The organism is Rhodanobacter sp. DHG33 (assembly GCF_014843005.1).
Taxonomy (GTDB): domain Bacteria; phylum Pseudomonadota; class Gammaproteobacteria; order Xanthomonadales; family Rhodanobacteraceae; genus Rhodanobacter_A.
The window spans coordinates 1-57,671 of the sequence record NZ_JACYXM010000006.1 but is presented as its reverse complement, the minus strand read 5'-3'; the positions used below and the strand labels follow the sequence as shown (position 1 = coordinate 57,671).

At 67.6% G+C, this 57,671-nt stretch carries 46 protein-coding genes and 1 tRNA gene; 21 read left to right on the top strand and 26 right to left on the bottom strand.

The window, feature by feature from the left end:
- The first annotated feature begins 125 nt into the window (after window positions 1-125).
- Window positions 126-968 carry an MnmC family methyltransferase gene (locus IHE46_RS11895; RefSeq protein WP_192164868.1) on the top strand — a complete coding sequence of 281 codons (843 nt, stop codon included), beginning with the start codon at window positions 126-128 and terminating at the stop codon, window positions 966-968.
- Between the two features lie 54 nt (window positions 969-1,022).
- On the opposite strand, the gene IHE46_RS11890 is transcribed toward IHE46_RS11895, so the two are convergent.
- Window positions 1,023-1,394: a hypothetical protein gene (locus IHE46_RS11890; protein ID WP_192164867.1), complete on the bottom strand. Its 372-nt coding sequence runs from the start codon at window positions 1,392-1,394 to the stop codon at window positions 1,023-1,025.
- A gap of 79 nt (window positions 1,395-1,473) precedes the next feature.
- On the opposite strand from IHE46_RS11890, the gene pncA reads away from it, so the two are divergent.
- From pncA to IHE46_RS11875, 3 genes are all read left to right on the top strand, one after another.
- Window positions 1,474-2,127: a bifunctional nicotinamidase/pyrazinamidase gene (pncA, locus tag IHE46_RS11885; RefSeq protein ID WP_192164866.1), complete on the top strand. Its 654-nt coding sequence runs from the start codon at window positions 1,474-1,476 to the stop codon at window positions 2,125-2,127.
- Window positions 2,128-2,162: 35 nt separating this feature from the next.
- Window positions 2,163-3,071 (top strand): ion channel, encoded by a 909-nt coding sequence (locus IHE46_RS11880; RefSeq protein ID WP_192164865.1) that lies wholly within the window; start codon window positions 2,163-2,165, stop codon window positions 3,069-3,071.
- 216 nt (window positions 3,072-3,287) lie between these two features.
- Window positions 3,288-3,563, top strand: a complete 276-nt coding sequence (locus IHE46_RS11875) for a hypothetical protein (RefSeq protein ID WP_192164864.1) — start codon at window positions 3,288-3,290, stop codon at window positions 3,561-3,563.
- A gap of 8 nt (window positions 3,564-3,571) precedes the next feature.
- Here IHE46_RS11875 and IHE46_RS11870 read toward each other — a convergent pair whose 3' ends face one another.
- Both IHE46_RS11870 and IHE46_RS11865 read right to left on the bottom strand, forming a co-directional pair.
- Window positions 3,572-4,024: a putative toxin-antitoxin system toxin component, PIN family gene (locus IHE46_RS11870; RefSeq protein WP_192164863.1), complete on the bottom strand. Its 453-nt coding sequence runs from the start codon at window positions 4,022-4,024 to the stop codon at window positions 3,572-3,574.
- Complete coding sequence (locus IHE46_RS11865; RefSeq protein WP_192164862.1) at window positions 4,024-4,737, bottom strand: HAD family hydrolase; 714 nt, start codon at window positions 4,735-4,737, stop codon at window positions 4,024-4,026. The genes IHE46_RS11870 and IHE46_RS11865 overlap by 1 nt, the downstream gene beginning before the upstream one ends.
- 108 nt (window positions 4,738-4,845) lie before the next feature.
- On the opposite strand from IHE46_RS11865, the gene IHE46_RS11860 reads away from it, so the two are divergent.
- Window positions 4,846-5,616 carry an META and DUF4377 domain-containing protein gene (locus IHE46_RS11860; protein ID WP_192164861.1) on the top strand — a complete coding sequence of 257 codons (771 nt, stop codon included), beginning with the start codon at window positions 4,846-4,848 and terminating at the stop codon, window positions 5,614-5,616.
- A 107-nt stretch (window positions 5,617-5,723) separates the two neighbouring features.
- Here IHE46_RS11860 and IHE46_RS11855 read toward each other — a convergent pair whose 3' ends face one another.
- From IHE46_RS11855 to IHE46_RS11820, 8 genes are all read right to left on the bottom strand, one after another.
- On the bottom strand, window positions 5,724-6,098 hold the full coding sequence (locus tag IHE46_RS11855; protein ID WP_192164860.1) for a YciI family protein: 375 nt from the start codon (window positions 6,096-6,098) through the stop codon (window positions 5,724-5,726).
- Between the two features lie 120 nt (window positions 6,099-6,218).
- Window positions 6,219-7,139 (bottom strand): M14 family metallocarboxypeptidase, encoded by a 921-nt coding sequence (locus tag IHE46_RS11850; protein WP_192164859.1) that lies wholly within the window; start codon window positions 7,137-7,139, stop codon window positions 6,219-6,221.
- A gap of 193 nt (window positions 7,140-7,332) precedes the next feature.
- Window positions 7,333-7,905 carry an OmpH family outer membrane protein gene (locus IHE46_RS11845; protein WP_225563023.1) on the bottom strand — a complete coding sequence of 191 codons (573 nt, stop codon included), beginning with the start codon at window positions 7,903-7,905 and terminating at the stop codon, window positions 7,333-7,335.
- A 200-nt stretch (window positions 7,906-8,105) separates the two neighbouring features.
- A complete protein-coding gene (locus IHE46_RS11840) occupies window positions 8,106-10,067 on the bottom strand; it encodes an ATP-dependent DNA helicase (RefSeq protein WP_192164857.1) in 1,962 nt (653 codons plus the stop codon).
- Between the two features lie 52 nt (window positions 10,068-10,119).
- Complete coding sequence (locus tag IHE46_RS11835) at window positions 10,120-10,650, bottom strand: tetratricopeptide repeat protein (RefSeq protein WP_192164856.1); 531 nt, start codon at window positions 10,648-10,650, stop codon at window positions 10,120-10,122.
- A 1-nt stretch (window position 10,651) separates the two neighbouring features.
- Window positions 10,652-13,015 (bottom strand): penicillin-binding protein 1B, encoded by a 2,364-nt coding sequence (mrcB, locus tag IHE46_RS11830; RefSeq protein ID WP_192164855.1) that lies wholly within the window; start codon window positions 13,013-13,015, stop codon window positions 10,652-10,654.
- A 206-nt stretch (window positions 13,016-13,221) separates the two neighbouring features.
- Window positions 13,222-15,819 (bottom strand): glycosyltransferase family 2 protein, encoded by a 2,598-nt coding sequence (locus IHE46_RS11825; RefSeq protein ID WP_192164854.1) that lies wholly within the window; start codon window positions 15,817-15,819, stop codon window positions 13,222-13,224.
- 105 nt (window positions 15,820-15,924) lie between these two features.
- Window positions 15,925-17,418 carry an alpha-L-fucosidase gene (locus IHE46_RS11820; RefSeq protein ID WP_225563022.1) on the bottom strand — a complete coding sequence of 498 codons (1,494 nt, stop codon included), beginning with the start codon at window positions 17,416-17,418 and terminating at the stop codon, window positions 15,925-15,927.
- A 119-nt stretch (window positions 17,419-17,537) separates the two neighbouring features.
- Between IHE46_RS11820 and IHE46_RS11815 the strand changes: the two genes are divergently transcribed.
- The 5 genes from IHE46_RS11815 to IHE46_RS11795 all read left to right on the top strand — a co-directional run bounded on the left by IHE46_RS11815 (window position 17,538) and on the right by IHE46_RS11795 (window position 24,098).
- The gene (locus tag IHE46_RS11815) at window positions 17,538-17,921 is read left to right on the top strand and encodes a GntR family transcriptional regulator (RefSeq protein WP_192164853.1); all 384 of its coding nucleotides are present in this window, start codon (window positions 17,538-17,540) and stop codon (window positions 17,919-17,921) included.
- 1 nt (window position 17,922) lies between these two features.
- A complete protein-coding gene (locus tag IHE46_RS11810) occupies window positions 17,923-18,684 on the top strand; it encodes a CPBP family intramembrane glutamic endopeptidase (RefSeq protein ID WP_192164852.1) in 762 nt (253 codons plus the stop codon).
- A 74-nt stretch (window positions 18,685-18,758) separates the two neighbouring features.
- A complete protein-coding gene (locus tag IHE46_RS11805) occupies window positions 18,759-19,655 on the top strand; it encodes an ABC transporter ATP-binding protein (protein ID WP_192164851.1) in 897 nt (298 codons plus the stop codon).
- Window positions 19,656-19,689: 34 nt separating this feature from the next.
- Window positions 19,690-21,183, top strand: coding sequence for a hypothetical protein (locus IHE46_RS11800; RefSeq protein WP_192164850.1), 1,494 nt, complete (start codon window positions 19,690-19,692; stop codon window positions 21,181-21,183).
- 248 nt (window positions 21,184-21,431) lie between these two features.
- Complete coding sequence (locus IHE46_RS11795) at window positions 21,432-24,098, top strand: pitrilysin family protein (protein ID WP_192164849.1); 2,667 nt, start codon at window positions 21,432-21,434, stop codon at window positions 24,096-24,098.
- A gap of 69 nt (window positions 24,099-24,167) precedes the next feature.
- On the opposite strand, the gene IHE46_RS11790 is transcribed toward IHE46_RS11795, so the two are convergent.
- Window positions 24,168-24,635: a Dps family protein gene (locus tag IHE46_RS11790; RefSeq protein ID WP_192164848.1), complete on the bottom strand. Its 468-nt coding sequence runs from the start codon at window positions 24,633-24,635 to the stop codon at window positions 24,168-24,170.
- A 236-nt stretch (window positions 24,636-24,871) separates the two neighbouring features.
- On the opposite strand from IHE46_RS11790, the gene hrpA reads away from it, so the two are divergent.
- The 4 genes from hrpA to IHE46_RS11770 all read left to right on the top strand — a co-directional run bounded on the left by hrpA (window position 24,872) and on the right by IHE46_RS11770 (window position 33,064).
- Window positions 24,872-28,993, top strand: coding sequence for an ATP-dependent RNA helicase HrpA (gene hrpA, locus IHE46_RS11785; RefSeq protein ID WP_192164847.1), 4,122 nt, complete (start codon window positions 24,872-24,874; stop codon window positions 28,991-28,993).
- A 43-nt stretch (window positions 28,994-29,036) separates the two neighbouring features.
- On the top strand, window positions 29,037-29,834 hold the full coding sequence (locus IHE46_RS11780) for a helix-turn-helix transcriptional regulator (RefSeq protein WP_192164846.1): 798 nt from the start codon (window positions 29,037-29,039) through the stop codon (window positions 29,832-29,834).
- 124 nt (window positions 29,835-29,958) lie between these two features.
- A complete protein-coding gene (locus tag IHE46_RS11775; protein WP_192164845.1) occupies window positions 29,959-31,365 on the top strand; it encodes an NAD-dependent succinate-semialdehyde dehydrogenase in 1,407 nt (468 codons plus the stop codon).
- A gap of 55 nt (window positions 31,366-31,420) precedes the next feature.
- Window positions 31,421-33,064, top strand: a complete 1,644-nt coding sequence (locus IHE46_RS11770) for an acetolactate synthase large subunit (protein ID WP_192164844.1) — start codon at window positions 31,421-31,423, stop codon at window positions 33,062-33,064.
- Between the two features lie 52 nt (window positions 33,065-33,116).
- On the opposite strand, the gene IHE46_RS11765 is transcribed toward IHE46_RS11770, so the two are convergent.
- A complete protein-coding gene (locus IHE46_RS11765; RefSeq protein WP_192164843.1) occupies window positions 33,117-33,329 on the bottom strand; it encodes a hypothetical protein in 213 nt (70 codons plus the stop codon).
- 114 nt (window positions 33,330-33,443) lie between these two features.
- On the opposite strand from IHE46_RS11765, the gene IHE46_RS11760 reads away from it, so the two are divergent.
- The 3 genes from IHE46_RS11760 (at window position 33,444) to IHE46_RS11750 (ending at window position 38,419) form a co-directional block, all read left to right on the top strand.
- On the top strand, window positions 33,444-35,585 hold the full coding sequence (locus IHE46_RS11760; RefSeq protein ID WP_192164842.1) for a bifunctional (p)ppGpp synthetase/guanosine-3',5'-bis(diphosphate) 3'-pyrophosphohydrolase: 2,142 nt from the start codon (window positions 33,444-33,446) through the stop codon (window positions 35,583-35,585).
- Window positions 35,586-35,858: 273 nt separating this feature from the next.
- Window positions 35,859-37,568 (top strand): hypothetical protein, encoded by a 1,710-nt coding sequence (locus tag IHE46_RS11755; protein ID WP_192164841.1) that lies wholly within the window; start codon window positions 35,859-35,861, stop codon window positions 37,566-37,568.
- A complete protein-coding gene (locus tag IHE46_RS11750; protein WP_192164840.1) occupies window positions 37,568-38,419 on the top strand; it encodes an NAD-dependent epimerase/dehydratase family protein in 852 nt (283 codons plus the stop codon). The genes IHE46_RS11755 and IHE46_RS11750 overlap by 1 nt, the downstream gene beginning before the upstream one ends.
- A 49-nt stretch (window positions 38,420-38,468) precedes the next feature.
- Here IHE46_RS11750 and pip read toward each other — a convergent pair whose 3' ends face one another.
- On the bottom strand, window positions 38,469-39,428 hold the full coding sequence (pip, locus tag IHE46_RS11745) for a prolyl aminopeptidase (RefSeq protein WP_192165263.1): 960 nt from the start codon (window positions 39,426-39,428) through the stop codon (window positions 38,469-38,471).
- Window positions 39,429-39,697: 269 nt separating this feature from the next.
- Between pip and bla the strand changes: the two genes are divergently transcribed.
- The gene (gene bla / locus IHE46_RS11740) at window positions 39,698-40,711 is read left to right on the top strand and encodes a class A beta-lactamase (RefSeq protein WP_192164839.1); all 1,014 of its coding nucleotides are present in this window, start codon (window positions 39,698-39,700) and stop codon (window positions 40,709-40,711) included.
- Between the two features lie 3 nt (window positions 40,712-40,714).
- Here the strand turns inward: bla and IHE46_RS11735 are convergent, their stop codons facing one another.
- Complete coding sequence (locus IHE46_RS11735) at window positions 40,715-42,103, bottom strand: FAD-binding oxidoreductase (RefSeq protein ID WP_192164838.1); 1,389 nt, start codon at window positions 42,101-42,103, stop codon at window positions 40,715-40,717.
- 109 nt (window positions 42,104-42,212) lie between these two features.
- Here IHE46_RS11735 and serA point away from each other — a divergent pair, with 109 nt between their 5' ends.
- Complete coding sequence (serA, locus tag IHE46_RS11730; RefSeq protein WP_192164837.1) at window positions 42,213-43,445, top strand: phosphoglycerate dehydrogenase; 1,233 nt, start codon at window positions 42,213-42,215, stop codon at window positions 43,443-43,445.
- Window positions 43,446-43,490: 45 nt separating this feature from the next.
- On the opposite strand, the gene IHE46_RS11725 is transcribed toward serA, so the two are convergent.
- Window positions 43,491-44,192: a hypothetical protein gene (locus IHE46_RS11725; RefSeq protein WP_192164836.1), complete on the bottom strand. Its 702-nt coding sequence runs from the start codon at window positions 44,190-44,192 to the stop codon at window positions 43,491-43,493.
- Between the two features lie 392 nt (window positions 44,193-44,584).
- Between IHE46_RS11725 and IHE46_RS11720 the strand changes: the two genes are divergently transcribed.
- Complete coding sequence (locus tag IHE46_RS11720; protein WP_225563021.1) at window positions 44,585-47,521, top strand: DUF5107 domain-containing protein; 2,937 nt, start codon at window positions 44,585-44,587, stop codon at window positions 47,519-47,521.
- 102 nt (window positions 47,522-47,623) lie between these two features.
- On the opposite strand, the gene IHE46_RS11715 is transcribed toward IHE46_RS11720, so the two are convergent.
- The 9 genes from IHE46_RS11715 to thrS form a co-directional block, all read right to left on the bottom strand.
- A tRNA-Pro gene (locus IHE46_RS11715) sits at window positions 47,624-47,700 on the bottom strand.
- Window positions 47,701-47,788: 88 nt separating this feature from the next.
- Window positions 47,789-48,145: a MerR family transcriptional regulator gene (locus IHE46_RS11710; protein ID WP_181301494.1), complete on the bottom strand. Its 357-nt coding sequence runs from the start codon at window positions 48,143-48,145 to the stop codon at window positions 47,789-47,791.
- Window positions 48,126-48,425 (bottom strand): integration host factor subunit alpha, encoded by a 300-nt coding sequence (locus IHE46_RS11705; RefSeq protein ID WP_192164834.1) that lies wholly within the window; start codon window positions 48,423-48,425, stop codon window positions 48,126-48,128. Before IHE46_RS11705 ends, IHE46_RS11710 begins: the two co-directional genes overlap by 20 nt.
- A 1-nt stretch (window position 48,426) precedes the next feature.
- On the bottom strand, window positions 48,427-50,817 hold the full coding sequence (gene pheT, locus IHE46_RS11700; RefSeq protein WP_192164833.1) for a phenylalanine--tRNA ligase subunit beta: 2,391 nt from the start codon (window positions 50,815-50,817) through the stop codon (window positions 48,427-48,429).
- 19 nt (window positions 50,818-50,836) lie between these two features.
- Window positions 50,837-51,832, bottom strand: coding sequence for a phenylalanine--tRNA ligase subunit alpha (gene pheS / locus IHE46_RS11695; RefSeq protein ID WP_192164832.1), 996 nt, complete (start codon window positions 51,830-51,832; stop codon window positions 50,837-50,839).
- Between the two features lie 145 nt (window positions 51,833-51,977).
- Entirely contained in the window at window positions 51,978-52,337 is a 360-nt protein-coding gene (gene rplT, locus IHE46_RS11690; RefSeq protein WP_077481450.1) for a 50S ribosomal protein L20, read from the bottom strand.
- Between the two features lie 17 nt (window positions 52,338-52,354).
- On the bottom strand, window positions 52,355-52,552 hold the full coding sequence (gene rpmI / locus IHE46_RS11685) for a 50S ribosomal protein L35 (RefSeq protein WP_019467379.1): 198 nt from the start codon (window positions 52,550-52,552) through the stop codon (window positions 52,355-52,357).
- Window positions 52,553-52,789: 237 nt separating this feature from the next.
- On the bottom strand, window positions 52,790-53,317 hold the full coding sequence (gene infC / locus IHE46_RS11680) for a translation initiation factor IF-3 (RefSeq protein WP_343230037.1): 528 nt from the start codon (window positions 53,315-53,317) through the stop codon (window positions 52,790-52,792).
- A 45-nt stretch (window positions 53,318-53,362) separates the two neighbouring features.
- Window positions 53,363-55,264: a threonine--tRNA ligase gene (gene thrS / locus IHE46_RS11675; RefSeq protein WP_192164831.1), complete on the bottom strand. Its 1,902-nt coding sequence runs from the start codon at window positions 55,262-55,264 to the stop codon at window positions 53,363-53,365.
- A 244-nt stretch (window positions 55,265-55,508) separates the two neighbouring features.
- On the opposite strand from thrS, the gene IHE46_RS11670 reads away from it, so the two are divergent.
- A complete protein-coding gene (locus IHE46_RS11670) occupies window positions 55,509-56,516 on the top strand; it encodes an NAD-dependent epimerase (protein WP_192164830.1) in 1,008 nt (335 codons plus the stop codon).
- A 22-nt stretch (window positions 56,517-56,538) separates the two neighbouring features.
- On the opposite strand, the gene IHE46_RS11665 is transcribed toward IHE46_RS11670, so the two are convergent.
- Complete coding sequence (locus IHE46_RS11665) at window positions 56,539-56,988, bottom strand: CopD family protein (RefSeq protein ID WP_192164829.1); 450 nt, start codon at window positions 56,986-56,988, stop codon at window positions 56,539-56,541.
- Between the last annotated feature and the right edge of the window lie 683 nt (window positions 56,989-57,671).

The following is a 57,671-nucleotide window of genomic DNA, read 5'->3' as shown; positions in this document are numbered from 1 at the left end:
TGTCACGGCATGGGCCGCAGTCTGCCGACTATGACCCAACTTTCGTGAGAAAAGCGGCAAGAACCGCGTGCCGCCGAGCGCCACGCCTGCGTTACGATGCGCGGCCGCCACCCTGGATTGCCTACGTGCCGCACTACACCGGCCCCCTGCTCACCCGCGCCACCGCCGGATCGCTGCTTGCCGCGCGCGACGCCGGCATATCCGAGTGGAACGGCTCGCTGGATCTGGGGCGCACCGCCGGCGCCGCGTCGCTGCATGCGGAGGGCTGGCAATGGCGTGGCGAACGCTACCCCTGGCCGTCCCTGCCGAAGGACCGCAGCATCCACTACTGGGACGGCGAGGCCTTCGCCACGGTGGCCCGTTTCGCCGGCTCGCTCATCAAGCTGGTGCCTACCGAATGGGACGTGCCCACCTTCGAGATCGACGGCATCAAGATGCTGCCCACCTCGAAGGAATCGCCGCTCGACGATGCACGCCGCAAGGTGGCCCTGGTCGAGCCGCACGGCAAGGCGGTGCTGGATACCTGCGGCGGCCTGGGCTACTTCGCCGCCTGCTGCCTGGAAGCCGGCGCGGCGCGCATCCATTCCTTCGAGAAGAACCCAGACGTGCTGTGGCTGCGCACGCTGAACCCGTGGTCGCCCGATCCCGATGCGCCGGCCAGCGGCGGTCGCCTGAGCCTCGTGCTGGCCGACGTGTCGCAGGCCATCGCGCAGGTGGCCGACGCATCGGTGGATGCGCTGCTGCACGATCCGCCGCGCTTCGGCATCGCGGGCGAGCTGTATTCGCTGGCGTTCTACCGCGAACTGGCGCGCGTACTGCGCCGCGGCGGCCGGCTGTTCCACTACACCGGCAGTCCCAACAAACTCACCAGCGGCCGCGACGTGCCGCGCGAAGTGGCCAAGCGCCTGGAAGAGGCCGGCTTCAAGGCGCAGCTGGCGCTGGATGGTGTATTCGCCACGCGGCGCTGAAACCCGGGGACACCGCAGGAGCCGCTACGCATGACGGCTGCTGCTCCCGCAAAGTCACTCCTGCCGCCAGTGCCGCCCACACAGCACCCACGCAATGAGCACGCCCAGCGCCGCGCCCAGCAGTTCGCACAGCGCGCGTGTGCCGATGCCGTCCGGGTCGTGCACATCGGCCAGCTTGGCCTGCAGCACCTGCAGCGAGTCCAGGCGCGCATAGTTGAAATAGAACAGGTTCCAGAAATCCACGCGCCCGGTGAGCACCACCGCGAGAAAGTACGACCAGCCGATCTGCCGCGCATCGCTCCAGTCGTTGCGCCGGCCGATCCGGTGGAACACGAGATACAGCACGAGGCCGACGACGAGGCTGATCGCGCCCGCCTCCATGCCGCCGGTCCAGCCATAGCCCATCCACGATTGGTCGTAGTTCATCGCACCCTGATCCGTCTGCACCAGCCTGCATTATGCCTGCGCGCTAGACTCTTGCCGTTGCCATGCACGCAGGACCGCCATGCCTTTCGCCATCACCGAACGCACCGCCCTGATCGTGGTGGACGTGCAGCCGGATTTCATGCCCGGCGGCACGCTGGCCTGCCACGAGGGCGACGCCGTCGTGCCCGGCATAGCCCGCCTGGTGCGGGCGCGCCGCTTCCGGCACGTGGTGGCCACGCAGGACTGGCATCCTGCCGGCCATGCCTCCTTTGCCAGCTCGCACCCGGGAACGCAGGCGTTCCAGCAGATCGAACTCCACGGCCATCCGCAGACGCTGTGGCCGGACCATTGCGTGCAGGGCACACCGGGGGCCGCACTGCATACGGGCATCGACTGGTCGGCGGCGGACCTGATCCTGCGCAAGGGCAGCGACCCGCAGGTGGATTCCTATAGCGCCTTCCGCGAGAACCACGGCCCGCACGGCACGCGGCCTGCCACCGGCCTGGCCGGGTGGTTGCGCGAACGCGGCGTGGACGAAGTGCTGGTGTGCGGATTGGCGCGCGACGTCTGCGTGCTGTGGACCGCACAGGACGCCGCCGCATTGGGCTTCCGCGCCTGGCTGGCCTGGGACCTCAGCCGGCCGGTCACGCCGGCATCCGACGCCGCCACCCGGTCCACCCTGCAGGCGCAGGGCATCGGCGTGGTCGAACCCGCCGATTTCTGGATCGCCTAGACCCACCCCCTGCCCTTCGGAAGGCCGCCGCCGCGATGAACCTCAAGCCCCTGCTGCCCCCGTGGCGCCGACCGCGGATCATCACCATCGGCGGCCGGCCGTTCGTCAGCCGCGGCCTGTCCGACCGCATGTGGGACGACATCTACCATCACGCGCTGACCGTGCGCTGGCCGGTGTTCTTCCTGACTGCCGGCGCGGCCTTCCTGCTGCTCAATGCGTTCTTCGCGCTGATCTACCTGCTCGGCGACCATCCGATCGCGAACCAGTCCCCGCAGGGTTTCGGCGGCGCGTTCTTCTTCAGCGTGGAAACGCTGGCCACGGTCGGCTACGGCGACATGCACCCGCAGACCCTCTTCGCGCACTGCGTCGCCACGCTGGAGATCTTCACCGGCATGGCCTGCATCGCGGTGACCACGGGCCTGATCTTTGCGCGCTTCTCGCGGCCGCGCGCCCGCATGATCTTCGCCAGCAACCCGGTGGTGCACGCCGTCGACGGCCGGCAGACGCTGATGATACGCGCGGCCAACATGCGGCAGAACCTGATCAGCGAGGCCTACGCCCAGCTGCATCTGATCCGGCTGGAGATCTCGCCCGAGGGCTTGAAGCTGCGCAAGATCTACGACCTGAAGCTGGTGCGCGACCGCCACCCGATCTTCATCCTCAGCTGGCTGCTGATGCACGTGATCGACGAAGACAGCCCGCTGTACGGCATCAGCGCCGAGACGATGGAGCAGACGCAGATGCTGCTGTTGCTGACCATCGAAGGCATCGACGAGACCACCTCGCAGTCCATGGTGGCGCGCCACCAGTGGCGCTACGACGAGCTGCGCTGGAACCACCGCTACGCCGACCTCGTCACCGACGACGGGCATGGCCTCAACGTCATCGACTACGGCGTCTTCCATGACGTGCTGCCGCTGGAGGAAAGGGCACCTTCCGCCTAGGGCCTGTTGGCTGCGCCCGGACGCCACACAGGCATGCAAGTCTCGATAGCTTCCGCACTCCATGCTTGCGGAAGCGACGGCAAGCGCCATGCACAACTCGGGACGAGGCATGGGGGCGCAGCGAGATCGGAAAACTTGAACGGCCTAGGCCCAAGACACGCCCTACGCCGCAAGCGCGATACACTGCGTCCCTTCCACCACCCCGGATCCATGCCCATGGCCGAGCGCGAATTCCCGGATTACACCGTACGCTCCGGCGCCAGCCTCGAAGGCTCGCGCTACACGGCGTGGCTGTCCGTGGTGCCGCACGGCCATGGCTTCCCCGTGTATTACGCGATCTGCGAGAACCGCAGCTTCCGTCTGCAGGACGTGGCCGAGCGTGCCGCCGAAGACGCGCTGGCCGCGGTGCTGGCCCTCGAGGAAGACGGCACGCCCGTGTTCCCGGACAACTACACCGGCTTCGCGGACGAAACGCCGGGCAACCCGGCCTAGGCGCCTGTTCAAAGACTCCAGGCGCGCGACCATTCCTGTGGCGTGGCGATGTCGAAACCATGGTCGCGCCGCGTGCGCCGCGCCAGCTTCAGCAGTTCGTTGTCGCGGCTGAGCAGCCATTGCGCACCGCAGGCCTGCGCGAGCTCGAGAAACTTCTGGTCGTCGGGATCGGCGCAGCGCGGCAGTTTCGGCGCCGCCGGTGCCGGCTTGCGCATCGTGTCCGGCAGCAGGCATAGCTGCGCGTCGAACATCGCGACGGCCGCATCCCTTTGCGGAGCATCGAGCGCCAGCTGCGGGTAGACCAGCACCGCCATCCACTCGTCGCGGCAAGCTGCGTCGGTAAGCACGTCCACCGTTCCTGCGCGCAACGCGTCGCGCAAGGCCGCACAGCGCACATCGCCAAACACGAACAGGTCAAGGCAGACGTTCGTGTCCAGCACTGCGCGCGGCGGCGTCGCCATCAGGCCAATGCATCCAGCTGCGCCAGCGCGGCGGGAATCTCCGCCGCGTTCGCCACTTCGCGCATGCGCGGCGCATCCTGCGGATCGAGGCTGTTTTCCAGTTCGTGCGCCCACGTCACGTGGTAAGGCATGTGCACGCCCCAGCCGCCCAGGCGCAACACCGGCTCGATGTCCGAGCGCAGCGAATTGCCCACCATCGCGAACTCGTGCGGCGCGATGCCGAACTCGTCGAACAGGCGCCGGTAGGTCGCCGTGTCCTTTTCGGAGACGATCTCGATGCGGCGGAACAATCCGGCCAGGCACGACTCGGCCACTTTCTTTTCCTGGTGGAACAGGTCGCCCTTGGTGATCAGCACCACCGCATGCTTGCGGGCCACGGTCTCCACCGCCTCGCGGATGCCGGGCAGCAGTTCCACCGGGTGCTGCAGCACGCGCTTGCCGATCCCGACGAGGCGATGGATGTCCTGCGCGCTGATGCGGCCATCGCTGATGGCGATGGCGGTTTCCACCATCGACAACGTCATGCCCTTGGCGCCGTAGCCGAACAAGGCGAGGTTGCTGCGCTCGGTGGCGAGCATACGCGCGTGCACCGCGTCGTCGGCGAGGTCGGCGTAACGGCCCACGATGGCGGCGAACTCGGCGTTGGCCTCGCGGTAATAGTCCTCGCTGCGCCACAGCGTGTCGTCGCCGTCGAAACCCACCATCTTCAACATGAGCGTGTCGCCCTACCTGAATCGAGGAGAAGCGCCGCATTATCCGCGACATCGCCACGGCATGGCGCATGGCCTAAGCTCGCCTCACCCTTTCGTGCGGAGAACGCCATGCGCCGCCACCTTTCGCTGCTGCTGCCGATCGCCCTCGCCGCCTTCGCCGCCATGCCGCCGGCCGCTGCCGCCACGCCGGACAACACCGCGCCGGATGCCGCGCTGCTGGCCGCCTACCACTGGCAACTGGCGCAGGCCACCGATCACGGCGGCCAGCGCATCGATGCACTGTTCGTGCGCCCGGACAAACCGCTGCAACTGGATTTCACCGATGGCCGCCTCAGCGTGCGCAATGCCTGCAACGGCATGGGCGGCGGCTACCGGATCGCGAACGACCAGCTCATGGTCGGCCCGATGATGCACACCATGATGGCCTGCCGCGAACCCGCACTGAACCAGCTGGACGGGCTGATCGGCCAGCGCCTCGCCAGCCATCCCGCCATCGCCGTCACGAAGCACGGCGACACGCCGCAACTGCAGCTGCGCACCGCCTCCGGCGACACGCTGGAATTCACCGGCGTGCCCACGCCCGAGACGCGCTACGGCGGCCCGGGCGTCACCGAATTTCTGGAAGTGGGGGCGCAGAACGTGCCCTGCCAGCAAAGCCAGCCGTGCCTGAACGTGCGCGAAGTCTACTACGACGCCAACGGCCTCAAGACCGGCACGCCGGGCGAGTGGCATGCACTGCCGGCCATCGAGGGCTACACGCATCAGGAAGGGGTGCGCAACGTGGTGCGCGTGAAGCGCTACGACACCGGCTCGTCTTCCCCGTCTTCGGCGGCGTATGTGCTGGACATGGTGGTGGAGACCAGCATTCCGAAGCCGTGAGGCTAGGAAAGAATCTCCAGCCTGCCCATTTGCCGGCGCCATGGCCGGCGGCACGGCGGTTATGAAGGTAGCGGACGGACTTCAGAGTCCGTTCGGCGCCTCTTGCGTCATGCGCCCACGCGCCGGCGCACCGCATCGAAATCGCGCAAGGGGCGCACTTCGATGCAGCCGGTCTTCGCCCACGGCAATTCCGCGGCCATGCGGACCGCTTCCTCTTCGCTGTCGGCTTCGATCAGGTTGAAGCCGGCGAGGTATTCCTTGGTTTCCGCGAACGGGCCGTCCAGCACCACGGTCTTGCCTGCGCGTATGCGTACCGCCTTGGCCGTGGCCGGCGCCTCCAGCTGCTGCGCGTCGAGCAGCTTGCCCTGGGTGCGCAACTCATCCGCGTGCGTGATGCAGGAATGCATGCGCGTTTCGAACTCACCCGGCGGCAGCGCGTTGAGCAGGGTGTCGTCGCTGTAGACCAGTAGCAGGTATTTCATGGTGGCTCGCATCGCGGCGATGGGAAGCACGATGCTCGCACACATCGTGCGCGCGTGCTGCCCCATGGCCGCTGGACCACCCTCGCCTCGACCCTCCTCCGAAGGAGAGGGTGGCCATCCTTAGCCGTGTGCCAGCGCGTAGTCGATCGCTGCGCGCACTGCCGCCGCCTGCGCGTCGTTGCACTGCGCGGGCGTGGCGCGCGGGCTGTCCGGGTAGACCTCGGTGGTGGTGCGGTAGTGCGCGTTGGTGATGCCGGCGCACAGGCCCAGCTTGCGGCAGTCGTACTCGATCACGCCATGCGCCACCACCGGCGAGCCGATGATGGTTCCATCCGGATCCGCCGGCGCGATGTGGGTGACCTTGGCCACCTCTGCGATCACCGCCTGCTGGAAGGCCGGCTCCGGCCGCACGCTGTCCGCGCACAGGTAGAAGCCGTCCGGAATGGTGCCCGCCTCGAACGGCTGGCCGTCGCGTGCGGCCAGCGCGGGACGGTATTCGCTCTCGTCGGTGTCGGTGGTCTCGTGCAGGTCGATGTGCATGCGCGCCACATCGCGCAGCGGCGAGAGCAGGCGCCACAGCGCGGCGGATTCCTGCGCCGGGCTGCCCGCGCGGAAATTGCGGTTGGGGTCCAGCGCGTCCGCATTCCAGCGATGGATGCGCTCGTAGCCCCACGGGCTCACGCAAGGCACGGCCAGCAGGTTGATGCGGCCCGCGTAGCGTGCGGCATCGCGTTCGAGGAATTGCAGCGCGCCGTGCACGCCGCTGGTTTCGTAGCCATGCACGCCGCCGGTCAGCAGCATCACCGGCAGCGCGTCGTTCCAGTGGCGGCTTTTCACGACATAGAGCGGGAAGCTTTCCGGCGCGTATTCCAGCCGGCCGTATTCGGCCACGTCGAAATCCGTACCCAGCGACTCGATGCGGCTCTGCACTTCGTCGGCATAGCTTCGCTGGCGGCTCTGCCGCGAGAGCCACGCGGCGACTTCCGCCGCACCCCAGGGCGTGCCGGGCGTGCCGATGGGATAGAAGGCGCTGGTGGTCATGACGGGCTCCGCTGCGGGGACTGGCCGACCACTCTAGCATCGGCCATGCGCTGCCCCGGCGAGTGTGCGAACTTCCACCCAGGCGCGATGCCACTCGGCACATTCGAGGCGCGATCGCCCGCTGCCGGAAATAAAGAAAGGCTGTCGCGCGGCGCGCGGCAGCCTTTCGGGTTTGCAGCGTTGTCCCCGGCGATCAGTTGCCGGCGGCTGCGCCGGTCGGCGCCGGTTCCAGATTGAAGTTGAGCGAGGTGATCCTGCTGTCCAGACCGCTCACCACATCCGGCGTGAGGTCGTTGGCGGTGTTGCCGCCCAGCACCGCGTCGCGGTTCAGCAGCAGGCCGCAGTGGTGGCTGGTGTAGGCGCTGTTCACCAGCGGCTGCGCCTGCTGGCCGATCTGCTCCATCACCTTGCCCTGGGTCGCTTCCACCTGCGCCTTGAAGGACTGCATGCGCTGCTGCAGCGCCTGGCCCTGCTGCTGGCGCTGCGCTTCGGTCAGCGAGGCAGCTTTCTGCTGGAAAGCCTGGATGTCCGTATTCAGCGGCTGCTGCTGCTGCTGCGCCAGCGTCTTCAGGCGCTCGCTCGCGGCCTGGCCGACCTTGGACTGCGCGAACACCGCCTCGCGCGAAAGCATGCACACGCCCGGCACCGGGTTGCCGCCCATCGTGCCGCTTGCGGCGGGAGTGGTGGCGGCATGCACCGGCGACACGGTGGCAAAGGAAAGGCCAGTCGTGGCGATCAATGCGGCAACAAGCAAGGGACGATGCATGGTCATAGGGCTTCCATAGGATGGGCTGGACTGATGGGTTCCGCAGGCCGGTGCGGCCCACGTCGGGCTATCAGCATACCCGCAGATGATGGCCCGCTGGGCAGATGGCCATGCCGCGGCCCATTCGCGTTCAGGAGCCGTGTTCGTCGCATGTTTTTGCGGAACAGATCTCGGGCACCAGGCCATCGGGGACGGCTGCATTACGGCGCGTCCGAAGCCGCTGCCGCATCGAAAGGCGCAAAGAACGCCTGCACGTCGGCCAGTACCCGCGTGCGCGGCATCGGCGGCAGGCTGGCGAGGAACAGCTTGCCGTACCCCTTGGTGCCGAGACGCGGATCGCACAACACCAGCACGCCGCGGTCGGTGACGCTGCGGATCAGGCGTCCTGCACCCTGCTTCAGCGCGATGGCCGCTGCCGGCACCTGCCAGCCCATGAAGGGATTGATGCCCTGCTGCTCCAGCGCCTCCAGCCGTGCCACCAGCACCGGATCGTCCGGCGCGGCGAACGGCAGCTTGTCGATCACCACCACGCTGAGCGCGTCGCCGGCCACGTCCACGCCCTCCCAGAAACTGGCCGCACCCAGCAGCACGCCATGGCCGGAGTGGCGGAACTCCTCCAGCAACTGATGCCGCGGCGCCGTGCCCTGCACGAACAGCGGCCAGGGCACGCGCTCGGCCAGCAACTCGGCGGCGCGACGAAGCGCGCGATGCGAGGTGAACAGCAGGAAGGCCCGGCCGTTCGACGCATGCAGCACCGGCAGCACGGCGTCGAGCACGCGCTCGGTGTAGTCGCGCGCGGCGGGATCGGGCAGGCCGTCGGGCAGATAGCACAGCGCCTGCTTCGCGTAGTCGAACGGGCTTTCCAGCAGCAGTGCCTGCGGTTCGTCCAGACCGAGCTGGCGCGCGAAATGCTCGAACCGCCCGGCCACCGAGAGCGTGGCCGAGGTGAATATCCATGCCGCCTCGCTGCGCTCGCGCATCGCGCGCAGCGGGGCGGCGAGATCCAGCGGCGTGGCATGCAGGGCAAAGCCGCGCGGGAACAGTTCGTACCAGCGCACGTCGCGTTCGGACGTCTGTTCGAGGATGCGTTCCAGTCGCTCGGCCAGCATTGCGGCGCGCTCGTACGCGTTGGCGAAGCCACGCGAGCGCTCCGCCTGCGAGGCGAGCAGATCCGTCAGCGTGGCCAGCAGTTCGCCGACCTCGTGCAGGCCCTCGCGCACTTCGCCCGACGCTTCCAGCGCGGCGAAGGTGCCGCGCGGCGGCAGCGGCTCCATGGCGAGGCGCAGCTTGCGCAAGGCATTCTGCAAGGCCTCCACCGGTTCCAGCAGCAGGCCGATGGCACCGGTGACGCCGCTGCATTCGCGCAGGCTGTCCTGCGCGAGATCGGCGAGCTGGCGCGCGCTCACGCTCTGCGAGAAGAACTGCCCGGCCAGCTCGGGAACCTGATGCGCCTCGTCGAGGACGAAGGCCGCGGCGCCGGGCAGGATTTCGCCGAAGCCCTCCTGCTTGAGCGCGAGGTCGGCGAACAGCAGATGGTGGTTCACCACCACGAGGTCGGCCTCCTGCGCCTCGCGGCGTGCCTTCACGACGTGGCAGTCGTCGTAGAACGGGCACTCCACGCCCAGGCAATTCTCTGGCGTGGAGGTGACGCGCGGCCACATCGGCGATTCCTCCGGCACCTCGGCCAGCTCCATGCGGTCGCCGCGGCGCGTGCGCGCCGACCAGGCGCGTATCGTCGCCAGCTGCGCGGCCTGCGCCTTGTCGAAGCTCGCGCCTTCGCGCACGGTCTGGTCGAGCCGGTACAGGCAGAGGTAGTTCGCGCGACCTTTCAGCAACGCGGTCTTGACGCGCGAATCCAGCACTGCGCGCACCCTGGGCAGGTCGCGGAAGTAGAGCTGGTCCTGCAGCGCCTTGGTGCCGGTGGAGACGATCACGCGCTCGCCCGAGCGCAACGCAGGCACGAGGTAGGCATAGGTCTTGCCGGTGCCGGTGCCGGCCTCGGCGATCAGCGTCCCGCGTCCGGCGATGGCTTCGGCCACCGCGGCGGCCATCGCCTGCTGCGCTTCGCGCGGCGCGAAGTTCGGCAGCTCGCGCGCGAACGGGCCGTCATCGCCCAGCAATGCGGCGATGCTGACGGGCGTGGTGTCGTCAGTAGCGATCATCAGGACAGTATCGCCGGCGTCGCGCTGCGGGCAAACCGCTTGTGTCGGCTACTCAGAAGCGGTTGACGCCCTGCACGTGGCATTTCGGCACCCATTTTTCCGCGGTGTCGAAACCGGCATCGTCGCCGGCTTCCTTGCGCAGCTGCGCGATGGTTTCCCAGTTGCGCGCGCACAGCGGGCCGAACTTGGGCCCCAGCGTCCACGACTGCTGCGACAGCTTCTGCGCCAGCGTGTAGTTCTGCTGGTAAATCGCGACTTCGGCGCGATCCTGCAGCAAGTCGGGCGAATTCGGACTCTGCTTGATGGCCTGGTCCAGCGTGGCCGCGGCCGCATCGTAACGGCCGGCCTGCACGCTGCTCTCGGCCGCCTGCTGCCATGCGGAGATGCCGGGGTCGGCCAGCGGCTTCACTGCGATCACCGACTGCTCGCGCTCGCCGGCGGCACGGATCGCCGCCACCATGGCGGTCGGCGAGAGCGCCGAACGCTTCGGTGCCTCGACCGGTGCTGGCGTGGCGCAGGCTGCGAGCAGCGCCGCTGCCGACAGCAGGGACCACACGCGCAGGGAACGAGGAACGGCATTCATGTCAGTTTCCGCCGGAGGGAGGTTGGGTGGATGCAGCCGGCGCGCCAGGGTTGGCCGGAGCCGCGCTGGACGATGATGCCGCAGGACTGCCGCCACCGAACAGGGTCTGCCAGAAACCGCAGCCTTCCACATCGCTCGACAGCGACCCGGCCACTACCGGCACCTGCTTCGCGCCCGTGCACTGCGGCTCGGTGGGCTTGCCGTCGGCAGGATTGATCCACGCCATCTGCAGCCCGTCGCCCAGCGTGGTGGACAGCGGACGCGTGGGCAGCTTGGCGAACAGGTTGCGCCACACCGGCAGCGCGCCGGTGGCGCCGAACAGGTGGGCGGGCTTGTTGTCGTCGCGCCCCAGCCAGAACACCGCGAGATGGTCGCCGGTGAAGCCGGCGAACCAGCTGTCGCGCAGGTCGTTGCTGGTGCCGGTCTTGCCGGCGACGTGCAGCGAGGCCAGGCTGGACTCGCCCAGCGAATGTGCGGTGCCGTACAGCGCCACCTGCTGCATCGCCCAGGTGACGAGGCGCACGGCCGGCTGGTATTCGCCGTCGCCGGTCTTCACCTCGTAGCGCTTGATGGTGTTGCCGTTGCCATCCACCACGCCGCGCACGGCGAGCAGCGGCAGCGCGTGGCCGTCGGAGGCTATGTACTCGTACATCTGCGCCACCTGCAGCGGCGAGAGGTCGAGCGCGCCGATCAGCAGCGAGGGACCGGAGTTGACGTTCTCCAGGCCGAAGGATTGCAGGAACCCGCGGATGCGCGGCAGGCCCACCGCGAGGCCGAGTCGGATGCTGGCGAGGTTCCACGAATTGGCCAGCGCGTCCACCATCGGCACCATGCCGTGGCTCTGGTTGTCGTCGTTGTGCGGTTCCCACAGCGTGCCGTTCTGCATGCGCATGCTGATCGGGCTGTCGTCCAGCGCGGTGGCCAGATTCCAGCGCGAGGGATTGGTGAGCGCCACGAGGTAGACGAAGGGCTTGATGGTGGAGCCGATCGGCCGCTGCGAATCCAGCGCGCGGTTGAAGCCCTGATCGCCGGCGAACTTGCTGCCCACGATGGCCAGCACGCTGCCGTCGTGCGAGTCGACCACCACGCCGGCCGCCTGCACCGGGTCGGCGCGCTTGCCCAGGCTCTTCATCGTCGCGTCCACGGCCTGCTCGCTGTAGAGCTGCGCCGCCGGATCGAGCGTGGTGAAGACCGACAGGTTGCCCGAGCGCAGCGTGCCTTCGTCGAAATCGCTGGTGATCTGCTGGCGCACCAGCTGCATGAAAGCCGGGAAGCGGTCGTGCGGCAGCTGGCCGTTCTGGATCACGTCCAGCGGCGTGGCCTGTGCGGCCTTGGCCTGGTCCGCCGGGAGCAGGCCGGTGTCGGCGAACTCCTGCAGCACCAGGTTGCGCCGCGTCAGCGCGTGGTCCGGATAGCGGCGCGGGTCGTAATAGCTCGGCCCCTTCACCAGCCCCACCAGCATCGCGATCTCCTGCGGACGCAGGTCGCGCAGCGGACGGCCGTAGTAGAACTCCGCCGCCGCGGCAAAGCCGTGCACCGCCTGGCCGCCCTGCTGGCCGAGGAAGACTTCGTTGACGTAGGCCTCGAGGATGCGGTCCTTGCTGTAGTGCATCTCCAGCAGCATCGACATCAGCGCTTCGTTGATCTTGCGCTTGAAGGTCTGTTCGCGGCCGAGGAACAGGTTGCGCACCAGCTGCTGCGTCAGCGTGGATGCGCCCTGCACCGTGCGGCCCGCGCGCAGGTTGGCAAACGCGGCGCGCAGGATCGCGCTGAAGTCGATGCCGATGTTGTGCTTGAAATCGCGGTCTTCCACCGCCTGCAGGCCGCTCACCAGCAGCGGCGGCACGTCGGCGAGATGCACGATGCGCCGGTCCACCTGGTCGGCGCCGTACACCGTGGCGATGCGCGCGGGGTCGAGATGGGTCAGCTCGAGCGGCTTGCCGTTGGTGATGTCGCGCACCGATGCGATAGCGCCCTTGCCCAGCACCACTTCGATGCGCTTAGGCAGTTCGCCGCCTTCCGGGCCGGCATAGCCGCGCGAGGAAATCGTGTAGCGCGAACCCTGCATCGTCCAGCTGCCCGCCACCTGGCCGGCGCCGTCCTGGGTGTAGCCGGCGAAGGTGAGCTCGAGCTGCAGCGCCGCCGGCGTCATCGGCTCGCCCGCCTGCAGCGGCAGCGGCCGCGCGAATACGCGCGTGGGCACGGCGAACACCAGGTCGTCGAAACGTTCCTGCACGCGCTTGTTCAGCACCAGCATGTACGGCAGCACGAAGCCGACGAACAGGCCGAGGCAGACCCAGAACGGAATGCGCAGCCACGGCCAGCACAGACGCATGAACGCGCGGAGACGGGTCAACAGGGCCAATGTGGCGGAATCCTGAACACGGGGCTCCGATGATAGGGCCTGTTACCCGGCGCGCATCTGAACGAAATGGGCGCTATTCGGGGCAACCGTTGCTTGCCGCTGGGCTTTGCCGAGGGAAGGAAATCGGAGTGGGCGGCGAGCTGAAAAAGCTCCGTGCCTGATTTTCCAGCGTCGCCAAGGCGACGCTGGACGGCCGGACAGCCATATCAGCCCGCCTTGTCGCCCGCCTTGTGCGCGATCCACGCGCCGATCACGGCCGACACGTAGGGAATCGACTGCGCGGCAAGGATGAACATCCACAGCACGCCCTCGATGTAATGGGTGCCGTAGCTGCGCGCCATGCCGACGATGCACAGCACCAGCGCCACCGCCATCAGCAGTTCCTCGCGCACCGGCGCGAACGCGGCGAAGCTGCTGCCGCCCATGCGGCGGCTCTTGGCGGTCACCACGAACGAGGTCTTCTCGCGGGTGAGGCCATGCAGGATGCCGCGCGCGATGGCATGCGAAAGGCTCATGCTGGCCAGCGAGGCCATCAGCGTGTCGTACCAGCCGCAGGGCACGCGGGCGCGGTACAGCACGATGCCGAAGATGGCCTTGGCGAAGAAGAAGCCAATCACCGGGATCAGGAACAACTGCATCGGCAGGCTGAAGTACTGCGGGAGCGCCACCATGCCCGCGGTCCAGAACAGCGCCATCAGGGTGAAGATCAGGTGCAGCGCATCGGCGAACCAGCTGAACCAGCCGGTGAGGAAGTGGAAGCGCTGGCCGCTGGAAAGCGGTCCCTTCTTCGTCATCCAGCTCCAGCGCCCCTTGAGGATCTGCATCGCGCCGAAGGCCCAGCGGTAGCGCTGGCTCTTGTACGCCTTGAAGTCGGCGGGCGTGAGGCCCTTGCCCATCAGCTCGTCCACGTACACCAGCTCGTAGCCGGCATGCATCAGGCGCAGGCCGAGTTCCGCGTCTTCGCAGATCGTCCATTCCGACCAGCCGCCGGTACCTTCCAGCGCGGTACGCCGCACCATGGTCATGGTGCCGTGCTGGATGATGGCGTTGCGCTCGTTGCGGTGATGCATGCCGATGCGGAAGAAGCCGTCGAACTCCCACGCGGTCATGCGGCGGAAGCGGTTGTGCTCGAAGTCGCGGTGCGCCTGTGGGCACTGCACCACGGCCACCTTGGGGTCGTGGAAATAGCCGGTGAGCGTGGACAGCCAGTCGTGGCGCACCACGTAGTCGGCGTCGATCACCGCCACCACGTCGGCCTCGGGCGAGGTTTCCTTCAGGCCGAAGTTCAGCGCGCCGGCCTTGAAGCCCGGCCATGGTTCCAGGTGGAAGAAGCGGAAGCGCTTGCCCAGCTTCTCGCAGTAGTCCTTCACCGGGCCCCACACCGCCGGGTCCTTGGTGTTGTTGTCGATCACCAGGACTTCGTAGTTCTCGTAGTCCAGCTCGGCCAGCGAATCCAGCGTGACGATCACCATGTCCGGCGGCTCGTTGTAGCAGGCCAGGTGGATGGACACGAACGGCTGCTTCTCCGGCACGTCCGGCCGCAGCATGCCGGCATGGCGCACCCAGCCGCGGCGCCACAGCACCTCGGTGAACTCGAAGCCGTTGATCAGCAGGATGGCGAGGATGGCGATCTGCGCCGGGAACAGCAGCACCAGCATCGTCCAGTCCACCCAGCTCAGGTAGAACTGCAGCGGCAGCGTGGCCGACCACACGACCAGGCCGCAGGCCAGCTGGATCAGCGCGCAGAAGAAGAAGCGCCCCATCAGCTTGAAACGCGCATAGCGCCGCGCGAACCACACCATCGGCCACAGCGCCAGCAGGCTCGCCACCAGGGCCTTCCACGGCCACGCGGTGTCTTCCGTCACCGGGCCGGTGAACGGGAACTTCGGCTGGCGGTCGGCGCTGAACATGCCCCAGTACGCCTCGGTGCGGCCCGAGAGCTGCTCCTTCCAGGGCTGGTCGAAGGCCTCCATCACGTAGTAGTCGAGGTGCAGCTGCTTGGCGACGTTGAACCATTGGCGCAGGAAGATCGCCTCGTCCGACACCGACGGATAGGCGTACTCGTGCCGGTCGCCATTGGACGGCCAGCCGATCTCGCCGATCACGATGTGCTTGTCGGGGAACATCTTCTGCAGCGTCTCGTAGCTGCCCAGCGCATCACCGATCGCGTCCTTGCGCGCCTTGCCGTTCCAGTACGGAAACAGGTGCACGGTGATGAAGTCCACGTGCTGCGCCAGCTCGGGGTACTTCTCCCAGATGTAGTCCGGCTCGGCGGTGGACACCGGCTGGTGCAGCGCGGCGCGCACGCGGTCCAGGTAGGCCATCAGCTGCTCGGGCGGCACGTTGTTGCGGAACAGCACCTCGTTGCCCACCAGCACCCTAGTGATCGTGCCGGGGTAGCGCCGCGCCTGCGCGATCAGCGCCTCGATCTCGTGCTCATTGTTGTCCAGCCGGGTGTCGATCCACGCGCCGGCCAGCAGTTTCAGCCCTTCGCGCTCCGCCAGGCGCGGAACCTGCGAGGCCTGCAGCATCGAGTAGGTGCGGATGTTGGGGCTGTACTGGTGCACCAGCCTGAGGTCGCTGGCGATCTGCTCGTCGCTGGGGAATTTGCCCTGCAGCGGATCCTGGTAGCGCTGGTACGGCTCCAACGCGAAGCCGCCGATGGGGCCGTGCCAGTCCTCGGGGCCGTGCGGCCGGTTGCCCGCCCACCACAGACCGATGTTGAGCGCGGCCACCACCAGGGCCAGCAGCATGGCGACAAGCAGCGAAGGACGACGTTGGAGATTGGAAGGACTGGCGCTCAAGAAAATCCCCGTGGGCGCCACTCCGGGCGCGGACCTAACCCTGTGAGCTTAACCAATGCGTGCCGGCTGCCTCAATAAATGGCGGCCACGGCGGTCAGCGCAAGCTCAGGCCTGTACCGCCGAGATGCGCAGCGTCCATGCCGGCGAACCTGCCAGTTGCCGGCGTACCGCTTGCGGCAAGGTGACCTCGACGCCATCGTTTCCCTGCCGCCACGCCAGCTCGCCATCGGCGCCCAGCACCTGCAGGCGCGCGCCCGGCGCAGGCCGCAGCGAGCGCAGCGTGATGGTCGCCGGCGGCCCCTGCTCGCCTTCGCCGGCCAGCCAGATCGCGTTGACGCTGCCGTCCTTGCCCTGGGTGAAGCGGAACTGGCCTTCGCCGTAGGGCGCGATGGCCCGGCTGCCGTGGATGGCGGAGCCGTTGACCTGCATCCACGAGCCGATGGCCTGCAGCCGGTCCAGCGCTTCCGCCGGCAGCTGGCCGTCGGGCTGCGGCCCGACGCCCAGCAGCAGGTTGCCGCCCTTGGCGACGATGCCGACCAGGGTATGCACCAGTTCGCGCGGCGACTTGTATTTGTCGTGCGGATTCCACGACCAGGAGCCGCCTGCCGTCATACAGGTCTCCCACGGGTACGGCAGCGGTTTGTCCGGCACGGTCTGCTCGGGCGTGCGGTAGTTTTCGTACGGCCCGCTGACGTCGCGGTCGACCAGCACGATGCCCGGCTGGTTGCGGCGCGCCATGGCGGCCAGCCCCGGCATGTCGATGTCCTGCGCCCACGGCACGTCCGAACTGTGGGCCTTGGCGTCGGGGTGCGCGTTCGCGTTCACCCAGCCGGCATCCAGCCACATCAGGTCGATGCCGCCGTACTGCGTGGTGAGCTCGTTGATCTGCGCGTGGGTGAAATCGACGAAGCGCTTCCACAGCTCCGGATACTTGTGCACGTCGTAGTTGTTGTTGCGGTCCGGCGTGGCCCACAGCGGCGACCAGTAGTCCGGATGGTGCCAGTCGGCCTTGGAGAAATACGCGCCGATGCCGAAGCCGCGCTGGCGGAACGCATCGAACACCGCCTTGGCGATGTTGGCGCGCGGGTTGGCGTGATAAGGCACGTCGGGCGCGGTGACGCGGTAACCGGTCTGTGCCGTGTCGAACAGGCAGAAGCCGTCGTGGTGCTTGGTGGTGAACACCAGGTAGCGCATGCCGGCGCCGTGCGCGGCCTCGGCCCATTTCGCCGGGTCGAACTTCACCGGGTTGAACTGCGTGCGCAGCTGCTCGTAGCGCTGCTTCCACTCCACGTAGCCGGCGCCGCCGGGGCGCTTGATCCAGTCCTCCGAGCACAGCGTCCACGACTCGACGATGCCAAGCACGCTGTAGATGCCCCAATGCAGGATGAGGCCGAACTTCCAGTCCGACCACTGCGCCAGCTTCTGCTTCACCAGCGGATCGGTGACGGGCACGTACTCGTCGCCGACGGGCTTGGCATGTTCCTGCTGCGCCACTTGCGCCGCGTCCTTGGCCTGCTTTTCCTGGCCGAAGCCTTCGCCCAGGGGCGCCAGCAGGGCCAGCGCTCCAACACCCTGCAACATGCGGCGGCGGGTCACCATGGAGGGCTCCTCATGTAACGGACAAGAGCCCAAGTCTTGCACAGGGCCCGCGCCTGCACCGGCACCCTGCCACAGGTCATGCTTGACGCCGACCCTAGTGTATTGTTGTATTGATACACATGGATGCTTCTCTACTCACCATTCAACCGAACGCCCCCGAGCCGATCTATCGGCAGATCGTCGAGCAGTTGCGCCGACTGATCGCCAGCGGCCAGCTCGTCACCGGCGACCTGCTGCCTTCCGTGCGCGACGTGGCCGGCTTCCACGCCATCAACCCGATGACGGTGTCGCGCGCCTACGGCCTGGCCGAAAACGAGGGCCTGCTGGAACGCCTGCGCGGCAAGGGCATGGCGGTGGCCGCCACGCAGCGGGCCGCACACACGCAGGTGCAGCGGCTGGCCTTGCTGGAACCGCAGCTGCTGGAACTGGCGCGCCATGCGCGCGAGCTGGAACTGCCGCCGGACCCGGTGCTGCGCCGGCTGTCGAAACTCCTGGAGGAATGACATGCTCGCCACGCTCGCCACCACCGCCCTCGCGCTCTACCTGCTGATCGCCGAACCGCTGCTGGGCCGCCGCGCGCACGACCGCCTGCTGCTCGCGCTGGATGCGGGCGTGCCCGACGCGCGGCGCCGCTTCTATCGCGAGTGGATCTGGCAAGGCTGGGCGCTGCTGCTGGTCACGCTGGCCGTCACCCTGGGCCTGGCCGGCTGGACTCCCGCGCGGCTCGGCCTGGGCTGGCCGCATTGGCCCACGGGCGTCACGGGAAGCCTGCTGGGCGGCATGGCGGTGGGTGTGGGGCTAGCCTCCGCGGGCGGCATCGCCATCGGCTGGATCAGGAGCCGCCTGCGCAACGGCGCAGCGCCAACGCAATCGCTGCACCTCGGCAGCGGCTACAAGCTTCTGCGCATGCTGCCGCGCACGCATACCGAGCGCCGGAGCTTCGCCGCGCTGTCGCTCACCGCCGGCATCACCGAGGAAGTGATCTGGCGCGGCTTCGGCCTGGGCCTGCTGTTCGCGCTGCTGCCGCAGGCACCGGTCGCGGTGGCGATCGTGCTGGCATCGCTGGCCTTCGGCTGGGCGCATCTCTACCAAGGCCGCACGGGCATCCTGGTCACCGCCGCGCTGGGCGCGTTGTTCGCCTGGCTGTACTGGGCCACCGGCAGCCTGCTGCTGCCGATGCTGCTGCACGTGCTGGTCGACCTGCGCGCCGCTTTCCTGCCCGTGCCGCCCGACGCGCCCGTCCAGGCCGGCATGCCGGCGTCATGACAGTTCCAGCGACCCGGCGCGGGGGCGCCAGGGTTGTCGCGCCATCAACACATCTATCGATACGGGGAAGGACCATGAACGCCATGCTTCGCGAAAGCACATCCACCGGGACCGCGCCGCTTGCCGCGCATGGCCTCATGCACAGCTATGAAGGCAGCAGCGTGCTGCGCGGCGTGGACCTCGCGCTGGAGCCGGGCAGCGTGCTGGGCTTGATCGGGCGCAACGGCGCGGGCAAATCCACGCTGATCCGCGCCATGCTGGGCCTGCTGCAGCCCCTGTCCGGCAGCGCCCTCGTGTTCGGCGAGCCGGCGCTGAAGCTCGGCGACGATGCCAAGAGCCGGCTCGCCTACGTGCCGCAACAGCCCGAAGCGCTGGCGTGGCTCACCGCGCAGCAGATGCTGGAATACGTGGGCCGCTTCTATCCGCGATGGGACGCCGACTTCGCCGGCAGGACGCTGGAGCGCTGGAAGATCCAGCCCAACAAGTTGTTGGGCAAACTATCGCCGGGCGAGCGCCAGCGCGTCGACCTGATCCGCGCGCTGGCTTCGCAACCGGAGCTGCTGGTGCTGGACGAACCCGCCGCCGCGCTCGACCCCGTCGCCCGCCGCGAACTGCTGCGCGAAGTGGCGCTGCGCGCAGGCGAGAGCGGCACCACGGTGCTGTTCTCCACCCACATCGTGTCCGACCTCGAACGCGTGGCCTCGGAGATCGCCTTCCTGCACGAAGGCCGCCTGCTCCTGCGCTGCGGCGTGGACGAAACCAAGGAACGCTACGCACGCCTGTGGCTGCCCGCATCGAAGAGCGCCGCCGCGCCCGCCCAGTCATTGAGCCGTCGCCGCCATGACGACGGCAGCCTCAGCCTGGTGGTGGAACGCGACGCGCACGGCCGCTGGCCCGAAGCCGCCGACTTGCCCGGCGCCCGCATCGACGCGCTGGGACTGGAAGACCTGTTCGTGGAGATCGCCGAATGAAACGCCCCGAGACTCACTGCCTGGGAGACAGGACATGCGCCTGAGCGATGTGTTGCTGGTGCCGTGGCGTTCGACCCGACGCCCGCTGCGGTGGCTGTCGTTGTTCATCGTGACCGCCTGCAGCCTGGGCGCGGTGGCAGCGGGCCACTTCACCTCCAACTCCGACTGGTGGTTGGCCAGCACGATGGTGTACTGCTTCGGGGCCGTCTATGCGTGGGCATTCTGGCTCTCGACCACGCTGCTGGTGGCGATCGATGCGCGCAAGCTTCGCTTGCCGGGCATGCAAGGCGCCGTGCATGCCAGCATCCTGCTGTACGCCGCCCTCATGATCGTGGTGCCTACGCTGCTGCTCGGCGCGCTGGGCGCCGACGCGTTGCGGGTGGCCTTGCTCACGGCCCTGGCCGTGACGGGTGGCCTGGCGTTCGTGCTGTTGCCGCGCTGGTGCGCCACGCTGGTCGGCTTCCTGCCCGCCCTGGCCACGAGCATGCGTCACCTCTTCCAACTGCCGTCGTTTTCCGATCCGCGCTGGCTGGCCTGGGGTGCGCTGGCGCTGGTGGTGCTGTCGATCGTGGACATGCTGCGCTGGCGCCAGCTGCTGCGCAGCGACACGGACAACGAACTGGGCCTGGGCAGCGCGATGGTGATGCAGTTCCGCCGGCAGGGCATCACCGGCAACTGGAGCGGCCTGCAGCAATTGGACAGCGGCCTGTTGATCCGCCAGCGCCCGGACTGGATGCAGCCGCGCGCCGACCTGCGCCGCGCCGGGCCGCAATCGACGGTGCGGGCACTGCGCGTGGCGCTCGGCGGCTGGTACATGCCCAAGACCGCGGTCGGCCACCTGCGCGCGGCCGCACCGGTGCTGGTGCCCATGCTGCTGATGATTCCCGTGATGGCGGTGATGTTCGCCGGAGATCACCAGGCCCATGCCTCGCGCAGCGGCCTGATCGGCTTCGGCGCCGGCCTGCTGTGGGGCGTGCTGTTCGGAAGCCTGATGCTCACGGCCATGGCCACCGTGCAGATACGCCAGCGCTGGCAGCGCAACAACGCCGAGCTGCCGTTGCTGGCCTTGCTGCCGGGGTTGGGCGACATGCAGCACGTGCGGCGCAGCCTGCTGCGTGCGGCGCTCACCATGCCGCTGGTGACGCAGCTCCTGCTGCTGCTCGCCATGCTCGCCGCCGCACTGGTTGCCGCGCACTTCGTGCATCTGGGCGGCTACACCCTGCTGCTGATCGCCCTGCCCCAGCTCGCCGCCACCGGCACGATGGTCACGCAGGTGCTGTGCACGCTGGGCGGCCGCAAGCTGCCGACCTGGGGCGAATGGATGATCTACGCTCCGTTCTTCGTGCTGTTCTTCTTCAGCATCTTCGTTCCGGTCACCACGCTAGGCAGCCATCCGTGGCAAGGCGCCGGTGTTGCCCAGCCCGCGCTGCTTGCCGCCTGGATGGCGATGGCCATCGTGCTGGCCTGGCTTGCGCGGCGCGGCTGGCGCGGGCTGCTGGCGCGACCGCATCCGTTCATGCCGAATTGATGGATGGCATTGGTTTTTGACGGAGTCGCCGGTTGGCTTGCACTCTCGAAGGTGCAACGCGGATTCGGACCGCGCTTCACGGCAGGCCAACCTCCGCGAGTCGATGGCGCTGGCACGGCAGCCTTTGCTTCGAGGCACGTGTCTGCGCGGATCATCCTCGTGAGTGTCGTTGCCGACGCCGATTTCTGCTTCACTCTCCATGATGCGGGCTCCGCATCCACCTTCGCAGACGACACAAGGATCGAACGATGAAAAGGCGAGTACTCCGGTTGGCCGCGGCAATTGGCCTGGCCCTGGCGGCAGGCGGCGCGATGGCCGCGACGAACGACGCCGACGTCACCCGCGCCACGCTGGACAACGGCCTGCGCGTGGTGATCGTGCGCAACACGCTGGCGCCGGTCATCACCACGGAGATGAACTACCTCGCCGGCTCCGACGAAGTGCCGGACGGCTTCCCCGGCACCGCGCATGCGGTGGAACACATGATGTTCCGCGGCAGTCCCGGCCTGTCCAAGGACCAGCTGGCGGCGATCGCCGCGAACATGGGCGGCGCGTTCAACGCGGACACCAACGAAGGCGTGACGCAGTACTACTTCATGGCGCCGGCGCAGGACCTGGACGTGGCCCTGCATGTGCAGAGCCTGCGCATGCGCGGCGTGGACATGGACGCCAAGGAATGGGACAAGGAGCGCGGCGCGATCGAGCAGGAGGTCTCGCGCGACCTCTCCAACCCGTCCTTCAAGTTCTACAGCGAGCTGCGCGCGCAGATGTTCGCCGGCACGCCCTACGCGCACACGCCGTTGGGCACGCGCGACTCGTTCGACAAGACCACGGCGGCGATGCTGAAGCACTTCCACGACACCTGGTACGCGCCTAACAACGCCATCCTGGTGATCGCAGGCGACGTCGATCCCGCCGCCACGCTGGCGAAGGTGAAGCAGGAATTCGGCGACATCGCGCGCAAGACGCTGCCGGCGCGTGCCGCGTTCGACTTCAAGCCGGCGACGGCCAAGACCGTGCAACTGCCCACCGACGCGCCCTACGGCTCGGTGTACCTGGGCTATCGCCTGCCCGGCCTCACCTCGAAGGACTATGCCACCGCGATGGTGCTGAGCGGCGCACTGGGTTCGCAGCGTGCCGCACTGGCCGGCATGCGTTTCGACGGCACCGCGCTGTACGGCGCCTTCATCGACCAGAGCCTGCCGCGGGCCGGCGTGGGCATGGCTGTGGGCATCTTCCCCAAGGGCGGCAACCCGCAACCCATCCTCGCGAAGATGCAATCCATCCTCGCCGAGGCGGCGAGCAAGGGCATCGATGCGTCGCTGGTGGATGCGGCCAAACGCAAGGCCATCGCCTCGCTGGAGTTCAAGAAGAATTCGGTGGATGGCCTCGCCAATGCATGGTCGCACGCGCTGGCCTTCCAGGACGCCGAATCGCCCGACGCGATCAAGGCCGCCATCGAGGCGGTGACGCCGGAAGCCGTGAATGCGCTGGCGAAGCGGACTTTCGATCCCGCGCATGCGATCACCGCCATCCTCACCCCGGAAAGCTCGGGCAAGCCGGTGGCGGGCAACGGTTTCGGCGGCGCGGAGAGCTTCGCCTCCAGCCCCGACAAGCCGGTGCAATTGCCGGCGTGGGCGGAGCAGGCATTCGCCAAGCTCGAGGTGCCGAAGTCTTCGCTGGCCCCGGTGTCGTACACCTTGCCGAACGGCCTCAGGCTGATCGTGCAGCCGGAATCCACCAGCGACACGGTGGAGCTGTTCGGCGACATCAAGACCAACCAGGACCTGCAAGCCGCCAAGGGCGAAGAAGGCGTGGCCGAGGTGCTGGACGGGCTGTTCTCGTTCGGTACCGAACAGATGGATCGTCTCGCGTTCCAGCAGGCGCTGGACGGAATCAGCGCACACGTGAGCGCAGGCTCCCGATTCTCGCTTTCGACGCCGTCCGTGCATTTCGCCGAAGGCGTGAAGCTGCTCGCCGACAACGAACTGCATCCTGCACTGCCCGCGCAGGCCTTCGCGGTGGTGCGGCAGCAGGTAGCAGGCGGCATGGCCGGCGTGCTGCAGTCGCCCGCCTTCCTGTACGGACAGGCGTTGGGCAAGGCGCTGCTGCCGGCCAACGACCCCTCGCTGCGCTATCCCAAACCCCAGGACGTGATGGCACTGACGCCGGACAAGGTGAAGCAGTACTACGCGCAGACCTTCCGCCCCGACCTCGCCACCATCGTCATCGTGGGCAGGGTCGATCCGGCGCAGGCGAAGCAGGTGATCGAGCAGGCCTTCGGCAACTGGAAGGCCACGGGGCCGAAACCGGATACCGACTACGCCGCCGTGCCCGCCAACCGTCCCGGCAAGCTGCACGTGCCCGACGCCAGCGCGGTGCAGGACAGCGTGGAGATGGCGCAGACCATCGCCGTCACCTACGACGACCCGGCGCGCTTCGCCATCAACCTGGGCAACCAGGTGCTGGGCGGCGGCTTCTATGCCTCACGCCTTACCCGCGACCTGCGCGAAAAGCACGGCCTGGTCTACACCGTGGGCGTGAACCTCGACGCGGACAAGTACCGCGGCACGTACAAGGTGTATTTCGGCTGCGATCCCGACAAGGTGGGTGCCGCCGGTGCGCTGGTGGTGCAGAACCTCAAGCAGATGCAGCAGCAACCGGTGACCGACACCGAGCTGATGCAAGCCAAGGGCATCCTGCTGCGCCGCATTCCGCTGGGCGAATCCAGCTTCGGCGCGATCGGCAGCCAGCTGCTCACGCTGTCGCAGCAGGGCAAGCCGCTGGATGCGATGAGCATCGCCGGCCGGCACTACCTCGAACTCACCGCCCCCGAAGTGCAGCAGGCGTTCGCGAAGTACGTGCGGCCCGACGGCCTGGTCACCGCGGTGAAGGGACCGGCACCGAAGGACTGAAGCGGTACGTGCACGCCAATGAAAAGGCCCGCCATCGGCGGGCCTTTTCGCATCCAGGTGCCGCATCGCTCACTTCAGCAGCGAGCGCAGCATCCACGCCGTCTTCTCGTGCGCCTTGAGGCGGCCGGTGAGCATGTCCGCGCTGCCTTCGTCGCCGGCCTTGTCGGCCACCTTGATGGCAGCGCGTGCGGTGTTCGCCACGATCTCGTGGCCGTCGACCAGCTGGTTCACCATTTCCTTCCATTCCGGCACGCCGGATTCTTCCTTGATCGAGCTGAGCTTGCCGAACTGGCTGTACGAGCCGGGAGCGAACACGTCCAGCGTGCGGATGCGCTCGGCGATCTCGTCGGCGGCCAGCCACAGCTCGTTGTACTGCGTCTCGAACATCGCGTGCAGGCTGTTGAACTGCGGGCCGGTGACGTTCCAGTGAAAGCTGTGGGTCTTTAGGTAGAGCGAATAGGTGTCGGCCAGCAGCTTGGACAACTGCTTGGCGATGGCTTCGCGGTCCTTCTTCGCGATACCGATGTTCGAGGCCATGGTGTTCTCCGTGCGATGAGTGATGGAACCAAGGTAACGATGCGCCGGCCGCAATGGAAATGAATCCTCGCGATGCCGCCGATAGCGGGAGCCTATCGAGCGTCACGCAAGGGGTTCGTCATTCCGGCGCAGGCCGGAATCCAGCGATGCCAGCTCGTGCTCAAGCCTCAATGACACTGGATCCCGGCCTGCGCCGGGATGACGAGCAAAAACCAGCCGTTATCATGTGCGGCTGAATGAACGACACGAACTGCCCGCCGACCGCCCTTCCCTCGCTGCGCGACTTGCGCCGTGCGCTCGACGGCGTGTGCAGCCGCGACTTCGGCCGCCTGCTGGGGCGCTGGCGCGGTTTGTCGAAGCACGCCGACGAAAAGAAGCTGGCGGCCCTGGTCGACGATATCGCGGCTTCCGCCGCGAAACGCCGCGCACGCGTCGAGGCCAAGCCCGCGATCCGGCTGGACGAATCGCTGCCCATCGCCGCGCGCGCCGACGAGATCGTCAAGCTGATCCGCGAAAACCAGGTGGTGGTGATCGCGGGCGAAACCGGTTCGGGCAAGACCACGCAGATCCCCAAGCTCTGCCTCGCCGCGGGCCGCGGCGAAGCCGGACTGATCGGCTGCACCCAGCCGCGCCGCCTCGCCGCGCGTTCGGTGGCGCGCCGCGTGGCCGAGGAACTCGACACGCAGCTCGGCGACCAGGTGGGTTTCCAGGTGCGCTTCACCGACCAGGTGAGCGAGCGCACGCTGGTGAAGTTCATGACCGACGGCATCCTGCTCGCCGAAACGCAGAATGATCCCTGGCTGTCGGCCTACGACACCCTGATCATCGACGAAGCGCACGAGCGCAGCCTCAACATCGACTTCCTGCTCGGCTACCTCAAGCGGCTCGCCGCGAAGCGGCCCGAGCTGAAGATCATCGTCACCTCGGCCACCATCGATACCGCGCGCTTCGCCGAGCATTTCGGCGGCGCGCCGGTGGTCTCGGTGGAAGGCCGCGCGTATCCGGTGGAACTGCGCTGGCGCCCTGTCGACCAGCTCGCCGGCGAACGCGCGCGCGGCCTGAGCCAGGGCAGTGCCGAACACATCGCCGCCGTGCTCGACGAGGTCATGGCCGACCGCAGCCTGGGTGGCGGTCCGGGCGACGTGCTGGTGTTCCTGCCCGGCGAGCGCGAGATCCGCGACGCGCACCTGTTGCTGTCGCGCCGGCAGTACCGCGAGACCGAGATCCTGCCGCTGTACGCGCGGCTCTCCGCCACCGACCAGGACCGCGTGTTCAAGCCCGGCCCGAAGCGCCGCGTGGTGCTGGCGACAAATGTGGCCGAGACCTCGCTCACCGTGCCGCGCATCCGCTATGTGGTCGACACCGGCAGCGCGCGCGTGAAGCGCTACAGCCAGCGCAGCCAGCTCGAACGCCTGCACGTGGAGCCGGTCTCGCAGGCTGCCGCCGACCAGCGCAAGGGCCGCTGCGGTCGCATCGGCCCCGGCATCTGCTACCGCCTCTACGACGAGGCGGATTTCGCATCGCGCAACGCATTCACCGATCCCGAGCTGCTGCGCTCCTCGCTGGCCAACGTGACCCTGCGCATGCTGGCGCTGAAGCTGGGCGAAGTGGATGACTTCCCCTTCCTCGACGCGCCCGACCCGCGCGTGGTGGCCGACGGCTACCGCCGCCTCGCCGAGATCGGCGCGATCGATGCGGCGCGCGCGCTCACCACCATCGGCCGCACGCTGGCTAAGCTGCCCATCGACGTGCAGCTCGCGCGCATGCTGGTGGAAGCCAACCAGCTGCATGCGCTGCGCGAACTCATCACCATTGCCGCCTTCCTCAGCATCCAGGACCCGCGCGAACGTCCCGCCGACGCGCGCCAGCAGGCCGACGCCGCGCATGCCGCGTTCGCCGACCCGAAATCCGACTTCGTCGGCGTGCTGAACCTGTGGCGCGAGTACGACAAGGCGCACGAGGAGCTCACGCAATCGAAACTGCGCGACTGGTGCTCGCGGCACTTCCTCAGCTTCATGCGCATGCGCGAGTGGCGGGAGCTGCACCGGCAGTTGCTGCTGGTGGTGCAGGAGCTCGGGTGGAAGCTCAGCACTCCCTCTACCCAGCAGGGAGGCCATGCCGTTTCTCCCTCTCCCCACCGAGGAGAGGGTCGAGGTGAAGGGCCGGCTTCGCGAGGCGGTGGAAAGAACAGGCGTGCTTCGCAGGAGCGTTCGCGCGAGCACCCGCCCCTCACCTCGACCCTCTCCCCGCAGGTGAGAGGAGGCGAAGGCAAAGGGCGCGTCATGGATGAAGAGGCAGCGGCATCCCGTCTCTTCGAGACAGTCCACTGCAGCCTCTTGGCCGGCCTCCCCACGCAAGTAGGCCGCAAGGACGAACGCGGCGTCTTCCAGGGCACACGCGAGCGCAAGTTCCAGGTCTTCCCCGGCTCGGCGCTGACGAAGGTGCCGCCGAACTGGGTGTTCGCCGCGCAGATCCTCGACGTGGGCGGCAAGGTGTGGGCGATGATGTGCGCGCGTATCGAACCCGCCTGGGTCGAGCAGCAGGCCGCGCATCTGCTGAAGTCCAGCTGCCGCGACGCGCACTGGTCGAAGAAGCGCGGCTGCGTGGTGGCCTACGAGCAGGTGAGCCTGTTCGGCCTGAACCTGGTCGAGCGCCGCGCGGTGACGTTCGAGAAGCAAGACCCCGCACTCGCCCACGAGATCTTCCTGCTCGAAGCGCTGGCGCGCGGCGACATTGAGGCGCGTGCCGATTTCGTGCGCGCCAACCAGCGCGTGCTGGAGGATGCGCAGGGCATCGAAGCGAAGCAGCGTCGCGAGGGCCTGATCCGCCACGAGGACGAACTGGTCGACTTCTTCCGCGGCAAGCTGCCCGAAGACATCTCGTCCAGCCGTGCGCTGGACGCGTGGTATCGCCACGCGCGCCCTGCCGAGCAGGCGGCGTTGCGCTGGTCGCTGGACGACGTGATGGTGGGCGGCGCGGGGCTCGACCCGAAGGCCTTCCCTGCAACCTTGGAGGTCACTCCGATGGCCGCCGGCGGGGCGCCGGCGGCGGGCGCGCAGCGCTACCGTCTCGAATACCGCTTCGTGCCCGGCGACGAGGCCGACGGCGTCACCCTGCACCTGCCGCTCGCGATGCTCAACGCCCTGCCCGCGACGCGCTGCGAATGGCTGGTGCCCGGGCTGCTCGCCGAGAAGGTCGCCGAACTGATCCGCGGCCTGCCGAAGGCGCAGCGTCGCAACTTCGTGCCTGCACCGGATTTCGCACGCGCCTTCGCCGAGGCCGAAGCGCCCCGCGACGAACCACTGGCGCAGGCGTTGGCCGCTTTCCTGAAACGCACCACCGGCGTGGATATCGGCGCCAGCGAATTCGCCACCGTGGAACTGGCGCCGCATTTCCTGATGCGCTACCGCCTGCACGACGACAGCGGTCGCACACTGTCCGCCGGCCGCGACCTAGCTGCGCTGCGCGCCGAGTGGGAGGGCCGCGCGCGCGAAGCGTTCTCGCGCAAGACCGACGTGGAGCTCACCCGCGAAGACATCACCGCGTGGGACTTCGAGGAGATTCCCCGCGAAGTGCGCTCCAAGGGCAACCTGCTGGCGTTTCCTGCGCTGGTCGACCTGGGAGATGCGGTGGCGCTGCGCGTGTTCGAGCGCCGCGACGAAGCCGCCGCCGCCCACCTCGACGGCGTGCGGCGCCTGCTGCGCAACGCGCTGGCCAGCGACCTGAAGCAGGCGCGCCGCCGTCTGCCGATCGCCAACCCGCTGGCGCTGAAATACGCCGCGCTGGGTGGCGTCGACAGCCTGCGCGAGGACCTGGTCGAAGGCGGCTTCGCCGACCTCCTCGCCCGCCTCGACCTCGACGCGCGCAGCGCCGGCGCGTTCGAGGCCCTGCGCACCCATGCCGCCCGCGAACTGTTCGCCGCCGCGGTCGAGCGGTTGAAACTGGCCGAACCGATCATCGAGGCGCAGGCCGAACTCAGGCCATGGCTGCAGCCGCCCTTGCTGGGCTTCGCGCGCGCCAGCTACGACGACCTGCGCGAACAGCTCGACGCCCTGCTCGCCCCCGGCTTCCTGCGCGAACTGCCGCTGGCGCGGCTCGCGCACTATCCCCGCTACCTCAAGGCCATGCGCCTGCGCGGCGAACGCCTGCGGCAGGACCCGGCGAAGGACCAGCAGCGCATGCTGCAGGTGCTGCCCTACTGGCGCGAATACCTGAAGCACCGTGCCGCCGGTAGCGAGGGGCTGGACGAACTGCGCTGGTTGATCGAGGAATGGCGCGTATCGCTGTTCGCGCAGGAACTGAAGACCGCGGAACCGGTGTCGGCCAAGCGCCTGGCGAAAGCACTGGAAGCCATCTGAGCCGTCCCGGCTATCATCCGGACATCCACAGACGGCCACGACGATGGATGCCACCACGCACAACGCGGCGCAACGGAAGGAACTCGGCGCGTTCCTGGTGGCCTGCCGCGCGCGCGTGTCGCCAGGCGCACTGGGCTTTCCCATCGGCCGCCGCCGCACGCCGGGGCTGAAGCGCGAGGAGGTGGCGCTCGCCGCCGACGTCAGCGCGAGCTGGTACACCTGGATCGAGCAGGGCCGCGACGTGCGCGCCTCGCCCGAGGCGCTGGACCGGCTGGCGCGGGTGCTGCGCATGAGCGACGCCGAACGCGCCTACGTGTTCGCCCTGTCCGGTTATCCGCCGCCGGAAGACACCCACGACGAATCGCTGACCGACGGCCTGCGCCAGTTCGTGCAGGCGCTGGATCCGCTGCCCGCCTACGTGCGCAACCACCGCTTCGACATCCTGATCTGGAACCGCGCGATCGCCGAGCTGTTCGTCGACTACGACAGCCTGGCGCCGCACGAGCGCAATACGCTGCGCCTGATGTTCCTGCACGAACCCTACCGAACGCTCATCGTCAACTGGGAAGAGATCGCGCGCGGCACCCTCGCCGGCTTCCGCGCCGCCTATGCGCAGGCGGCGGACAAGCGGCCCTTCGACACGCTGATCGCCGAACTGACCGAGCGCAGCGACGACTTCCGCCGCTGGTGGCCCGAGCACGACGTGCGCCGCTTCGACGAAGGCATCAAGCAGCTCGACCATCCCGCGCTGGGCCGGGTCGACCTGCAGTACGTGGCGCTGGTGCCGCAGAACCGCCACGACCTGTCGCTGGTCACCTATCTTCGACGGACTAAAGGCTAGCCTGGCGAGACTGGTGGTACGGCACCCAGGATCGCCACCCGTCTTGTTCCCGCAGGCGCACAGGTCCATGTTTCGCGCATCGACCGCGCAGCGTGCCGGCCACGTACTCACGAGGAAGCCATCCATGCCCGCCGACTCCACCCGTCCGACCACAGCCGACACCGTTTCGGTATCGCGCGACCCTGCCACCGGCAAGCTGATCGCCGAACGCCCCTTCCTTGCCGACGCTGCACTGGGGCCACTGCTCGACCGCGCGCAAGCCGGCTTTGCGCGCTGGAGCGGCGCCACCCTGGCGCAACGCGCGGCGGTGCTGCGCGCGATGGCTGCTTCGCTACGCCAGCGCAGCGAAGCGATGGCGGCGATGGCCACCGCCGAGATGGGCAAGCCGTTGCGCGACATGCGCGCCGAAGTCGAGAAGTGCGCGCACCTATGCGAGTGGTACGCCGACCACGGCCCGCGCCTGCTGGCCGACGAACCCACCGAGGTGCCGGACGGCAAGGCTTACGTCTCCTACCTGCCGCTGGGCGTGGTGCTCGGCGTGATGCCCTGGAACTTCCCCTACTGGCAGGCGATGCGTGCCGCGGTGCCGATCCTGATGGGCGGCAACGCCTTCCTGCTGAAGCCGGCCGAGAACGTGGTGGGCTGTGCCGAGCTGCTGGACGAAGCCTGGCGCGCCGCCGGTCTGCCCGAGGACGCCTTCATCACCGCCCACCTCACCCGTGCGCAGAGCGCCACCGCGATCGCCGATCCGCGCGTCACGGCGGTCACCGTCACCGGCAGCGTGGGCGCCGGCCGCACCATCGCCGGCCAGGCCGGCCAGGCAATCAAGAAAGTGGTGCTGGAACTGGGCGGCTCCGATCCCTTCATCGTGCTCGCCGACGCCGACGTGGAGAAGGCCGCCGAGATCGCCGTAGCCGCGCGCTTCCAGAACGCCGGCCAGGTGTGCATCGCGGCCAAGCGCATGATCGTCGAGCAAGCCGTGCTGGAACGCTTCACCCAAGCCTTCGTCGAGCACACCAAGGCGCTGGTGGTGGGTGATGGCCGCGACGCGGCCACCCAGGTCGGCCCGATGGCTCGCCTCGACTTGCTGGAACAGTTGCACCAGCAGGTGACCGACAGCGTGAAAGCCGGCGCCAAGGTGCTGCTCGGCGGCCAGCGGCTGGACCGCGAGGGCTTCTTCTACGCACCCACCGTGCTCGCCGACGTCAAACCCGGCATGCCGGTGTTCGATGCCGAGACCTTCGGCCCGGTGGGCGCGATCATTGTCGCGCGCGACGCCGACCACGCGGTGGAACTGGCCAACCAGAGCGACTACGGACTCAGCGGCAACCTGTGGACCGGCGACGTCGAGCGCGGCAGGCAACTGGCGCGGCGGCTGGTGACCGGCGGCGTGTTCATCAACGGCTGGTCCGCCTCGGACCCGCGCGTGCCGATCGGCGGCGTGAAGCACAGCGGCTTCGGCCGCGAGCTGTCGCACTTCGGCCTGCGCGAATTCGTCAACGCGCAGACCGTGTGGGTGGACCGTCTCTGAACACGACCGCGCAATCGACACACCATCGCGTAATCAACCTGTGGAACGTCACGACATGACCAAGGGATCCGACCTGCTGGTAGCCGCGCTGGAGAACGAGGGCGTGGAGCGCATCTTCGGCATACCCGGCGAGGAAAACCTCGACGTGGTGGAATCGTTGCGGCACTCCTCCATCGAGCTGGTGATCACCCGCCACGAACAGGCGGCGGCCTTCATGGCCGCCACCTATGGGCGGCTCACCGGCAAGCCTGGCGTGTGCATCAGCACGCTGGGGCCGGGCGCGCTCAACTTCACCACCGGCGCCGCCTATGCCTTTCTCGGCGCGATGCCGATGATCATCCTGACCGGGCAGAAGGGCATCCGCTCGAGCCGGCAGGCGCAGTTCCAGATCGTCGACATCGTCAACACCATGAAGCCGCTGACCAAGTCGGCGCGGCAGATCGTGTCGCCGACCACCATTCCCACCTTGGTGCGCGACGCCTTCCGCATGGCGCAGGAAGGACGTCCCGGTCCGGTGCTGCTGGAGCTGCCCGAGGACATCGCCGGCATGGAATGCGATCCGGTGCCATTGGTGCCGCCGCATGCGCCGGAGGTACCGGTGGCGGGCGCCGAGGCGCTGGATCGCGCCGCCGCGCTGATCCGCGCCGCTAAGCGGCCGCTGGTGATGCTCGGCGCGGCGGCCTCGCGGCCGGCGTCCAGCGAGGCGCTGTCGCGCTTCGTGCTGCGGGCCGGCATACCGTTCTTCACCACGCAGATGGGCAAGGGCTCGGTAGCCGGCGGCTCCGGCCTGTACATGGGCACCGCGGCGCTGAGCGAGCGCGACTACGTGCACGAGGCGATCGACCGCGCCGACGTCATCATCACCATCGGCCACGACACCATCGAGAAGCCGCCCTTCGTGATGCGCCCCGGCGGCCCCACCGTGATTCACGTCGGCTACCAGCCGGCGAGCGTGGAGCAGGTGTACTTCCCGCAGGCCGAGGTCGTGGGCGACATGGGTCGCTCGCTGGCGCTGCTGGCCGACCGCATCGAGGGCCAGGTGCCGAACGCCAAGGCGCTGCTGCCGCTGCGCGAAGGCATCCTCGCCCACCTCGCTGACCGCGCGGACGAAGACCGCTTCACTCCGCAACGCATCGTGCGCGACGTGCGCGCGGTGATGCCGTCCGACGGCATCGTGGCGCTGGACAACGGCATGTACAAGATCTGGTTCGCGCGCAACTACCGCACCCAGGTCGCCAACACCCTGCTGCTGGACAACGCGCTGGCCACCATGGGCGCCGGCCTGCCCTCGGCGATGATGGCCTCGATGCTGTACCCGGACCGCCGCGTGCTGGCCGTGTGCGGCGACGGCGGCTTCATGATGAACGACCAGGAGATGGAGACGGCGGTGCGCCTCAAGCTCAACCTGGTGGTGCTGATCCTGCAGGACAACGCCTACGGCATGATCCGCTGGAAGCAGGCGGTGGACGGCTTCGCCGACTACGGCATGACCTTCGGCAATCCCGACTTCGAGCTGTATGCGCGCGCATTCGGCTGCCAGGGGCATCGCGTCGACGACATCGCGCAGTTCGCGCCCACGCTGGAGGCCGCCTTCCAGGCCGGCGGCGTGCACCTGGTCTCGGTGCCGATCGACTACTCGGAGAACGAGCGCGTACTGGTGAACGAGCTGCGCGAAGCGTTTCCGCCCAACCTGTCCTGACTCCGGCCAGCGGCCCCCGGGCCGCAGGTCGAGTTAAGCCTGGAACGATGGGTCAGCGCGGCTTGCGCCGGCGCCGCTGCAGCGCCGGCACCACCACGGCCAGGATCGACAGCAGACCGAAGGCGGCCCCCATCATGGGGTGCTGCTGCGTGACATCGCGCAGCGACGGCGCACCCGCGTCGCTCCACGCCATCAGCAGCCATGCCCCGAACAGGGTGAGGCCAGCAGCCAGCGCGACGGCCAGCAGGGATCGAAACCAGCGCACGGAGAGGACCTGCCGCAACCGAAAGGGAACCCGCGCGATTCTGCGGCCGCAGGGCGGCCAAGCCAAGCGCCATCGATCCACCTAGAATGGATCATCCCCGATGCGCTTCCGGCCATGACCACGCCTACGCCACCCGCCCGCCTGCAAGCCTGGCGCGACCGCGCCGGCGCGCTGCCGCCTGCACTGAACGCAGCGGTGGAAGCCTGCCTGGCGCGCGCCGTCGACCAGGCCGAATGCGCCGACGTGCTCGGGCTGCTGGCGATGCTCGGCTGCGACGAGCCCACGCAGGCGGCCGCGCTGTGGTTCGCGTTGTCGCGCGTCGACCCGGCTCTGTGGAAAGCCGAGGCGCCCCGCCTGTCGGACGAGGTGCGCCGCCTGGTGGAAGGCCAGCAGGCCGCCGAACAGGTGTGGGCCCTGCACGCGCAGCGCACCCAGGGCGGCGGCTCCGAGGGCCTGCGCCGACTGCTGCTGGCGATCATCCGCGACCTGCGCGTGGTGTTCGTGCTGCTGGCGCGCCAGCTCGCGCGCCTGCGCGCGGCGGCATCGCTGCCCGAGGCCGAGCGTACCGAACTGGCGCGGCTCACCCGCGACATCCACGCGCCGCTGGCCAACCGCCTCGGCATCTGGCAGCTGAAGTGGGAGCTGGAGGATCTCGCCTTCCGCCATCTGCAGCCTGACGTCTACAAGCGCATCGCCAAGCTGCTCGACGAACGCCGCACCGACCGCGAGACCTTCATCCGCGAATCGCTGGACGAACTCGGGCGCTCGCTCGAAGCCGCCGGCATCCGTGCCGAACTGGCGGGGCGGCCGAAGCACATCTATTCCATCTGGAAGAAGATGCAGAAAAAGGGCGTGGAATTCGCCGAGCTGTACGACATCCGCGCGGTGCGCGTGCTGGTCGACAGCGTGGCCGACTGCTACGCGGCGCTGGGCGTGGTGCACACGCTGTGGCCGCACCTGCCGCGCGAGTTCGACGACTACCTCGCGCGCCCCAAGGGCAACGGTTACCGCTCGCTGCACACCGCGGTGATCGGCCCGCGCGACAAGACGCTGGAAGTGCAGATCCGCACCCACGAGATGCACCGCGCCAACGAGCTCGGCGTGGCCGCGCACTGGCGCTACAAGGAAGGCGGCGGCGCCGACGCCGAGTTCGAGGCCAAGGTCGCCTGGATGCGCAAGCTGCTGGACACGCGCGCCGAAGACGAAGGCAAGCTGGCCGCCGACCTGCGCACCGAGCTGATGGAGGACCGCGTCTACCTGCTCACGCCGCGCGGCGAAGTGGTGGACCTGCCGCACGGCGGCACCGTGCTGGACTTCGCCTACCACGTGCACACCGAGGTGGGGCACCGCTGCCGCGGCGCCAAGGTCAACGGCCGCATCGTGCCGCTCACCTACCAGCCGCAGAGCGGCGACCGCGTGGAGATCCTCACCGCGAAGCAGGCCGAGCCCAGCCGCGACTGGCTGTCGCCGCACCACGGCTACCTCAACAGTTCGCGGGCGCGCGACAAGGTGCGCGCCTGGTTCCGCAAGCTGGCGCACGACGCCAACCTCGCGGTGGGACGCGCGATGTTCGAGCGCGAACTGAAGCGCCTCGCCCTGCCCGAGGTCGAGCTGGCGAAACTGCCGGCGCATTTCCACCTCAAGACCCTCGACGAATTGCTGGTCGCGCTCGCGCTCAACGAAATCAGCGCGGGCCAGATTGCGCGTGCGCTGCAGGAAGCGGCACAACCGCCGGAAAGCGACGAAGCCATCGTGCCGACCGCGGCTGCGCGGCCCGCCCCCACGCGCGATCCCGGCGCACTCAGCATCGAGGGCATCGGCAACCTGCTCACCACGCTGGCGCGCTGTTGCCAGCCGCTGCCGGGCGACCCGGTGCGCGGCTTCATCACCCGCGGCCGCGGCGTGTCGGTGCATCGCGCCGACTGCGCCAGCCTCGCGCGGCTCGCGCGGCGCGACCCCGACCGCGTGATCGAAGTGACCTGGGGCAAGGCGCATGCACAGGCTTACGAGGTGGACGTCGAGCTGCGCGGCTACGACCGCAAGGGCTTGCAGAAGGACGTCGCCGGCGTGATCAGCAACGTCGGCACGCCCATCCTCGCCTCGTCCAGCCGGGCCATCGCCAAGAGCGGCGAGGTGGAAATGCACTTCGCCCTGCGCGTGCGCGACTTCGAGCAGCTCTCCACCCTGCTCGGCCGCCTGCTGGCGCTGCCGAACGTGCTGGAAGCGCGCCGCATCGGTGGTGCGCGCGCATCCTGAACGCCCGTTCCGGCACGGCGCGGCGGCGCGGCGACGCGATGCTAAGCTGCAACACGCTCCCTGTGGCCATCCCCGACCCCAGGAATGGACGGGCGGCCTTTGATGTCGCGCCTCCCGGAACCTCCTGGCGATCGCCCCTGACCGCGGGAATCCAACGGACGGCCGTTCATGGCCGCACTCGGTTTTTTTGCGATCGTCCTTAGATCGCGAGAGTCAAACGGGCGGCCATCCAGGGCCGCACTTCTCAATGATTTACATGAACTGTCAATTTCCATGAGCGGACGCCGCGACCAGCACGAATCCGACCACCGCGGACGCACCGAGCCCACGCTGGGCAACCTCGACCAGCTCGACGCGCCGCCCGACCGCGCAACGCTGCGCGACCCGCCGCCGCGCGACGACCTGCCGTCGATGCCGATCGAGCCGCGCAACGCGCGCGCGTCCGCGCCGCAACAGCGAAAGCGTCGCGGCTGGCTGGTGCCGCTGGTCTTGCTCGTGATCTGTGTGGCGGCCGCGATGTGGTACGGGCGGGGCTTCCTGAGCAACAGCCTGCTGCCGCGCACCGAACTCAACGACGTGCTCGGCCGTGCGCAACAGGCGCTGGCGGCCGGCAAGCTGGACGGCAACGACGGCACCAGCGCGCGCGAACTGTTTCAGGCCGCGGTGGCGCTGGAGCCGGACAACGACGTCGCGCGCAACGGCCTGCACCAGGTCGGCATGGCCGAGCTTTCGCAGGCCGACGCCGCCATGCAGGCCGGCCAGCTCGATGTGGCCGCGCAAAAGGCCGCGGTGGCGCGAGAACTGCTGGGCGGCGGCAGCGACGTGGACAAGCTCGACCGCATGATCGCCACCAAGCGCGCGTCCGAAGTGCAGGTTTCGACCCTGGTGGATCAGGCGCAGCAGGCTTTTGCCGCCGGCCAGTACGGCGGCGACCACGGCGCCGGCGCACTGTACCGGCAGGTGCTCACCGCCGATCCCGGCAACGCGGTAGCGCAGCATGGGCTGGATCAGGTGGGCGACGCACTGGCCGCACAGGCGCAGAAGGCCATCGATGCGAACGACGGCGCGAAGGCGGACGCCACCATCGAGCAGCTCGTCGCCCTGCAGCCCAACAACGCCGCCCTGCCCGCCTTGCGCGCCGCCCGTGCGCAGACCAGCCAGCAAGACAATGCCGCACTCGACACCGACCTGCAGCAAGGCGACGAAGCCTTGCGCGCCGGCCGCATCACCGGTCCCGGCGACGACACCGCGTTCGCGCACTACAAGGCCGCGCTGGCGCTGAGCCCCGACAACGCGCAGGCGCAGGCCGGGCTGGGCAAGGTGGCGCAGGCGCTCACCATGCAGGCCAGCGCAGCGATGGATGCCGGCGATGCCGCGCAGGCCGGCAAGCTGCTCGACAGCGCCGCGGAACTGGCGCCGAAGTCCACCGACATCGCCGCAGCGCGCGCGCGCCTGCAGGGCATGCAGGCGCATCCTGGCGCGGCCGCGCCGGCGGGGGGCAACCTGGACATCGCGCAAGCCGCGCCGCCGGCCCTGTCGCCGCAGCAAAGCGCGCAGATCGCCCGTCTGCTGCAGCAGGCCCAGGCAGCCACGCAACGCGGCGACATCATGATGCCGCCCGGCAACTGCGCCTACGACCTCTACCGCAGCGCCCTGGCCATCGACGGCGACAACGCCGCCGCGCAGCAAGGCCTGCACGCACTGCCGGGCGCGGTGCAGCAGCAGTTCAACCGCTCGCTCAGCTCGGGCGACCTCGTTCGTGCCGGCCAGATGCTGGACAACCTCGCCGACCTCGCACCGGGCGACGCGTCGCAGGCGCCCCTCGGCCAACGCCTCGCCAACGCCTGGCTGGATCAGGCCGACCAGCAGCTGGCGAGCGGCAACCGCCTCGGCGCCATGCAATCGCTGCAGCAGGCGCGCAAGCTCGCACCCAACCTGCCGCGCGTGCTCGATCTCGCCACGCGCCTGCAAGCGGGCTCCTGATGACGGTTCTTGTTTTTGGCGGCAGCAGCCAGATCGGCCGTTTCCTCCTGCCACGCCTGCTCGAACACGGAGCCATGGTGACGGCGGTGAGCCGCCGCGCGCGTGCGCCGCAACCCGGCCTGCGCTGGCTGCAGGGCAGCTTGCCCGAAGCGTTGCCGCGCGAGCTGCCGCTCCCTTCCGCCATCGTCAGCTTCGGCCCGCTGTTGCCGTTCGCCGAGTGGCTGTCGCGCGCCGACTTCGGCAGCGAGCCGCCGCGCGTAATCGCCACCAGCTCAATGAGCGTCGAGAGCAAACATGATTCCGGCGTGCCCGCAGAACGCGCCATCGCGCAACTGTTGTGCGACGGCGAGCAGGCGTTGGCCGCGGCTTGCGCGCGCCACGGCGCGCCGTGGACGGTGCTGCGGCCCACGCTGATCTACGGCGCGGGACTCGACAGGAGCCTCAGTCCGATCGCGCGTCGCGCCTGGCGCACGCGCGTCTTCCCGCTGCCTGCGGGTCGCGGGCTGCGCCAGCCGGTGCACGCCGACGACATCGCGCTCGCCGTGCTCGCCGCGCTGGCCAGCCCCGCCAGCGCGGGGCGCATCCTGCCCATCGGCGGCGGCGAACGGCTCACCGCGCGCGAAATGTTCACGCGCGTCCGCCGGACGCTGCCTCATACCAATCTGCCCGTGCCGCTGCCGGCCTGGCTGCTGCACGCGGGCCAGCGCTTCGCGCCGACGAAATGGCGCGGCCCGCTGGCACGGCTCGATGCCGATCTTGTGGCGGACAACGACGAACTCGAGCGGCTGCTCGGCGTCACGCCGCGCGCCTTTCAGCCCACGGCGGACATGTGGTTTCCCGTCAAGGGATGACCTCGACGGCGCAAGCCCGATCCCCCTCGTGCGAGGGGGAATGTCAGGCTCAACGGCGACCGAAACGATCCGTCGCTTCCACCAGTTCGTGGATGTTTCCCGGCTCGAACGCCGAGTGGCCCGCGTCCTGCACGATGCGCAGGTCCGCCTCGGGCCAGGCGCGGTGCAGGTCCCACGCGCTGCGGATCGGGCAGACCACGTCGTAGCGGCCCTGCACGATCACGGCGGGGATCTTGCGGATGCGCTCCACGTTGCGCAGCAGCTGGTCGTCGTGCGCGAAGAAACCGCCGTTGACGAAGTAGTGGCATTCGATGCGCGCGAAAGCCAGCGCGAATTCGTCCTCGTCGTGCGCACCGATGCTCGCCGCATCCTGCTGCAGGTAGCTGGTGGAGCCTTCCCACACCGACCATGCCCGTGCCGCGGCCACGCGCACGGCCGGATCGTCGCTGGTGAGGCGGCGATGATAGGCGCTCATCAGGTCGCCGCGCTCGGCCTCGGGAATCGCTGCGAGATAGGTTTCCCACGCATCGGGATACAGCGCATCGCAACCCTTCTGGTAGAACCACTCCAGCTCCCAGCGGCGCAGCATGAAGATGCCGCGCAGCACGAGTTCGGTGACCTTGTCCGGATGCGTCTGCGCGTATGCCAGCGACAGCGTGGAACCCCACGAACCGCCGAACACCTGCCAGCGGGCGATGCCGAGGTGCTCGCGCACGCGCTCGATGTCGGCGACCAGGTCCCAGGTGGTGTTCTCGCGCAGCTCCGCATGCGGCGTGGACTGGCCGCAGCCGCGCTGGTCGAACAGCACGATGCGGTATACCGCCGGATCGAAGAAGCGCCGGCACTTCGGGTTGGTGCCGCCACCTGGGCCACCATGCAGGAACACCACCGGCTTGCCGTCCGGGTTGCCGCACTGCTCGTAATACAGCGTATGCAGTTCCGAGACCTTGAGCATGCCGCGGTCGTACGGCTCGATCTCGGGATACAGCGTGCGGCGTTCCTGCGTCATGGTCATGCCCGGCTTGAAGAAAATGGAAGAGTGCGGCCATGGGTGGCCGCCTTTTGATTCTCGCGATCAGGAGTGATCGCAAAAGCGTCGACAAGGTGCGGCCACGGATAGCCACCTGTTTGACTCCCGCAATCGGGGAAGATCGGCGGGACTTTAAAAGGCTAACACGGCCAGCCGCGGCGGCAGCCCCGCCAAGTCATGGGCCCGCTATCGTCTTGCCCTTTTCGCATGGAAAACTGGGCGTTCGTCGCCCCCCGCCAAGAGCCCACATGCACGCCACCCGCACCCGCCTATCGGGCCTGTTCGCCCTGACGCTTGCCCTCATCGTGCCCACGGTGCTGCTGGCGACCCCTGCAACGGACGCTCATGCGACCCACGCTGCGCTGCAAGCCAAGCTGGAAGCCCTGGCCACACGCGCGCAGCCCGGAGTGCTCGGCATCGCCGTACTCGACCCGCAGAGCGGCGAACGCTGGCGCGTCAATGCCGAGCGCGCCTATCCGATGATGAGCGTGTTCAAGGCTGCGGTTGCCGCCGCGGTATTCGCGCGCATCGACCGTGGCGAGTTGTCGATGACGCAGACCGTCACGCTGACCCGTGCGGATATCGTCGACGGTTCGGCCGTGCCGTCCATTGGCGCGCACTTCCACGGCGATCGGATGAACGTCACCGTGAGCCAGCTGCTCACCGCTGCCGTCAGCGAGAGCGACAGCACCGCCGTCGACGCACTGCTGCGGCTCGTTCCGCCGCAGGACGTCACCGCCTTCCTGCGCGCGCATGGCATCGCCGGCATGCGCGTGGACACGGGCGAAGCGGGCGTCAGCCGCGTCTTCGAACAACTCGCCCCCGGCCAGCAGCCACCGGCAGACGAGACGGCGCAGGCACAGGAGCTGCGTCTGCAACGCGGTTACCGCGCCTATCTCGCCGATCGGCGCAACCGCAGCACGCCGGATGCCGCCGCGGACTTTCTGCGCCAGCTGCAGCGCGGCGCGCTGCTTTCGCCCGCATCGACCCGCGCCTTGCTTGCGCTGCTGCAGGCGCAGACGCAACCGAACCGCATGCGGCAGGGCGTGCCCGGCAACGTGCGGTTCGCCGACAAATGCGGCACCTCGTACACACTGGACGGACTCACCGCCGCCTACAACGACATCGGCATCCTGACCTGGCCCGACGGCCGCAGCGTGATCGTGGCCGCCTTCCTCACGGTTTCAACCGCCTCGAAAGCCGAGCGCGAGGCGCTGTTCGCCGACCTGGCGCGCACGGTCGCGGCCACATGGCATCACTGACCCTCAATCCGCCTCGAACAGCTTGCCCGGATTGAGGATGCCGTTTGGGTCGAACACCTTGCGCACGCCGCGCATCAGCGCGATCTCCGCGGCGCTGCGCGTGCTGTCCAGATAAGGCCGCTTGACCAGGCCGATGCCGTGCTCGGCCGAGATGCTGCCGCCGTGCTCCTTCAGCGTGGCGGCCAGCAGCTTGGTGACGTGCTCGCATTGCGCGATGAAATCCGCGTCCGCCATGCCGGCAGGTTTGAGCACGTTGATGTGCAGGTTGCCGTCGCCGATGTGGCCGAACCACACCACCTCGATATGCGGATACTCCCGCGCCAGCAGCACCTGCATCGCGTGCAGGAAGGCCGGCACCGCGCCGATGCGCACCGACACGTCGTTCTTGTACGGCTTGTGCGGCGCCAGGCTCTCGGTGATGCCCTCGCGCAGCCGCCACAGCGCGGCGGCCTGGGCCTCGCTCTGCGCGATCGTGCCGTCGACGATCCAGCCCTGCTCCATGCCTTCGCCGAGCACCGCCAGCGCGGCGTCCTGCGCGGCTTCGTCCGGCGCGTCGAACTCGGTGACCACGTAGTACGGATGTTCGCCGTCCAGCGCGCGCTGCGCGCCGTGCGCCAGCACGTGCCTCAGCGCCACGTCGGTGAAGAACTCGAAGGCCTGCAGCGCAAGCTTCGAACGGAACAGGCCGAACACGGCCAGCACCGCGTCCATGTCCGGCAATGCCAGCAGCATGGTTTGCGCCGGCGGCGGCGGATCGGTGAGCCTGAGCGTGGCTTCCACCACGATGCCCAGCGTGCCTTCCGAACCGATCATCAGCTGGCGGAAGTCGTAGCCGCTGGAGTTCTTCACCAGCGCGCGGTTGAGGTCGAGCAGTTCGCCGTTGCCCGCCACCGCCTTGAGCCCGGCGATCCACTCGCGGGTATTGCCGTAGCGGATCACCCGGATACCGCCGGCATTGGTGGCGATGTTGCCGCCGATGGAGCAGGAGCCGCGCGCGGCGAAGTCCACCGGGTAGACCAGCCCGTGTTCGCGCGCAGCCATGTGCACTGCCTCCAGCGGCATGCCCGGCTGCACGGTGAGCGTGCGGTCGGCGGCGTCGAAGCCCAGCACGCGGTTCATCCGCTCCAGGCTCAGCACCAGTTCGCCGTTCGCCGCCACCGCGCCGCCGGAGAGCCCGGTGCGCCCGCCCGAAGGCACGATGGCCACGTCGTGCTCGTTGGCCCAGCGCACGATGCCCTGCACTTCTTCCGCTGTGGCCGGCAGCGCAATGGCCAGTGGTGCAGGTGTCCAGCGACGCGTCCAGTCGCGGCCGTAATGCTCCAGGTCGCCGGGTTCCGAAAGCAGGCGCAATCCGGGCAGGCGGCGGGCGAGATCGTCCAGGGCTGCGCTCATGTGCTCTCCGGTGGGTTATGCCTTGCATGGCGTTCGGACGTCCAAACGACCATGTGCTGCGATGCCGCAATTCTGGCATAGTAGCAGTTCATTCCGCGCCGGAGCCCCCATGAAGACCTCGTTCCCACGGCAAGACATCAAAGTGCTGCTGTTGGAGGGCGTGAGTCGCACCGCGGTGGAGGTTTTCGAGCGCGCCGGCTACAGCAACATCGAATACCACGAGAAGTCGCTGCCCGAGGCGCAGCTGCTGGAGCGCATCGCCGATGCCCACATCGTGGGGCTGCGTTCGCGCACCCAGCTCACCGCCGAGGTGCTGCGCCATGCCAAGCGGCTGATCGCGGCAGGCTGCTTCTGCATCGGCACCAACCAGGTCGACCTGGGCGAGGCGGAGCGGCTGGGCGTGCCGGTGTTCAACGCGCCCTACTCCAACACGCGCAGCGTGGCCGAGCTGGTCATCGCCGAGGCCATCATGCTGTTGCGCGGCATCCCGCAGCGCAGTGCGCAGTGCCATCGCGGCGGCTGGAGCAAGTCCGCCGCCGGCAGCTACGAAGCGCGCGGCAAGGTGCTGGGCGTGATCGGCTACGGCCATATCGGCACCCAGGTGGGCGTGCTGGCCGAGAGCCTGGGCATGCGGGTGATCTTCCACGACGTGGAAACCAAGCTGGCGCTGGGCAACGCGCAGGCTGCCGCCGGCCTGCAGGACCTGCTGCAGCGTTCCGACGTGGTGACCCTGCACGTACCGGAAACGCCGGCCACCAAGTTGATGTTCGGCGCCAAGGAAATCGCCGCGATGCGCAAGGGCGCAGTGCTGATCAATGCTTCGCGCGGCAGCGTGGTGGAGATCGACGCGCTGGCCGAAGCGCTGCGCTCCGGACACGTCGCCGGTGCCGCGGTGGACGTGTTCCCGGTGGAGCCCAAGGGCAACGACGATCCGTTCGTGTCGCCACTGATCGGCCTGGACAACGTGATCCTCACTCCGCACATCGGCGGCAGCACGCTGGAGGCGCAGGACAACATCGGCATCGAGGTGGCCAGCAAGCTGGTGCGCTACAGCGACAACGGCTCCACCCTGTCCGCGGTGAACTTCCCCGAAGTGTCGCTGCCGGAACACCCGAAGAGCCGGCGCCTGCTGCACATCCACCGCAACGTGCCCGGCGTGCTGTCACGCATCAACGAACTGTTCTCCGCCGGCAACATCAACATCGATGCGCAGTTCCTGCAGACCGATGCGGAGCTGGGCTACGTGGTGATCGACGTGGCCGCCGACGAGGCGCAGTCGAACGCGCTCAAGGACAAGCTCGCGGCGATCCCGGGAACGCTGCGCAGCCGCGTGCTGTTCTGACCGAACCGCGATGCGCGGCATCGCGTGTCGCGGCATGGCCGTCGTTCAGCGGCTCGTGCGCTGCGGTGATTTCACCGCCCTGCTCGCCACCGCTTTTTTCACAGCCGCCTTCTTGGGTGCCGCCCCCGCAGCCTTGCGCGCCGCGCGCCGCCGTTCCGTCTCGTGTTGTTCGCGGAACGCGGCGGCATAGGCCTTCAGCTCGCCCTTGAGCTTCACGCCCAGCCCGGGCGCATGCTCCATGTGCTGCTCCATGCGCTGCAGCAGGTCGTAGTCGTGATAGTCGCGATAAGGCTTGAGGTCGAGGTCGGCCGGCACCTTCTGCAGGCGCTCGTCGCCGATCGACTTCACGTACTTCTGCATGAAGCGGTCGTAGGCCTTCCAGGTGACGCGCTGCGCGTTCACCGCGGCCTCCTCCGCGCGCGTGGCGATCTGGTGCGCATGCAGGTAGTGCAGGTCGAGCTGGTCGATCAGGGTTTTCTCGACTTCCTCGTGCAGGATGAGGAAGCGGTCCACCTCGATCGTGCGCCCGCGGAACACGAAGCTCTTCGGCAGGTGACGGTCGATGTAGATGGTCTTGCCGTCGCGGCTGTAGCCGGCGAGGTAGGGAATGTCGTGCTCGCGGTCGAGCTTCTTCACGCGGCGCAGGACCGCGTCCAGCGCGCGGTCCATCATCAATGCCGAGACGTACCAGTCGGGCGCTTTGAGCTTCTCGTGCGGCGCGTTCGGATGGCAGCTGTTCGACGACATGCGACATCTCCTTGTGGATGGGCCCGAGGCCGCAGCCTAGCCGGCCCGCACTGCAATTTCCTGCGCCTTTTGCAACGGACAGGGCAGCCCGTGGCAGGCATGGCCAATCGACTGCATGGCATCGGCACATTCGTGCAGCGACAAATACCTGAAGTCGTCATCCAATGACGGCGCCGATGATGTGAACCGCACCTTGGATGGCTCAAGGTACTTGCAACCATCATTCTTTCGTTTATATTCGATAAATATAGATTTACTTTCTTTTTATTCGAAAGCGGCAATAAATTTGCCGCCAAGGAAAGAAATAAAAGGAAGTTGCGCGCGAATCATGAGGGGGACGGATCAATGCTTCGAAGCATCAGAACCCAATGTGTGCACGGCTGTTTGCAGCCATGCGGCGGCTCGCGCCCCGCCGTCCAACCCCGGCTTCCTGTCTGTTCAATGCATTCCGACAGCCAGCTCGGCCCTGCTGCCGCGACGGCCACGCCATGGCGTGCGGTGCGGCGCCTGACTGGCGAGCAGGTCAATCGTCCCCACCCGGCATGGTGAAGGTAATGACGCGTTCTCGGTTGAGTCTTTGCATCCTCCTACTGCTGGGTTCGCTTTCGGCGCATGCCCAGGTTCGCGTCTGGCAAGGCCGGATGCCGCTTGCGGCATCGGAGGAAGGGCCGCCCGACGAGAACCCGCCCTTCGACATCTACGGCACCGCCAATTTCAGCTACCCGTACACGCTGCGCGAGGACGTGCGCAACACGGAAGCCAACCATCTCTGGCGCGCGCTTTTTCTCGAGAACGAATACCTGAAGTGCACGATCCTTCCCGACCTTGGCGGACACATCTACACGTGCGTCGACAAGATCAACGGCAAGCCGATGTTCTATGCCAACCCGACGCTGAAGAAGGCGCTGATCGGCTACCGCGGCGCATGGTCGGCCTTCGGCGTCGAGTTCAACTTTCCCGTATCGCACAACTGGGTTTCCCTTTCGCCCGTCGACTGGTCCTACGCCCAGGATCCGGACGGAAGCGCCTCGGTGACGATCGGCAACCGCGATCGCGTCTACGGCATGGAGTGGACGGTTCAGCTGGTCCTGCGCCCGGGCAGCACCGTGCTGGAAGAACGCGTGACGCTGTCCAATCCGAGCGAACTGCGGCACCGGTTCTACTGGTGGAACAACGCGGGCGTGCAGGTCCATGACGACTCGAAGATCTGGTACCCCATGCAGTTCACGGCCAGCCACGGCTTCAAGGACATCGACACCTGGCCGGTGAACGCGAAGGGCATGGACCTCAGCATCGTCGGCAACCACAAGGACGGCCCCGTGTCGCGCTTCGTCTACGGCAGCCGCGAACCCTTTATGGGCATCTACGACCCGGATACGGATGCCGGCGTCGTCCACTATGCCAACTACGCGGATCTGCCGGCGAAGAAGATCTGGACCTGGGGCACCGATGCGGATGGCCTCGCCTGGCGCCACGTGCTTTCGGACAACAACAGCGCGTATGCGGAAGTGCAGGCGGGACTTTTCCGCAACCAGGAAACCTACGGCTTTCTCCAGCCCGAACAGATCATCCACTTTTCCGAATACTGGATGCCGGTGCACGGGATCGGCGGCATCTCGCGCGCCAACTTGAATGGCGTCGTGTTCATGACAAGGACGCACGATGCTGCCGGGCATGCGGCATTGACGGTGGCCTTCAATGCCAACCGCCGGTTCCCCGATGCAAGCATCCGCATGCTCGACGGCACCAAAACAGTCTTCCGGGGAACGGCGACACTCGATCCGGCCCAGACCTGGCAACACACGTTCGACGACCTTTCTCCGGCGAAGAAATACACCTTCGTGCTCGAGAACGACAAACATGAAGTGCTCCTCGAACACACGGAAGACCAGTACGACTGGACTCCGCGCAACGAAGTAAAGACCGGCCCCCAGACGACCTATCAGCCACCCGATACGAGCGACGGCCTGCTCGAGCGCGGCACGAACGAAGAGCTCCAGGGCCAATTGATCGCTGCCCGGAAAACCTACGCGCAAGCGCTTGCGGCGGCGCCGGACAGCATGCCTCTCCTGAAGGCACAAGGGCGCCTGGACGTGAATCTGTTCCGCTTCGAAGATGCGTCGCGCCTGTTGATGCAGGTCGAGGATCGCGCCACCTGGGACGGCGAAACGCATTACTACCGCGGCATCGCGGAAGCCTTCCTCGATCATCCGCACGAGGCGCGCCTCGAGCTCGAGGCAGCCTACCGCGATCCGTCCTACCGGGCGGCAGCCGGCGTACTGCTGGCCGAGCTGCTCATCAAGGACAAGGATTTCGCGCAAGCACACGATGTGCTGACCCACGTATGCCACCCGGATACCGCCAACACGGTTGCCCAGCGCTGCATCGAAGACGTGGTGGCAGTGCGGCGCGCGCTGGGGCCGGCTGACCGCGCACGGCAGCTTGTAGCCACCGCGCTTGCCACCTATCCCACGAGCGATTTTCTGCGCAACGAGCAATCCATCCTGGGCCATCCGGACGCACAGCTCGACGCGCATCTCGCGGCCGACCCCGACCGGATTCTCGATCTGGTGATCCAGTACAACCGGCTGGGGCTTTATTCCGATGCTCTGGCGCTGCTCACCCGCCACTACCCGGCCGTGCCGGCCGACGAGTCCGAGCCGGGAACAGTGCCGCCCGACCGGAATCCATTGCTGGCCTACTACCGCGGGTATTGCCGCGAGCAGATGGGCCAATCCGGCGTGGCCGACTATCAGGCCGCTTCGCGCATGCCGTTGCGCTATGTGTTTCCCGAAAGGCGCGAAACGCTCCTGGTCCTTCGCGCGGCGCTTGCGCGGAATCCTTCCGACGCCTCCGCGCACTACCTCCTGGGAACGCTGCTGTTCTCCAAGGGCATCACCGATCAGGCCATCGCGGAATGGCGCCGCGCCGCGGCGCTCAGGCCCGATATTCCATCGCTGGATGCGAGCCTTGGCCGTGCGCTGCTGGAGATCGACCACGCGCCCTCGGACGCCGCCACCGTGTTCCAGCATGGATTCCAGGTCGATCCGGCCAACCCCGCGCTTTACACCGGCATGGACAAGGCCATGCGGCAAACGGGCAAATCGGCTGCCCAGCGCGTCGCCATGCTCGAGAAATTCCCTGCGGATGCGGACATGCCCACCGATCTGGTGCGCGCCCTGGTCAACGCATTGCGCGAGGACGGCAAGGACGATCAAGCCGACGCGTTGCTGGCGAAACATTTCCTGCCACGCAAGGAAGGCGCAGCACCGCTGGTGCCGGAATCCAAAGACAAGCCGGCAAACGTCACGACGCCTACGCATCCGTAATCCGACTGCGGGCGCACTCGACATCGCGAATAGCGCAGACAACAAAAAACCGCGCCTTGGCGCGGTTTCCGGGACATCTAGGATTGCCTAGAGTCATCCGATTGGTCGGGGCGGCCGGATTCGAACCGACGACCCTTTGCCCCCCAGGCAAATGCGCTACCAGGCTGCGCTACGCCCCGACTTTGACTCGAAAGGCGGCAACGTGGCCGCCTTTTGTGCTTCGCGATCATGCGATCGGAAAGCGCGAACTATAACAGAGGAATGCGCTCAGCGGCGCAGCAGGGCCAGAACTTCTTCCAGCTCCAGGCGCACCTGATGCACGATCTGGTGCGACATGCTCGCCTCGACACGCGCCTGCGGGCCTTCCAGCCGCGCACGCGCGCCGGTGATGGTGAAACCTTCGTCGTACAGCAGTGCGCGGATCTGACGGATCATCAGCACGTCGTGGCGCTGGTAGTAGCGACGGTTGCCGCGGCGCTTCACCGGGTTGAGCGCGGGGAACTCCTGCTCCCAGTAACGCAGCACGTGCGGCTTCACTCCGCACAGCTCGCCCACTTCGCCGATGGTGAAGTAGCGCTTGGCCGGGATGGGCGGCAGTTCGGTGTTATTCCCTTGGTCCAGCATAGCCCTCGACTCGCACCTTGAGTTTCTGCCCTGGCCGGAACGTCACCACCCGACGCGCCGAGATCGGAATCTCCTCGCCCGTCTTGGGATTGCGCCCCGGCCGCTGGTTCTTCTCGCGCAGGTCGAAATTGCCGAAACCCGACAGTTTCACCTGCTCCCCCTTCTCCAGTGCTTCACGGACCACCTCGAAACAAGCGTCCACGAATTCCTTGGCTTCACGCTTGTTGAGGCCCACGTCCAGGAAAAGCCGCTCGGCCATATCCGCCTTGGTCAGCGCCATCTCATCCTCGCAACTTTGCCTGGCATGTCTGTTCCAGTGCGGCAATCGCCTGCCGCACGCAACGGTCTGCGTCGTCGTCCACAAGCGTGCGGGAAGCATCCTGCAAAATCAAGCCCATAGCGATACTTTTTCGGCCCGCTTCGACCCCCTTGCCGCTATAACGGTCGAACAGGCGCAGCTCCTTCAGCACGCCACCGAGACTGCTGCGAACGGCCTCGCCGATCTGTGACCAGGTAACGTCTTCCGGCACCTCGACGGCAATGTCGCGGCGCACCATGGGAAAACGCGCCACCGGCTCCGCCCTGGGCAGGCGGCGGGCCAGCAGCGGCTCCAGCGCCAGTTCCAGCACGTGCACGTCCGGCCCCAGGTCCAGCGCCTTGGCCAGCTGCGGATGCAGGGCACCGAGCCAGCCAGCCGTCTTGCCGTCGCGGGCGAGCCGCGCGCCGCGGCCGGGATGGAGCCAGGGCGGCAGGTCGTCGGCGTGCACCGTCCAGCGCTCCGCCTCGCCGCCCCAGGCGAGCAAGGCATCGAGGTCGCCCTTGAGGTCGAAGAAATCCAGGGCGCGGGAGGGCTCGCCCCACTGCTCGGCATGCGCGTTGCCGCTGGCGACAATGGCCAGGCTGGGGGTTTCGACCGGGGGATTGCCCGCGGCGAACACGCGTGCGACTTCGAACAGGCGTACCCGCTCCTGCTGGCGCGCGCGGTTGTGGCGCAGCGCCTCCACCAGGCCCGGCAGCAGCGAGGGGCGCATCACCGCCAGATCGGCGGACAGCGGGTTGGCCAGCGGCACGCCTTGCCCTTCGAAACCCCAGCGCGCCAGCAGGTCGGCGGAGACGAAGGACAGGTTCACCGCCTCGAAATAGCCGCGGGCGGCGAGCTGCTCGCGCAGCGCCAGTTCGCCGATGCGCGCTTCCGGCTCGGAAGACAGCGCCAAGGCGCCCGCCGGCGTGGCGGTGGGAATGCGGTCGTAGCCGAAGATGCGCGCGACTTCCTCGACCAGGTCTTCCTCGCGCTCGATGTCGAAGCGTCGGCTGGGTGCGGTGACCCGCCAGCCCTCGGCCAGCGGCTCGACCTTCATGCCCAGCGCGGTGAAGATGCGCGCGACCTCGGCATCGGGCACGGCCAGGCCGAGCACGCGCACCAGCCTGGCACGCCGCAGCAGGATCGGTTGCGGCGCCTGCATCTGCCCGGGCAGCGTGACATCGAGCAACGGACCGGGTGTGCCGCCGGCGATGTCGAGGATCAGCCTGGTCGCGTACTCGATGGCGATGGGCGGCAGCTCGGGATCGACGCCGCGCTCGAAGCGATGCCCCGCGTCGGTGTGCATGCCGAGCCGGCGGCTGCGGCCGATGATGGCCGACGGAATCCAGTGCGCCGCTTCCAGGAACACGCTGACCGTGGTGTCGGTGACGCGCGTTTCGGCGCCGCCCATGATTCCGCCCAGGGCCACTGCACGCTCGCCCCTGCCGTCACGGCCGTCGGCGACGACGAGGAAATCACCGTCCAGCTCGACGGTGCGGCCGTCGAGCAGCGGCAGCGACTCGCCGGCACGCGCCGGACGCACGACGATGCCGCCTTCCAGCTTGTCCTTGTCGAAGGCGTGCATCGGCTGGCCCAGTTCCAGCATCACGTACTGGGTGACGTCGACCAGGAAGCTGATCGGACGCAGGCCGCTGCGGCGCAGGCGTTCGGCCATCCACACGGGCGTCGCCACGCGGGCGTCCACGCCATCGATCACGCGGCCGGCGAAGCGCGGCACGCGCGGGCCGGCCTCCAGGGCGATCTCCATCCCCACGTCGCTGCCAGCAGGCACCGGAGTCGCATCCAGCGGCTGCACCTCGCCACCCAGCGCGGCGGCGACGTCGAACGCGATGCCGCGCACGCTGAAGCAGTCGGCGCGGTTGGGCGTGAGCTTGATCTCGATGCTGGCGTCCGGCAGACCGAGGTAGGCTGCGAGCGGCGTGCCCACCGGGGCATCGGCCGGGAGTTCGAGCAGGCCCGAGGCATCCGGATCGATGCCCAGTTCCTTGGCCGAGCACAGCATGCCGGACGAGTCGACGCCGCGCAGCTTCGCCGCCTTGATGGCGATGCCGCCCGGAAGCACCGCACCGACCGTGGCCAACGGCGCCACCAGGCCTGCGCGCGCATTGGGGGCGCCGCAGACGATCTGCACGGTGCCGTTGCCCGTATCCACCTCGCACACCTGCAGGCGATCGGCCTCGGGGTGCTTTTGCGCGCTGACGATGCGCGCCACGACCACGCCGGCCAGCGAATCGCCCAGCGCGGCGACGTCTTCGACTTCCAGGCCGATGGCGGTCAGCGTCGCGGAAAGTTCGTCGCGCGACGCCTTGGTCGGCACATGCTGGCGCAGCCAGTTCTCGGAGAATTTCATGTCACGGTTCCTGCGGCGTTTAGGCGAACTGCTTGAGGAAGCGCAGGTCGTTCTCGAAGAACGCGCGCAGGTCGGAGACGCCGTAGCGCAGCATCGCGAAGCGCTCCACGCCCAGGCCGAAGGCGAAGCCGGTGTAGCGCTCCGGGTCGATGCCGCAGTTCGCCAGCACGTTCGGATGCACCATGCCGCAGCCCAGCACTTCCAGCCAGCGCGACTCGCCGTCCTTGGTCTCCCAGCGGATGTCCACTTCAGCCGAGGGCTCGGTGAAGGGGAAATAGCTGGGGCGGAAGCGCATCTCGAAATCGCGCTCGAAGAACGCACGGATGAACTCGGCCAGCGTGCCCTTGAGGTCGGCGAAGCTGGAGGTCTCGTCGACCAGCAGGCCTTCGATCTGGTGGAACATCGGCGAGTGCGTCTGGTCCGAATCGCTGCGGTACACCTTGCCCGGCGCGATGATGCGGATGGGCGGCTGGCGCCCCTTCATCGAACGGATCTGCACCGGCGAGGTATGCGTGCGCAGCAGCCGGCCGTCGCCGAAGTAGAAGGTGTCGTGCATCGCGCGCGCCGGATGGTGCGGCGGGAAATTCAGCGCCTCGAAGTTGTGCCAGTCGTCTTCGATCTCGGGGCCGTCGGCACGCTGGTAGCCCAGGCGCGCGAAGATCGCGGCGATGCGTTCCAGCGCGCGGGTGATCGGATGGATGCCGCCGCGCTCGCCGTCGCGGCCGGGCAGTGTGATGTCGATGGTTTCGGAAGCGAGGCGGCGATCGAGTTCGGCCTGCTCCAGCGCGGCCTTGCGCGCGGCCAGCGCATCGGCAAGGCGCTCCTTGACGCGGTTCACTTCGGCGCCGCGCGCCTTTTTTTCTTCCGGCGGCAACGAGCCCAGCGTCTTCAGCGCGGCGGTGACGATGCCGCTCTTGCCGAGCAGGCCCACGCGCAATGCTTCCAGCGCGTCCAGCGTATCGGCCTTGTCGATTTCAGCCTGCGCTTGAACGGCGCGGCTTTCCAAGTCGTCCATCAATGCGATCCCGGTTTGGAAGTCACAAATAAAAACGGGGAGGAGGCTTTAGGCCTCCTCCCCGCAGACGTTACGCGCATCCCCTGAAGAGTGCGGCCATGGATGGCCGCTTCTTGATCTCGGCGATCAAGGATGAGCGCACAGATTACGCTGCCAGTGCGGCCTTCGCCTTTTCCGCGATCGCACCAAACGCCTTGATGTCGTGCACGGCGATGTCGGCCAGCACCTTGCGGTCGACCGTGATGCCGGCCTTCAGCAGGCCGTTGATGAGGCGGCTGTAGGACAGGCCGAACTGACGGGCAGCAGCGTTGATACGCACGATCCACAGGGCGCGGAACTGGCGCTTCTTCTGCTTGCGGCCGATGTACGCGTACTGGCCGGCCTTGATGACGGCCTGGTTGGCTACGCGGAAAACCTTGCGGCGGGCGTTGTAGTAGCCCTTCGCGCGGCCAATGATCTTTTTGTGACGACGACGGGCGGTAACGCCACGCTTTACACGAGCCATGGTCTAGTCCTCCCGGTTCAGAGATACGGCAACATGCGAGCCACACCCTTGGTGTCGCACGCCTTGACGTGGTTGGTGGCGCGCAGGTTGCGCTTACGCTTGGTCGACTTCTTGGTCAGGATGTGCGACTTGAAGGCGTGACCGGCCTTGAACTTGCCCGAAGCGGTCTTGCGAAAACGCTTCGCGGCCGCCCGGTTGGTCTTGATCTTGGGCATGGGAATGCTCCTTGATGGGGTCGCTCTCTAATGAGAACAGCCCGGTTTCTGACTGATTCGGCGGCGACCGCAAGGCCGCGCTTTCCATCCTGCCGACATCGGTTCACGACCCTTCCTGGCGGGTCGAACTGCTAATTGTACGGGGAAAACGGGACTGGCGCCAGCCCGTGGCGCACATCCGGGCAGGGTGCCTGCCCTTGCCCCATGCGAAACGGCAGCCCGCAGGCCGCCGTCGCCTCACTGCTTCTTCTTGGGACCGATCATCATGACCATCTGGCGGCCTTCCAGACGCGGGAAGGATTCCACCTGGCCGTTCTCGCCGATGTCGGTCTGGATGCGCTTGGCCATTTCCTGGCCCAGGTCCTGGTGCGACATCTCGCGGCCGCGGAAGCGGATGGTGACCTTGACCTTGTCGCCTTCCTCGAGGAAGCGAAGCATGTTGCGCAGCTTGATCTCGTAGTCGCCCACGTCCGTGACCGGACGGAACTTCACTTCCTTGATCTCGACCTGCTTCTGCTTCTTCTTGGCGGCCTGGGCCTTCTTCTGGGCTTCGAACTTGAACTTGCCGTAGTCCATGATGCGGCAGACCGGCGGATCGCCGTTCGGCTGGATCTCGACCAGGTCCATCCCTGCTTCCTGCGCCAGAGCGAGCGCCTCGTCACGGGTGAGGATGCCCAGCTGCTCAGCATCGGCGCCGATCACGCGTACGCGTGGAACGCGGATTTCCAGGTTACGGCGATTACCCTTGTTGTCGGTGGTAGCGATACCACTATCCTCCAGAAGAAGTTTTGATTAGGCCGTGCAACGCCTTCAGCGCTGCGTTTCGGCCTGCAGTCGCCCGATGAAGTCGGCCAGCGGCATGCTGCCCAGATCCTCACCCGAACGAGTACGCACGGAAACGGCCCCCGCTTCCTTCTCGCGGTCACCGACCACCAGAAGATAAGGGATTTTCTGCAACGTATGCTCGCGGATTTTATAGCCGACCTTCTCATTGCGCAAATCGGCCTCTACGCGGAAACCTTTCTCGACAAGGGCTTGCGCCACGTCGCCGGCATATCCGGCCTGGGCGTCGGTGATGCTGAACACCGCGGCCTGCACCGGGGCCAGCCACGGCGGCAGCAGGCCGGCGTGGTGCTCGATCAGGATGCCGATGAAACGCTCCATCGAACCCACGATGGCCCGGTGCAGCATCACCGGATGCTGGCGCTGGCTGTGCTCGTCCACATACTCGGCCCCCAGGCGCTCAGGCATCATGAAGTCCACCTGCATGGTGCCAACCTGCCAGGCGCGGCCGATCGAGTCCTTCATGTGGTACTCGATCTTGGGGCCGTAGAAGGCACCCTCGCCCGGCAATTCCTCCCAGGCGACGCCAGCGGCACGCAGCGCGGCACGCAGCGCTTCCTCGGCCTTGTCCCATACCTCGTCCGAGCCGATGCGCTTGTCCGGACGCAGCGCGATCTTCAACGCGATGTTGTCGAAGCCGAAATCGGCATAGACCTGCATCGCCCGCCGGTGGAAGGCGGTGACCTCAGGCTCGATCTGCCCGGGCGTGCAGAAGACGTGGCCATCGTCCTGGGTGAACGCGCGCACGCGCATGATGCCGTGCAGCGCGCCGGAGGGTTCGTTGCGATGGCAGCCGCCGAATTCGCCATAGCGGATCGGCAGGTCGCGGTAGCTGTGCAGGCCGGAATTGAAGATCTGCACGTGGCCGGGGCAGTTCATCGGCTTCAGCGCGTAGGTGCGCTTCTCCGACTCGGTAAAGAACATGTTCTCGGCATAGTTGTCCCAGTGGCCAGACTTCTTCCACAGCGAGACATCCAGCACCTGCGGGCAGCGCACTTCCTGGTAGCCGCTCTTGCGGTAGACGCCGCGCATGTACTGCTCCACCTGCTGCCAGATCGCCCAGCCGCGCGGGTGCCAGAACACCATGCCGGGGCCTTCCTCCTGCTGGTGGAACAGGTCGAGTGCCTTGCCGATCTTGCGGTGGTCGCGCTTCTCGGCCTCCTCCAGCTGGTGCAGGTAGGCCTTGAGGTCCTTGTCGTTCAACCAGGCCGTGCCGTAGATGCGGGTCAGCATCGCGTTGTTGGAGTCGCCGCGCCAATACGCACCGGCCACCTTCATCAACTTGAAGGCGCGCAGCTTGCCCGTATTGGGCACGTGCGGGCCGCGGCACAGATCGGTGAACTCGCCCTGCGAATAGAGCGACAGCTCCTCGTTGGCCGGGATGCTCTCGATGATCTCCGCCTTGTACGCCTCGCCGATGCCGCGGAAGAACGCCACCGCGTCGTCGCGCGACTTCACGCTGCGCGTCACCGGCAGCGCTTCCTTGACGATCTTCTCCATCTCCACCTCGATCTTTGCCAGATCGTCGGGCGTGAACGGGCGCTCGTAGGCGAAGTCGTAATAGAAGCCGTTGTCGATCACCGGACCGATCGTGACCTGCGCCCCCGGATACAGGCGCTGCACCGCCTGCGCCAGCAGATGCGCGGTGGAGTGGCGCAGGATGTCCAGCGCCTCGGGGCTTTTCTCGGTGACGATCTCGAGGCTGGCGTCGCGGTCGATGGGGAAGCTGGCATCCACCAGCCTGCCGTCCACCTTGCCGGCCAAGGTGGCCTTGGCCAGGCCGGCGCCGATAGAGGCGGCCACGTCCTGCACGGACACGGGGTGGTCGAACGGGCGCTTGCTGCCGTCGGGTAGCGTGATCTCGATCATGGGAAAACGGATGCTCCGGAAACGAAAAAGGACGCCACAGCGTCCTTTCGACAAGGTAGGGCTAGGCGGAAATTCAAGGTGTTCGGTGGGTAGTGGACATGTCGCACACTCGGCCGGCACTTGCGCGCGGGCCACCTTGCCTCTGGGAAACCATGCTGGAAACGTAGTCTAGCGCCGCCCGCGCCGTCAATCGAGCCATGGTCGCAACGGCTACACTGTCGCCCTGCTCGCGAAGGAAGAAACCATGCGCATCCTCGTCACCGGCACCGCCGGTTTCATCGGCGCCGCCCTGGCCGAACGCCTGCTGGCGCGCGGTGACGAAGTGCTGGGCATCGATAATCACAACGATTACTACGATCCGGCGTTGAAGGAAGCCCGCCTCGCCCGTGTTGCCGGCCACGCCGGCTACACCCACCGCCGTGCCGATCTGGCCGACGCTGCCGCGATAAACGACGCGTTCGCCAGCTTCAAGCCGAAGCGCGTGGTGAACCTGGCCGCGCAAGCCGGCGTACGCTATTCGCTGAAGAATCCGCAGGCCTACGTGCAGAGCAACCTGGTCGGCTTCGGCAATATGCTCGAGGCCTGCCGCCATGGCGGCGTCGACCATCTGGTCTATGCGTCCTCCAGCTCGGTCTACGGCGCCAACCGCAAGCTGCCGTTCGCGGTGGAGGATGCGGTGGACCACCCGGTCAGCCTGTACGCCGCGACGAAAAAAGCCAACGAACTGATGGCGCACAGCTACAGCCATCTCTACGGCCTGCCCACCACCGGCCTGCGCTTTTTCACCGTGTACGGGCCGTGGGGCCGGCCGGATATGTCGCCGATGCTGTTCGCCGACCGCATCAGCCGCGGCGAAGCCATCGACGTGTTCAACTTCGGCAACCACAGCCGCGACTTCACCTACGTCGACGACATCGTGGAAGGCGTGATCCGCACGCTCGACCACCCTGCCGTGCCCGACCCGGCCTACGATGCGAAATCCCCGAACCCGGGCAGCTCGAACGCACCCTACCGCGTCTACAACATCGGCAATGACCAGCCGGTGCAACTGCTGCGCTTCATCGAGCTGCTGGAGCAACACCTGGGCCGCAGCGTGGAGAAGAACCTGCTGCCGATGCAGCCGGGCGATGTGCCCGACACCTGGGCCGACGTGTCGGCGCTGCGGCGCGACGTAGGCTACGCGCCAGGCACCTCCATCGAGGAGGGCGTGGAGCGCTTCGTGACGTGGTACCGCGGGTATTTCAACCGCTGAGCGGCCGCCGCACGGATCCGAGCTAGAAAGGCTTGGCCAACACCAGGAAGATCACGCCCAGCAGCAGCAGCACCGGCAGTTCGTTGAGCAGGCGCAGCGTCTTCGTGGACGGTAGCGCACCGCCCTGCTCGCAACGCTTGAGCAGGCGCCCCATCCAGACGAAATAGGCGAGCAGGACCGCCACCAGGGTCAGCTTGGCGTCGATCCAGTGCATGCCCGCAGTCACGTCGGGCAGTTTCGACGGAAACAGCCGCCAGCCCTGCCACAGCGTCAGGCCGAACAGGAACGCCATGCCGAACATGTTGTGGCCGAACTTGTACAGCCTCCGCCCCATCAGCAGCAGCCGCGCCTTCACAGCGGGCTCGTCGCCGGCCTCGGCGAGGTTCACCAGGATGCGCGGCAGGTAGAACACCGTGGCCACCCAGGCGATCACGAACAGTACGTGGAAGCTCTTGACCCACAGATAGACCATCGCAACGCTCCGGCTGCGGGGCGCCCGGCCCCAAAAGAAACGGCGCGAACCGGGGTTCGCGCCGTTGCATGGTATCTGGTGGGCGGTACAAGGATCGAACTTGTGACCCCTACCATGTCAAGGTGAAATTCACCCACCGCGAAACCCATGCGCGATGCGGGCTTCGGCGAAAATTCTAGCGTGTCGGCTACTCACATTCGGGTACATCGACATGCTTCGGGAAGTTGTACGGCGCAATGGTGCACTTTCCCACACACTCAATGCATGGCAACCATCGTCAAGACAATTTTAGGTAACTACAAGGCAGTGATCCGCAAGGCCCGATTCGGCATGCGGATGAAGGCCCCCCCTTTCCGCAAGATGGATGCAAAGGCTTGAGACGGAAGACCGAAAGCGAAATCAAGCATAGTGTTTGGCTGAACTGAAGCTACTAGTATCGTGGACAGGTCTAGCGTCTAGGCATTCGCGTGCCGAACCGGAGCGCATCCATGCTGGCATCATGGCCCTCTCTCGTTTTATCGGGCGCCGCTGTGGTTTTACGGAGCAAGCCCATATGCGCCTGCAGTCTCCATCCTAGGGAAGCAACATAGCCACCGCGGGGAGCGGTGTAAGGAGTGCTGGAAAGATACGGCGCGTCGGACATTCGAGGAACAGCATGAAGCAGAGCCATATCGAACGTTACC

Coding starts and splice junctions, on each gene's coding strand:
- IHE46_RS11890 (WP_192164867.1), bottom strand. CDS start 1,394: ATGAACTACGACCAATCGTGGATGGGCTATGGCTGGACCGGCGGCATG.
- pncA (WP_192164866.1), top strand. CDS start 1,474: ATGCCTTTCGCCATCACCGAACGCACCGCCCTGATCGTGGTGGACGTG.
- IHE46_RS11880 (WP_192164865.1), top strand. CDS start 2,163: ATGAACCTCAAGCCCCTGCTGCCCCCGTGGCGCCGACCGCGGATCATC.
- IHE46_RS11875 (WP_192164864.1), top strand. CDS start 3,288: ATGGCCGAGCGCGAATTCCCGGATTACACCGTACGCTCCGGCGCCAGC.
- IHE46_RS11870 (WP_192164863.1), bottom strand. CDS start 4,024: ATGGCGACGCCGCCGCGCGCAGTGCTGGACACGAACGTCTGCCTTGAC.
- IHE46_RS11865 (WP_192164862.1), bottom strand. CDS start 4,737: ATGTTGAAGATGGTGGGTTTCGACGGCGACGACACGCTGTGGCGCAGC.
- IHE46_RS11860 (WP_192164861.1), top strand. CDS start 4,846: ATGCGCCGCCACCTTTCGCTGCTGCTGCCGATCGCCCTCGCCGCCTTC.
- IHE46_RS11855 (WP_192164860.1), bottom strand. CDS start 6,098: ATGAAATACCTGCTACTGGTCTACAGCGACGACACCCTGCTCAACGCG.
- IHE46_RS11850 (WP_192164859.1), bottom strand. CDS start 7,139: ATGACCACCAGCGCCTTCTATCCCATCGGCACGCCCGGCACGCCCTGG.
- IHE46_RS11845 (WP_225563023.1), bottom strand. CDS start 7,905: ATGCATCGTCCCTTGCTTGTTGCCGCATTGATCGCCACGACTGGCCTT.
- IHE46_RS11840 (WP_192164857.1), bottom strand. CDS start 10,067: ATGATCGCTACTGACGACACCACGCCCGTCAGCATCGCCGCATTGCTG.
- IHE46_RS11835 (WP_192164856.1), bottom strand. CDS start 10,650: ATGAATGCCGTTCCTCGTTCCCTGCGCGTGTGGTCCCTGCTGTCGGCA.
- IHE46_RS11820 (WP_225563022.1), bottom strand. CDS start 17,418: ATGGTGACCCGCCGCCGCATGTTGCAGGGTGTTGGAGCGCTGGCCCTG.
- IHE46_RS11815 (WP_192164853.1), top strand. CDS start 17,538: ATGGATGCTTCTCTACTCACCATTCAACCGAACGCCCCCGAGCCGATC.
- IHE46_RS11810 (WP_192164852.1), top strand. CDS start 17,923: ATGCTCGCCACGCTCGCCACCACCGCCCTCGCGCTCTACCTGCTGATC.
- IHE46_RS11805 (WP_192164851.1), top strand. CDS start 18,759: ATGAACGCCATGCTTCGCGAAAGCACATCCACCGGGACCGCGCCGCTT.
- IHE46_RS11800 (WP_192164850.1), top strand. CDS start 19,690: ATGCGCCTGAGCGATGTGTTGCTGGTGCCGTGGCGTTCGACCCGACGC.
- IHE46_RS11795 (WP_192164849.1), top strand. CDS start 21,432: ATGAAAAGGCGAGTACTCCGGTTGGCCGCGGCAATTGGCCTGGCCCTG.
- IHE46_RS11790 (WP_192164848.1), bottom strand. CDS start 24,635: ATGGCCTCGAACATCGGTATCGCGAAGAAGGACCGCGAAGCCATCGCC.
- hrpA (WP_192164847.1), top strand. CDS start 24,872: ATGAACGACACGAACTGCCCGCCGACCGCCCTTCCCTCGCTGCGCGAC.
- IHE46_RS11780 (WP_192164846.1), top strand. CDS start 29,037: ATGGATGCCACCACGCACAACGCGGCGCAACGGAAGGAACTCGGCGCG.
- IHE46_RS11775 (WP_192164845.1), top strand. CDS start 29,959: ATGCCCGCCGACTCCACCCGTCCGACCACAGCCGACACCGTTTCGGTA.
- IHE46_RS11770 (WP_192164844.1), top strand. CDS start 31,421: ATGACCAAGGGATCCGACCTGCTGGTAGCCGCGCTGGAGAACGAGGGC.
- IHE46_RS11760 (WP_192164842.1), top strand. CDS start 33,444: ATGACCACGCCTACGCCACCCGCCCGCCTGCAAGCCTGGCGCGACCGC.
- IHE46_RS11755 (WP_192164841.1), top strand. CDS start 35,859: ATGAGCGGACGCCGCGACCAGCACGAATCCGACCACCGCGGACGCACC.
- IHE46_RS11750 (WP_192164840.1), top strand. CDS start 37,568: ATGACGGTTCTTGTTTTTGGCGGCAGCAGCCAGATCGGCCGTTTCCTC.
- pip (WP_192165263.1), bottom strand. CDS start 39,428: ATGACGCAGGAACGCCGCACGCTGTATCCCGAGATCGAGCCGTACGAC.
- bla (WP_192164839.1), top strand. CDS start 39,698: ATGCACGCCACCCGCACCCGCCTATCGGGCCTGTTCGCCCTGACGCTT.
- IHE46_RS11735 (WP_192164838.1), bottom strand. CDS start 42,103: ATGAGCGCAGCCCTGGACGATCTCGCCCGCCGCCTGCCCGGATTGCGC.
- serA (WP_192164837.1), top strand. CDS start 42,213: ATGAAGACCTCGTTCCCACGGCAAGACATCAAAGTGCTGCTGTTGGAG.
- IHE46_RS11725 (WP_192164836.1), bottom strand. CDS start 44,192: ATGTCGTCGAACAGCTGCCATCCGAACGCGCCGCACGAGAAGCTCAAA.
- IHE46_RS11720 (WP_225563021.1), top strand. CDS start 44,585: ATGCGGCGGCTCGCGCCCCGCCGTCCAACCCCGGCTTCCTGTCTGTTC.
- IHE46_RS11710 (WP_181301494.1), bottom strand. CDS start 48,145: ATGCTGGACCAAGGGAATAACACCGAACTGCCGCCCATCCCGGCCAAG.
- IHE46_RS11705 (WP_192164834.1), bottom strand. CDS start 48,425: ATGGCGCTGACCAAGGCGGATATGGCCGAGCGGCTTTTCCTGGACGTG.
- pheT (WP_192164833.1), bottom strand. CDS start 50,817: ATGAAATTCTCCGAGAACTGGCTGCGCCAGCATGTGCCGACCAAGGCG.
- pheS (WP_192164832.1), bottom strand. CDS start 51,832: ATGGACGACTTGGAAAGCCGCGCCGTTCAAGCGCAGGCTGAAATCGAC.
- rplT (WP_077481450.1), bottom strand. CDS start 52,337: ATGGCTCGTGTAAAGCGTGGCGTTACCGCCCGTCGTCGTCACAAAAAG.
- rpmI (WP_019467379.1), bottom strand. CDS start 52,552: ATGCCCAAGATCAAGACCAACCGGGCGGCCGCGAAGCGTTTTCGCAAG.
- thrS (WP_192164831.1), bottom strand. CDS start 55,264: ATGATCGAGATCACGCTACCCGACGGCAGCAAGCGCCCGTTCGACCAC.
- IHE46_RS11670 (WP_192164830.1), top strand. CDS start 55,509: ATGCGCATCCTCGTCACCGGCACCGCCGGTTTCATCGGCGCCGCCCTG.
- IHE46_RS11665 (WP_192164829.1), bottom strand. CDS start 56,988: ATGGTCTATCTGTGGGTCAAGAGCTTCCACGTACTGTTCGTGATCGCC.